Source organism: uncultured Gimesia sp., assembly GCF_937910335.1.
In the GTDB taxonomy this organism is placed as follows: Bacteria; Planctomycetota; Planctomycetia; order Planctomycetales; family Planctomycetaceae; genus Gimesia.
In genome coordinates, this window is sequence record NZ_CALEMX010000442.1 from 1 (window position 1) to 43,004 (window position 43,004).

Sequence of the window (43,004 nt, forward strand, 5' to 3'; positions counted from 1 at the left end):
TGATTTTGAAGAGGAAGAGGAAGAGGAAGACATTATCGAGGCCTTTGATGATGATGAAGAAGAAGATGATGAAATCGATGACGAAGAGGAAATTGAAGATGATTACACCCCCGCCTCTGCCGTTGTCGATGACGAAGATAAAGAGGAAAGTGCTCTCAAAGTAGCAGACGAGGAAAAAGATACGTACTGGGATGCCCTGGAAGGCTGGAATTGGGATGAAGAAGATTCTAAGTCCGTAAAATCGGTTCGCAAAACTTCGGATGAAACCGTTACTAAGGTCGAAGAAGAAGTTGTTGAAGCGAAAAAGCCCGCTCAAAAGAAACCATCCAAACCGCGCAGCCAGCAAGCAAAAAAACCAAAAACTCAAGCAGCAGCAGACCAATCGGCTCGAACAGATGAACGACTCGATGATGCTGACGCCTTTGGCTTTGGTCTTGTTTCTGAAGAAGTAGCTTTTCAAAACGAAGTCGCCTATGATTCCACTGACGAAGATGAAGTGGATGATGAGGGAGAAGCGGTAGCAGAAGAAGCAGATGTCGAAGCAGTAGACGAAGCGGAAACGAAACGTCCACGGAAGCGGCGTAGAAGACGCCGCCGGTCCCGCAAGACTGGAGACATAAAAGAAGAATCATCTGAAGCCGACAGCGTTGATGACGAAAATGAAGATGAGGAAGCGGGGCTTCAGGAGGAGGGCGAATCAGAAGATTCCGAAGAGGATTCCGAAACAGAAGAAAATAAATCGGATCGCCCTACTAAACGTCGTCCCCGTAGACGCAAAAGCTCACGACGTCCCGAAGCTGCTGACTCGGAAGAAACCACTGAAACCTCTGAAGCAGATGAAAGCTCACGCCCTAGAAAAAGAGAAGTTGAAAACAAGTACCCGAACGTTCCCAGTTGGGAAGAAGCGATTTCCTATCTGTTGAATCCGAAACTGGTAGGCGGCAAAGCCGACAACGAGGAAGAAGGCAAAAGTGAATCCTCAGAAGGTGACGCTCGCAAACGTTCGCCGCGGCGGCCTTCAAAAAGACGCGGGGGAAATCGTCGTCAAGCTCCTAAAAAGCCATCTTAAACAACGGCCCGCTGAAGCCTGACCCAAGCGAACGTCCCTGAGTCTGTTTCGGATGGGATTCTGAATCTGGAGGCATTGGTGATACGAAGAAAATGCAGCCGCCCTGAAAGTTAGAAATCATGTCGGACCAGTTTACTTCCCCGATCAATACCGTTGAAGAGATTCCTGCACTTCGCGTTTTGGTCCAGGCACAGCGTCAGCAACAGGCCTCTATTGGATTTGTTCCTACGATGGGTGCGCTCCATGCCGGGCATGCCAGTCTGATTGAACAGGCACGACGAGAGTGTGATTTTGTTATCGTTTCCATTTTTGTGAATCCTACTCAATTTGGGCCCAACGAAGACTTTGAGAAGTATCCTCGTTTACGAGAACAAGATCTGTCAATTTGCCAGGCAGCGGGAGCCGATCTGGTCTGGATGCCCACGACCGAAATCATGTATGCGCCTGATTTTTCCACGGTCGTTGAAGTAAAAGCGCTTTCACAAATTTTGGAAGGCGCAACCCGCACGACCCACTTTCAAGGTGTTACTACTGTCGTCACCAAACTACTGCTGAGTTGTCTGCCTGATGTCGCATTCTTTGGCGCCAAAGACTATCAACAGCAGGCCATCATTCGTCGGATGTGCCTCGATTTGAATATCCCAGTGGAAATCAAAACTTGTCCCATTATTCGAGACAGGGATGGTTTGGCGTTGAGTAGTCGTAACGTTTATCTTTCAGAAGCGGAACGTTCGTCAGCCTTGTCACTTTCTCAAGCATTGAATCTGGCGAAGGAAAAAATTGACGCAGGGGAAACGGACCTGAACCAGTTGAAAGCCGACATGCAACATCTCCTTAGCACAACCCCTTTGGTCAAACTGGATTATGCTACCATTGTCGATTCGCATACGCTGGAAGAGATTTCCGCCCCGCAACCAGAAATGGTGGCGTTGATTGCCGCTTATGTTGGGGAGACCCGTCTGATCGATAACTGTCTGCTCCATCCCGTGTAGACACGATAAAACGGTAATCTTTGCCGGTTTCTGCTATCTGATATTGACGTAACGTGTTAAAAAATAAGAACATACATATATCTATTGCTATAATTTGTCCGAAAACTCCGGTTTTCTTTTGAGAGCGGGAACTTATTTTGTCCCCCATTCGTCAAAAAGATACTGTGACCAATAATGATCAATACCTGATTCAAGAATGTTTGGCAGGTCGTACGGAGGCGTTTGATCAACTGGTTCTGAAATATCAGGACCGATTGTTTCGAACGTTAGTACGAATTCTGGGCTCGAGCGACGATGCGCGCGATGCAGCTCAGGAAGGTTTTACACAAGCGTTCTTCAAATTGAATTCGTTTCGAGGTACTGCTGCATTTTATTCCTGGTTATTTCGGATTTCGTTTAATGCGGCAATCTCTCAGAAAAGAAAAACCAAACGAACGACTACAACCCTGGATACACAAGATAATCCGGCTGGTAACTGGCTGGTAGATCCTCACCCCGAAAACCATCCCCCCGAATTAGCCGAACAGTCTGAACGGAAAAAGATTGTTCATCAGGCCTTGAATGAATTACAGGAAGAGTACCGAACCCCGTTAATCTTAAGAGAACTGGAAGGAATGTCCTACGGAGAAATTGCAGAGATCACGGCTATTCCCCTGGGAACGGTCAGGAGCCGCATTTTTAGAGGAAGGAATGAACTGAAACAGAAATTGAGCACGCTTTTTCAAGAGGAACCGAGATCGCGTGTTTCCCTCTCTGACCAAGAGTCATCGATAAGTGAATCAAAATGAGTAGTCACCCATCATCAAATGAAAAATTTTCCGCCTACTTCGATCATGAAGCCTCACCCGAGGAGCGCCAGGAGTTAGAATCACTTCTGGAAAATTCCGTCGAAGCACGGCAGGAACTTCATGAAATTGGAGAACTATCCCGGCTGTTACAGGAAACCGCCACGGAATCTGCGCCTCCCGAACTGGCAGCATCCATCCGCCGACGGATTGAGCAGGAAACCCTATTGACAAAAGCAGCACCCGCTGAGGTCAAACGTGTTCCTTCTCTGCTGCGTTATCGTATTGCTGTTGCCGTCAGTACTTGTTCTTCTCTGGCTGCTCTGATTTTATTTGTCTTATTGATGAACACTCCTGAAACTCCCTGGCAATTTCAAACACATTCGGCCGACCAGGTGGCATTCCAGCCTGCGACAAAGCCTGACAGTGAATCGACTCTCGTACGTCGCAAACATGGCCCCGAAGTCCGTACCAGTGCCAACCTCAGTTATTCCGGGAAGTCTGACATAAAAATCGTAAAGGCAATGCCTGCTCCTTCAATTGATTTTAACTCCGGAACAAGTCGCTCTGTCGATAAAACCAAAATGAATAATGGGTTGGCGTCAAACGGACGCACGACGAAAGACTTAAAAGGTAATTTTTCAGTAAGGAATACCCACGCAGAGCAGAAGGTTGGAAAAAGCCTTCCGAAATCAGCGATGGCGCCCCAATCACAGCCAATGGGGATTCCCGTTCATATTCCCCTCGATTCCATTCGCATAGGACAAGCGCTCCCGTATTTTAGCAATATCGATGGAAAAGTCGCTGTGATTGAAGTACACGTCGTTGATGTAAAACGGGCATTGGGAACTTTGGAATTATTACTGGCACGCAATCACATTCCCGTGGATCAAAAAAAACAGTCTGCCGTCGAACGTCAATTCAGTCGTTCACACATTTTAAAAGCCAAAGATGTACTTGAAACCAACCCCACTTTGGCCGAATCTGATCAGTCAGAAAATCAATTATTCGCCGTTTACGTGGAAGCGACCGACAAACAATTAGCATCCGCCCTGAAGGATTTTCAGAAGGACCTGCAGCGAGATCAACTCGTGGGACTTGCTTTACAGCCAGCCATCAAAGCATCCTCTTTGACAGAAGAATTCGGAGAATTACCTCAACTGCTGACGCAACGTTCAAACCTCTCTGATATGGACAAAGTAAACAGCGCCAAAGAAAACAGTGCCGTCGCTGGGACCCCCTTGCGTAGTCTCAAGCAGAAAATGGCAGTGTCCAATTCGCCCCAAAGAGATTCAGAATTCAAAAAATTACCCGTATCCGAATCGCTGACCAAAAAAAGGGAAGCGAGCAAGAGCAGGCAAAATTCTTTTCAAATGCGTTACCGGATGCAAATACCGGCGGAACAACGCGGTCAACGAGCGAAATTGGCTCAACTGAATGAAGCCAAACAGAAAATAGGGAAGAAACTCGTGCCCCCCCACCTTCCCGCGCTCGACGCATCAAAACCCTATAGCGCAGGAAAAAATATCACACCTAAACAAGAAGCTTTCCAGAATCAAGCACCTGCACCAGTAAAAGTACTCTTTGTATTCAAAGGGGCTGCCCCTCCCACCACATCCCCGGCTCCTCAGTAATGAATTTAGCCGGGAAGTGGTCTGAAAACGGTAGTGAAGCCTTGAAGGGCTTTTATCTGGCAGCTCCGACATGCCCCTTTGTTTTGGTCTGAATGCGGACCAGATATGTATCTGCGGTCAGATACAGAGTCGAGCCATCATTGCCCCAGGCACAGTTGGCAGTTCGTTCTCCGGTACTGATGCGCCCCAGCAGTTCGCCTGATGGTGTAAAGATATAACAGCCGCCAGGCCCCGTAGCAAAAATATTGCCTTTCAGATCTGTTTTCAAACCATCGGGCAATCCGGGCAGTTTGCCAACGGCAGGAGTGACATCGTAAAACAACTTGCCGGTTCCCAATGTCCCGTCTTTTCTGACAGGAAATGCTTTCCAGATAGCCGCTTTGGGATCGGATTGTGCTACGTATAATGTTTTTTCATCCGGAGAAAAAGCAATGCCATTGGGGCGCGTCATTTCCTTCGTCAACAATGTCAATGTTCCATCTTTTGCCAATCGATAGACGCCACAGAAATCGAGTTCACGACGGGGGTCGTCATAACGGTTTGGCAGGCCATAGGGGGGATCGGTGAAATACAGATCGCCATTGGATTTGAATGTTCCATCATTGGGACTGTTTAACCGTTTTCCCATGTAATTATCGACGAGCGTCCGCTTGCCTCCTTTTTTGGTCATGACGGAAACACGACGATCGCCGTGTTCGCAGGAAACCAGACGCCCCTTCTGATCCAGAAACAGTCCATTGCAACCAGGCTCATTTCCATAGGGAGTCACTCCTGTATAACCGGAAGGCTTGAGGAACAGCGAGGCCCCTTGCCCTTCTTTCCACTTCATGACAGAGTTACGTGGAATATCAGAAAACAGTAAATATCCTTCTTTGGCATCTCCGACCCAGACAGGTCCTTCTGACCAGTCAAAGCCGGAAGAGAGAACCTCTATCCTGGCATCCTTGTCTATCAGTTGATCCAGTCTTGGGTCCAGACGGATAATTTCGCCAATGGTGGGATAATTGGTAGAATCCTGAGCCTGTAGCTCTGATTGACTAAGACTCAATACAAAAGTTGCTAGAATCATGCAGGTGAAACGAATAGTTTTCATGTTTTTTTCCCTGTTTTCAGTCAGTAAGATCAATGTAATATCAGAGGGGAATCTTGAAATAACAATTCTACAGATTGTTCGCAGGAGATGCACGTATAGAGGAAATATTCTTGAATCCGGGGTCTGAAATCCTTGCATCCTGGAATCAGCCTGGATAACGTGATTTTTGAACCATTTGTCTCAGCCAGAGTCTTTTCAGGTGTGTGAGGATTGGTTAGAATCAGATCAATTCAGAGAGGGAACTGGCTGCTTCAGCAGCCGGTAGACTTCATATGGTGGGTATAGCTCAGTTGGTTAGAGCGCCGGATTGTGATTCCGGAGGTCGCGGGTTCGAACCCCGTTACTCACCCTTTTATTCAGCGATCAGTCTCATCGCCGCTCACTCTTCGCATGTCTGCGATCCCCATTGCATCGTCTAATAGACTTGACCCTATCACAGCGTTCTCCTCATTCGCTTCTCTGTATTTTGATACCAGTCAATCGAAAGATGAATCGGCCTGCGGGAATGTGCATCTATCACTTCTGGTTCACTCTCAATGAACTATTCTCGAAAAAGTACTGATCATTGAGTTTCTTGAACGCCTTCATTTTTTAATTGTATTATTTACAATCATAAGTGCTTGATCTCTGATTGAAATTGATAACTCAGTTTCGCATCCACTCTGGAACAAGTGCTTTTGTGCAATGAAGTCTCTGAAATCAGTAAAAACTTATATTGCCTGAATTTTTCGAATTCTATTATACTGGCCGTGTGATTGAAGTCATCACAATTCAATATGACCATCAGCCGGTCTTCAGGCGAGACCGCTGTGAAATCATCATATTTCGAGAGCGTTTTTTCAGGGACGGAGAGCCAAGCTCATGCATCAGGCCAGTAAAATTTTCTGCCGCAATTTGGAACGATCTATTTCTGCAAAAAAACAAATGCTGGAAGACACGGAAATGCAGCAGGAATTTTCGAAAGCGGTGGATCTGATCCTCCAAAGCTATCAAAGTGGAGGTCGATTGTACCTCGCGGGCAATGGAGGCTCAGCAGCTGATGCCCAGCATCTGGCAGCAGAATTTGTCTGCCGCCTGGGTAAAGATCGGGCTTCACTTCCCGCGGAAGCATTAACGACTGATAGTTCGATTCTCACAGCCATCGGGAATGACTACGGTTTCGATGTAGTGTTCTCGAGACAACTGGAAGGAAAATTGACAGAGAATGATGTTTTCCTGGGAATCACAACCTCCGGCAATTCCCCAAACATTCTGAAAGCAGTACAAACCTGTCAGGATAAAAATATTCCCAGCATTGTGTTTACCGGACACGGTGGGGGCGCAGTTCGGTCTCTCTGTGATGTGTGTGTGATTGCTCATGGCGAACTAACAAGCCAGATCCAGGAAGTGCATCTGGTGCTTGAACACACACTCTGTGAATGTGTGGAAGCGGCTCTGTTCAACTTTAAACTGGATATCAGTTCGCCCCATCAGGACCAACCCGGCTCTCTGAGACGGGCAGCCTGAATTAGCGATGCGGGCACAGTCATCTCCAAAGAAATCATTCTTTCTCGATCGTGATGGTGTGATCAATGTGGAGAAAGACTATCTGCACCGCATCGAAGATTTTGAATTCATTGATGGAATTTTTGAACTATGCCGGGCAGCAGAAGAGTCTGGTTACAGTTTGATCATCGTGACCAATCAGTCGGGCATTGCGCGCGGCTATTATACAGAACAGCAATTCATTGACTTAATGTCTTGGATGAAAGAGGTATTTGCAAATTGCGGCATCACGATTGCCGATGTGTTCTTTTGCCCGCATCACCCCATTCATGGAACAGGCCTCTACCGTGCCGACTGTGCCTGTCGAAAACCGAAACCCAAAATGCTGATCGATGCGGCAACGAAGCACAACCTGGACCTGTCTGAATCGATTCTGGTGGGAGATAAATCATCAGATATCAAAGCTGGTCAGGCAGCCGGCCTGAAAACAACAGCGCTGGTCGGAACGGGACATCGTGTGAGTGAAGCGGATAAAAAAGGGGCAGACATCTATGCCAGCTCATTATTAGAACTCAAAACAATCCTGTTTCCAGCGACAATCTGCACAGACTGATGGTACCTGTGGAAGCTTGCAAGAATCAGAATATGTCAGAGTCAGCGGATTGATCCTGAAGGTTATGCAGCATCACATTTAATGATGATCTCTTCGGGAATGATTTCTTCGACTTGACTGGCATCGAACGGTATGGTTTTGACTTCTACATCCGTGTGCCACTCGATTTCTCCAGGCTTTCCGGCACCGCAGTAAGCTGCCAGTAAAACCAACGGCATCCAGGCAGCACCCACAAATAAGATGCCCCATGCCGGCCAGATGATCGCACAGGCTGCCCAGGGAAAAAGCCAGCAGACATTGATGGCAAGGATACTCGATGTAACTTTGCGATGTGCCGCATGTCGGAGATTATTTTGATCCGCTGATCCTTCCAGCAACCGCGAAACTCTCTGGTAAGCATGGCTTTGATGTCCTTGATACCAACGATCTCCCCTGAGCATGCGTCGCATGAGCGTTACTGTGGCATCAATCCAAAAGACTCCCGGTAAGATCAACCAGACCCAGAGATTTAACGAACCGGCGGTCAGTGTCATCAGAGCCAGCATTCCCATGACAAATCCCAGGAAGGTACTACCCACATCACCCATAAAGATTTTTGCAGGTGCCCAGTTAGCCCCGAGAAATCCGAGCAATGAAACTGCCAGCAAGATCATCAAAGCCTGCTCAGTGGAATAGTCTGCCACTGAAGTTGAGGTCTGAAAGTAAATGAGAATACTTGCCATTACCAGCACGCTGATCGCTTCAGAAGCGGCCAGACCATCGATGCCGTCCATAAAGTTAAATAAATTTAACCACCACATCATTCCCAAAACGGCAATCGCCCCCATAAGCCAGGAGGCCTCCAGCCTGAATCCCCAGAGTTCTACAGCAGGTAAAGGAGACAAAACGGAAACCGATGAAATAATAATTAAGAGCTGTAAGCTAAGTCTTGTTTTGATGGACAACTGATTTAAATCATCCCAGAACCCGATCGCCGCGATGATTAATCCGCCGCTACAGATTGCAGTGATCGATCCCCGTGTCATCAATTCATTCCCATACAACAAACCGATTGAGCAAAGGCAGGTAATGACGAAGGCAATTCCTCCGCCGCGGGGAGTCGGCTGAATATGAGCACAGCGGCTGGTAGGCTCTTTGACCAATCCTAATTTGGGGGACAGTTTGACGAACAGTCCGGTACAAACCAGAGTAGTGACAAACAGGCTGAAAAGTATCAAGCCGGGCAATATTAAGCTGCCGCTAATCATCGACTTACATCACCCTTTAGAAAATGGCTGGTTTGATTGGAAATGTATCAGGGTCGAGTTCCCATTGATTGAACAGCAATCTCTGAAATTCTCATTTGTTTCAACCACACATGTTTCAGCCAAAAAAAAACATTGCCCATTCGAAATCGCAGTGCCCGGATCGGCATTCTCTCCTGATATCTAAGTCCCCAATGAGGCAGGACATATATCGCGAGGGAGTATACTGCGATACGAAAAGAGGGTCAATCCGATATCTTGCTATCACTCTGTTTACAGAGAGAAGGTCGGATAAAGGCTGCAAAGGGAGCTGATTGGTCTGAAAACAGTACGTTTCCGCGATTCAAGTGCACACCTTAACAAGTAAAGCGAGCCTAGTTTCACCTCCAACCAGTCATTTTGCAGCGGTTTTTTCGAAAACCAGAATATGCTGGCGCGGCAACACGCCGATGGTCTCTTTCCATTTCAGATTCAGTTCGGGGCGAGAGACCTCTTTTTTTGCCTGTGCTTCGGACATTTTATGTACGAGTTTAATGGGGACGGCTGGATCTTCTTTGCGATATTCAACCAGTACAACGCGCCCTTTGGGTTTGAGGGCTTTGGATATTTCCCGCATCATTTCATAGGGAAATTCAAACTCATGATAGACGTCGACCATGATGGCGAGGTCAATCGAAGCTGGTTTGAGTCCGGGAGATTTTTGCGTTCCCAAGACAGGATGGATATTATTGACGCCTGCTTTTTTGAGTTTTTTGTTTAAGAGATCGAGCATTTCCTGTTGCACATCAACGGCATACACGATGCCTCCCGGACTGACGTGATCAGCCAGGATAACAGAAATCACTCCACTGCCCGCGCCGATATCTGCGATCGCCATTCCCGGCTTCAATTTTAATGCTTTGGGAAGTAAAGACAGCCGTTCTTCCTGCTCACGCGAATTACGTTCCAGCCAGGGTGCGCCCTGATATCCCATCACATGCGCAATTTCGCGGCCGCGATAGAATTTGCCAATCCCATTCGGATCATGGTCTCGCGAATAAGAATAGAGCGATTTTTCCGAAAGTGGTTTCGGCTTGGCAGGCGCGACGGCAGGTTCTTCAGCAGACAGGGAGACCGTCAATAACAGACATACCAGAGAAGAGCATACAAAGCCGCTGATGCAGTTTCGTGACAGCAAATTCTTTGATGCATTCTTCATCTTCGCTCCTCTAACAGAGTCAGGGTTCAGGAGACGACTTCTCCTGTTTCGGGATGTCGATTGTGACGTTTCATGATTTCAGCCCACTCTTCCTGAGGAACTTCAGTCGCTTCATCCACCAGCATGACTGGTATGCCATCTTTGATGGGATACTTGAGCCGCGTATTGTGATCAACGGAAATCAGAAAGTCGCCTTCACAAATCAGTTTCGCTTTTGTTTTCGGGCAGGCAATAATGTCCTGCAAATGCTGCGGGTTAAATGACATTGGATATTTCTCTAAGCTATTTTCCTAAGATATTTATCGGGGCCAGCTTGATTCAATTGTAGCAAAAGAAACACAAGTTCAACAGTTTTCTCTAGAACTAAAGCTGGTGTTACCGCGATAGCCGACAGTTGCGGCTTTTTTTTCTTAGAAACCTCGCAATTTTTGAATGTCTTTGAACGTCCGCAAATCATAATCAATGCCAACATAATCCAGCACGGAACAGAGTGCACGAACGGCAACGCCGATTCCATCGGGGCCACTGAATCCACCAAACTGTCCGCCCCCTTTGAGATGAGGTTCGACTTCCAGGAAGACGCCGGGGACACCCAGTTTTTTCATTTTCTTTTCCATCTTGGGAAGCATCTCACGCAATTCGCGTAAGACAAACTCATGCCCGGCATCGCCCACGTTGGCGGGAACAAAGTTTTTCAGTCGTTCTTCATCGACGACGCCCGTCCATTCCAGACTCTTATCGACGGCGTAATCTTTAATGTGCAGCCAACCCATCGATTTACTCATATCATGAAACTCGCTCAAGCACTGCATGGCATCTTTATTCTGTGCAGCGATGTTTCCCCCATCATAAATCGTGACCATATTGGGCCGTTTCACTTTACGCGCTATCTCAGCCAGTAAAGGTCCGGTTTCACCAATCAGATTCGGTTCAATTTCCAGGCCATATACCAACCCTTTTTTTGCACAGAGATCTACAATCTGACCGATCTGATCGACGGCCTGATTCATATATGGTTTTGGATCTTCCCCTTTGGGAGGATAAAACGAAAAACCGCGAATCAATTTTGTTCCCAGTGTTGTAGCGGCGTTAATCGTGTTTGTGACTTCTTTTTTCAAATACTGTTTGAATGGAACAAACACATTGTGCGAGCCATCATCTTTATCAACCAGTTTAATTTTGCCAACGCGGGCTCCAACACTGGTGACATTGACTCCATACTCCTCGTGCAGATCGAGTAGTGCTTTATATTCTGACTTATTCAAATCAACGACATGTTTGACGTTTCCATCACCAAAGACATCAATAAAGCGGGGGCTGTAATACTTCAGGCCTAATGCAGAGAGTGCCACCATTTGCTCAACGGCTGTTTTATGATTGGCTGCTTCATCTGCAAATGCACTTAAAATCACACGAGGATTATCTGACATAACGGATTATTGCCTTTTATTTCTAAATCTAAAACGGATAAGGGTGGATCAATGTAATGGACCATGTCGGAGCCATTTTTGACAGGTTTCGGATAAGTTTCAAGAGCTACGAGATGATCCCGGCCGCTTTTTCAAAGGCCGTTCCTGATTTTGTTGTCTCGCCGAACCAAAACATCAGACAATCAAACGATCCGGCCGCATTCGAGCCGCATTTCGTAAATGCATGGTCATGGCTGCGGAAGCCGTTTCGGAATCTCGATTCTTTAACGAATCCAGTAGAAGCGTATGATCATATAGTCCGCGCGTCATAATTTCGGGTGTCTCTCCCATTGCAGAATAAGAAACCCGTTTATAACTCCAGCATTTATGAATGGCTTCAGAAATCGGTAAATTCCCACAATGTTCTGCAATTGTCAGGTGCAACGCATAATCAAACGAACGCGAGGCTGCTCCCCACGTCTGTAAATGCTTGCTGGATTGATCGCCATTCTCATACAGCTGCTGGCACGATTTGACCTCAGCAGCCAAGGATTGTAAGCGGACCAGCTCTGTTTCGGGAATATTTTGTGCTGCCATCGCTGCAGCAGATGGCTCGAGCAATACCCGCAATTCATGGATTTCAACTAGCCAGTTTTCAGCTCCTTCCCTGACAACAGCGCGATGATTTTTCTGCTGAATCACAATTCCATCTGCCTGCAATCGCGCTAACGCCTGCACAACGGGCGTGCGACTGACACCAATTTCGCGCGCCAACTGTGTACTTTTCAGCTCGGTTCCATCCGGAAGCTCGCTGCGAATGATGCGTAACAATAATTTCTGGTAAACTTCATCAACGAGTGATGGGCTCACATCATCCTCAATGACTGTTTGTCCATTCAATTCCATTAACGTAGTACTGTTTTTACTCATTTGTCTCTCGTCTCAAACGGGGAACCATTCCAAGTGTAAAAACCAGATTGATGTCAGATAGCCGCAAATGAATCCTTCTGAAAAAGAGTGCTTTCTTTCCCTCTGAACTCAGTCCAGAGGCTTGACAATTCCTGAACCACCCCCTAAAGTGAATTCACTTTAACCCTTTCCGAAGTCTTCTATACTTATTATATCCAATATCATAGCAAGTATTTTGGAAATTAGACACAATAAAACGACCTATATTGAATTCACTTGGGAATATATTTATGAACTCTGAGGCAAACACAAATCAGCTGAAAGCGGGCATGGTCGGGTTCGGCATGATCGTGGATGAGACGTATCGACCTTTTTTTGAGACCGTTCACGAGACGGGGCTTTATCAACGTGCCACTGGTCCGGTTGAGATTTCGCTGGAGGCGGTCGCCACACGAACTGGCTCGCGGGCGGAAAAATATCTTGCGGAACGGGGGGATAAAGTCGGCGGATTTCAAAGTTTTGCCGGCGATGATGCAATTGAACAGATGGTGAAATCAGGATTGGATTTTGCCTGTGTGGCGTCCCCCGATGATCGGCACTTTGATTCCTGCAAAAAAGTTCTGGAGTCTGGCACGCATCTGATCGTCGAAAAACCTTCCGTTCTGAAATTACAGGAACTGGATGAACTGACCGCATTGGCACTGAAAAACAATGTTGCAGCGAAGATCGTTTACCATAAGTTACTCGACCCGGATCATAAAAAACTGCGCACGCTGGTTCATGATGATGTACTGCAACATGTAAATAACGGGTACTGTTCTCTGCTGGAACCCAAGTCGATTTCCGGCAGTCAGTTTGCTCAATGGATTACGGGCCGCAACCCGGGAACTTATGTTGCCGTCCATTATATTAAACTGATTGATTTCACGTTCGGAGGAAAACTGAAAACAATTACGGCGTCTGGCCAGCGTGGTTTAGTTGGTGATCAAGATGGTCCTACGTGGGATAGTTGTCAGATGAAGATGGTTTACGAATATGATTCTGGTCGCGAAGCCGCCTTTGATATTCATACATCCTGGGTCACACCTGATAATTTTCCCGGTTACGTCGAACAGGAAGTCCAATTTCGTTTTGACAATGGATTATGGAACGGCCATTCCCGCAAGCGAGGCGTGGAATGTACGGTGGAAGAGAAAACACCCTTTACGCTCAAAAATTCGATGAACAACCATTATAACGGTACTTTTGTCGAACCATGGGGTACTCGCTCGCAGCGCGGTTATGGGATTGAAGTCATTGAACGATTTGCCCGTGAAGTGGCATTGATTGAGCATGGCGGCCCTGCTTCGGAACGTCAACAACGACTGGATGAAGTGCGTTCGCTGAGTTACAACGATTTGTCTGCTGACCGCCAGACGGTCGCCGCCGTCCAGGCGTTGGAAGCCATTCTGGAAAAACATGTGCAAGGTGAACCCGACTGCGTCGTGCGTGTGAACGACGAACAGGGAGGCCTTGTACTTTATCGTCCCGGTTCCTCTGAAGCGGACGTACTTTATGAGGGAACCGTTTAAGTTCACTTCGCTTCAAAACGAAGTATCAATTTTTTTATCGATCTGTATTCGCCATTCAGTAACACAAAAGAGAGAACTATGACCACAGCCATTCAATTTGACAATGAAAATCAATCCAATGCCATCCGAGAGGATTTGTTCCAGACAGAACCATTGGCGCTCCGCACATTTACTCCCAGTCAGGCTGTGCTTGCAAAATCAGCGGGCTGTTTTCACTGGACTCCCGAAGGGCGCCGTCTGTACGATTTCACTTCTGGCGTTCTGGTCGCCAACCTGGGACACAACCCACGTCGTTGGATGAAACGTTTCAGCGATTACCTGGGCTGGAAGCCGGAAGACATTACGGGCGAAGGTGAAGGAGATTACTTTGAGGCTGCTACTCTAACTGCTTATAACGCGGTTACTGAAATTGAAACGAAAGCCAGCAAACGCCTGATCTCCAATATTCAATCTTTCAAAGGGGGCAATCGTTGTGAAAAGGTGCTATGGGCCGCCTCTGGTTCGGAAGCAGTGCAAAAAGCACTCTGGGCCTGTCTGCATCGTGATCCCGAGCGGGACATCATTCTAGCTACGCGTCATGGATTTCATGGCAAAAAAGGTCTGGCGGGTGCGGTCACCGGATCGGAGACAGATCCGGACCGAGATCCACGTGTCAAATTCATCAGCTTCCCGCGTGAGGAATGCGATGATATCACGAAATGTGATCAACCATTGGATACTGCCTCATATCAGAAAGAGCTGGAAGATCTGTGGAACGAATTCGGCACGCGAATTAATTGCCTGATTACTGAACCTTATCTTGGTGGTGGCGGAAGTTATCATCCTCAGGTGGAGTATCATAAAGTATTGCAGGATTTCTGCCGTGCCCATGATATCATGCTGATCCTGGATGAAGTTCAGGCTAACTTCGGTCGTACCGGTTGTATGTATGCCTTTGAAAAATATCAGATCGAACCCGATTTTGTCGTACTCGGCAAAGGACTCGGTAATGGAGTTCCCGTTGCCGCTGCGGTTGGCCGTGATGATGTGATCGCCAGCTTAAAGTACGGTGAAGCCTCTGATACCTGGAGTGCCAACCCAATCTCGTCTGCTGCGGTGCTGGCGACCCTGGATGAATTCGAAGGTACTGATGTGATGGAAAACACACAGAAGCTGTCGGCGATGTATATCGACGGTCTGCAAAGCCTGAAAGAGACTGGTATCGTCGCAAAAGTTCGGGGCGAAGGCATGGTGTTTGGAATTGAATGTGCCGAACTGGGTGGTAAAACCAGCCAGGAAGTGGCCATTGAACTGGTCAAGTTCTGCTACCTCGGCGAGCAAGGTGGAGACGGCATTCATTTACTGGGTGCTCTGGCCGGCAATGTATTACGTATCAGTCCTCCGATGACGATGACGGAAGCACAAGCGGCAGAGTCGATTACACTTTTAACGCGTTTATGCAAAAAACTGTCCGAGCAACTGCAAGCGGCGACAGCCTCTGCGTAAACCAAAATCAAGCAACTGATAACAAAACAGGCCCCGGTTTTTTCCGGGGCCTGTTTCATTTTTTTACAGTGAATCTTTATTTGAACTAAAACTGTCGTTGATTGCGCCATTGTTCCAGTTGTTCTGCTGTCAGATTTGCGGGAGGAGCCGCTGACTGGGCACTTCTGGGACGAGGGTCCTTCTTAGGAATCGGTGCTCCGACTCCTGCAGGACTCATCCCTTTCGAAACACCTGGCTTTTGTCTGTTGACTTGCGCTGTCTGTTGATGTTTCGCCTGAGAATAGGAAGCCTGTCTGGTTCCCGCATTGATACCCGTTGATTCGCTGGCAGACACTCCGGCTAACATCAGACGGTTTTCTTTCTCACGCCTGATTTCATCGAGCCAGTACTGAGCTTCGTTGAATTCGGGTTTCAGCAGGACTGCCTGGAGGAACTGTTGCTCGCTGGCCTGCATTTGTCCTCGATCTCTCAGAATGTAGCCAATGTTATAATGGGCTTCCGCTTCGCCGACGGCACGGATCAAATGGGGCATGGCACCCTGATAATCTCCGGAAGAAGCCATCGCAATTCCCAGTTGATAACGCACATTTTTGTCTGCGGGCGTTGATTTCACCGCTTGACTCAGCAGAGCAATTGCCTGATCCCATTTTTCTTCTGCTGCATAGAATTGGCCGATATTCGAACGTACTTTGGGATCATTGGGGGCCATCTCTAAAGCCTTTTGAAACCCTTTTTCGGCTTCGACTTTACGGCCGGCCACTTGATCTAACCTTGCTAACCCGAGAACCGCTTCTACCGATTTCGGGTTTTCCCCTAATGCGACTTCGTAGGAAGAACGGGCGGCTTTTGTATCACCCATTTTTTCCTGAAGCTGGCCGTGAGTGACGTAAAACTTACCTGGATCCTTCAGTTTATTTTTGGCAACTGAAATTTTATCTTTCAAACTGACCGGTGCTGTATCATCTGTTTTCGAAACAATTGAGTTTCGCATGTTAGAACAGCCGTTGCAAATAAGTAATGCACAAGCGATTCCAGCGATCCATGTCTGTTTTGTCATTTGTATTGACATTAAATTACCTCCGTGAGGTGCACTTGAAAGACGTGAATTTTGATTCCCCATTTTGCTTGACAGGTCGGACCGATTGCCTTTGATTTTTTCCTGTCAATTCTGAATTGCAAACAGAACTGACGATTAAAAAATCGCAATAGATCAAGACGTGTGACCATGGGTAAATCAGGTTGCTTTATGGGCCTATTGTGTAAGGCACAATTAAGAAATTCAGGAAAGGAATTTATATTTGACAGAAGAAACGTTGCGCTGCTTCTGTAATGAGTTGAGAGTTAAGGATGGGTTCCTGTCCTTTAAATCGACAGATTGACTGCAAAATCTCCAGTAAATCTCGCGGGTCGCTGGATCTGGGGGGTTTTCCCTGATTGTAATAATTGTCATATAGATAACTTACGAAACCTGGGTCGTATGGTATCTCCCTTTGACGGCAACAAAGCTTGCTGATCTCGGTAAAGACCTCCCGCGAAGGAGCGTTGATGGGAATCTTATGTCGAATACGACGAAGAAAGGCTTCGTCTACCAGGTCCTTGGGGTCGAGATTGGTTGAGAAGATAATGAGCTGTTCAAAGGGGACGGCAAATTTCTTGCCTGTCTCCAGGGTTAAGTAGTCAATCCGATCCTCTAGCGGCATAATCCACCGGTTGAGCAGGTCTTTGGGACTGACAAGCTGCCTGCCGAAGTCATCAATCAGAAAAACGCCGCCGTTGGCTTTAAGATGTAATGGCGCTGTATAAAAATTGCTGGTTTTGTTGTAGCGTAAATCGAGCATGTCCAAAGTCAGCTCGCCACCCGTAATGACAACCGGACGCCTGATCCTTCTCCAGCGGAGGTCTGTTTCCGGCTTGACCCATTCTTTTAATTCCGGAATGCGCCCCCCTTTTTTCGAGTCAGATTGAATTCGCTCCCGAAGTTCATGGTCATCGGTTGTCTGATGAAGTGTCGGGTCAAACAGTGTAATAATGCTGCTTTCCATCTGAATGGCATAGGGGACGTAAATTTCTCCCCCCTGAAGATTGAGAAATCTTCCCAACCCTTTGGCAATCAGAGTTTTACCGTTACCCGGAGGTCCATAAATAAAGATCGAACGACCGCTGCAGACTGCGGGGCCGAGTTCATCCAGGAGTCCTTCACGAATAATGAATTCGGAAAAGGCGGCTTGCAGTTTCTCTGGAGTACAATCAATGCCTGTTACTGTTTGCAACCGGCACTGTTTAACATAAGCCTCCAGTGTGACTGGCGCGGGTCCTACATAACGGCATTGTTCAAACGCTTCCCGGGCACGAATCCGCCCTAGTTCGGTCAGATTAAAACGATAGGAAGAACGACCGATCATCTTGCCGGAGGACACTTCGATGCATTTTTCCTCTTTGAGAAAAATGAGTGCCTCATCGATAATACTGAAGGGAAGATGGGTACTGCGAGATATATCAATTCCCAGCGCACTTCCCTGTAAATAAAGCTGTTTCAGAACCAGATTGCATAGCTGCATTAAAGACAAACCGCTCTCTGCCAGCGTTTGCGGTGCCTGAATCGATTCTCCTTCGTATCTGACCTGCTTTAAGGGAAGCGCGGGTGCATCCAGTTCATTCTCTATCAGAGCCGTTTGTGAACCATTGGTGGCCTGTTTTTTTTTGAATAGATCGCTGTAAAGGTCTGTCAGATCATTGTTAGCTGCAGCAAAACGAAGCCCCTGGTCAGGGTCTGTTTCCGGTGGTTCAGAATGTTCATCCTGCTCCGGAAACGTCTCATCAGTTGGCGCTTGAAGTTCATCTTCTGTAGGACGATCAATCATGACGAGGTTTCGTCTGAATTAATAAGAGAAAGAAACAGGATTGCAATCAAACAGAACAGCGACCGTTTTTAGTTACTGCCATTTGCCGCTGATCCACCTCCTGATGTGTATTCAATTCGTGGAGGCAAGATCGAACCGACATAGGCTCGGTACTTGAGATCTTCCTCACGAGCAGGACGGCCATAAGCTGGTGTCACTCTTAACATTGTGGAAGGAACATTCTGAGTACCCGCCATCTCTGAAGCGGCATGTTGGACATTCGCCAATCGCTGCTGGCTCTCAATGGATGCATTGGCAGTCTGTACAAAAATGATACGGCGGCTTTCCGGCGCATGTTCGAGAATCCAACGTAAATGCAGTAAGCCGGCTTCTGTTAACTTGTTACCTTCATTTTCAAAGTGATAGGCATAAAGCGTTGTTTGATCGGTCCAGCCATTATGAATTTGTCGTTCCATAATATCTTTTACGTAAGCGCGATCTTCACACGTATATGGGTGCGGCCAATAGTGTGCGTGATGGTACTTGTTCCAGAAATGCTGTTTTGGTCCGGTCGGTCGGGGGTAAGGAGGCCATAGCTGACCAAATTTATATTTTTGGCGCGAACCAATGGGTCGAGAGGCTTTCTCCGCCCATTTTGCCTCTTTATCTTCCGAGGAACTAAATGGCCAACCCGCCTGAACTTCGACACCGTTTGTCAGGCTAACCATAAATAAGATAAGTAGATACGAATTAATTTTGACGGCAGTCGTCATGCCATCTCCCCCCTGTTTGAATCGTGATTGAATCAGCGTCCGTTCACGAATGAATCATTCGCGCAAGTCAGACCAACCATCATTTGAGATGATCTGCTTGTCTTTTTATCGGCTGAGGTGAGGTCCGGTCCTAACGAGAAAAACGATTCTAGCGAGAGAATAAGAGAGATAATTTCATACACTAAAACAAATGGGGGCCGAATCTTCTATCCCTGCAAAAAGTGGAAAAGACTACCGGAAAAGATGCCAGCCTCGATGAAACGAACCGAATCGAGCTTGTTGATCAAAGGCCTTTCCCAAAAAATTGCGTTTCCTCAATCAAAATTCTTCTCAGACAAAAGTCAGTAGCCACAAAAGAGGAATCTTGCATCGCGTTCAGATCAGATTCGAGTTGAGTGTAACCGCTTTTGAGCGACGTAAGCCTATCCATCGGGAACCGAGATGATTACACTTTGAGAAAGTCAACTTCAGCCATGCGCGTCGTTATTGAAGCTGATACCCGACAACCATTTCTATTTTTTCTAAAAACCGTTATTCTTAGAGTGAGTCGTTAAGTAAATCGTATTATAGTATCAGATTCCTTATCTAATTTTTCGGAACAATTGATCGAAACGAATTGAGATCGAAATGGATGCGGTTGAGATACAAGCGAATCAATCGGGTGCACCTTTCTCTGCAGAAGTTGCAGAGCAAATGGCGTTGGAGTTGAATCTCACGGCACAGCAGATCCTGAATGTGATTGCATTACTGGACGAAGGAAATACCGTTCCGTTCATTACCCGTTATCGAAAAGAACGGACGGGTAATCTGGATGAAGTTCAGATTCGAGATATTCAAAAACGCGTTCAATTCAAACGACAAATTTGGGAACGTGCTTCTACCATTCTGCGATTAATCGAAGCACAACAAAAAATGACTCCCCGCTTAAAAGCCGAGATAGAAAAAGCGGATACGCTCAAGCGACTGGAAGATCTCTACCGTCCGTATCGTCCGAAAAGAACATCCCGCGCAGCAACTGCCAGAAAACTGGGCTTCGAACCGTTGGCCGATGGTATCTGGTCGGGCGATGCCTCTCTGACAAATTTAAGCACAGCGGCAAAAAATTTCACTAAAGACGAAGACGGTGCGCGGACGACCGAGGATGTGCTCAAAGGGGCCTCTGATATTCTGGCGGAGAAGATTGGTGAAGATCCCGATGTGCGTGAGATCTCACGCAAGATCGCCTGGGGTTCGGGAAGTCTGACGGTGAATGCTACGAAGAAAGCAGAAGAATCTGGTCAGGAATATCGAGACTACTTTAATTACACTGAGAAAGTCGCCAAAGTGCCCCACCATCGCACGATGGCTATTAACCGTGGTGAAAAAACCGGTGCGTTGCGGATTCGTTTTGAATGGGCGGAAGAATCTGCTTGTGCAACGATTGTCAGCCATTTGAATTTGAACGGTCATCGCTTCCACGAATTTTTGACATCCGTTGTCACCGATGCCTTACAGCGTTTGATTCTGCCCAGCCTTGATCGGGAAATTCGTCGTGAGCTGACGGATAAAGCGGAAAAACACGCGGTTTCCGTCTTCGCTCAAAATTTGAAAAATTTACTGCTACAGCCTCCGCTGCAAAGCGAACGCATTCTGGCGATCGACCCCGGCTTACGCACGGGTTGCAAGCTGGCGGTGCTTGACGAACTGGGAACTTGCGTGGCTACTGACCTGGTCTATGTCACAGGTTCTGCAGAGAAGAAAGAATTTGCGTGTAAAAAACTGGCTGACTTTATGACGGAACATCAATGTAAGCTGGTCGCTATCGGCAATGGTACCGCATGCCGGGAAACGGAAGAAGTCATCACTGAGATGATCGAACAGCATCTGCCGGAGGCCCGTTATTTAATTGTGAATGAAGCGGGCGCGAGTATTTATTCTGCCAGTCCGGTTGCTCGCGACGAGTTTCCCGATCTGGATGCCACAATTCGCGGTACGATCTCCATCGGTCGTCGACTGCAGGATCCTTTGAGTGAGTTGGTTAAGATCGACCCTCAGCATCTGGGCGTCGGCATGTATCAGCACGATGTAAATGCCAAACGTCTGAAAGAATCTCTGGACGAGGTGATTGAATCATGCGTTAATTATGTCGGCGTGAATTTGAATACCGCCAGTGCTTCCCTGCTGCGTCATGTGTCAGGCATGAACCAGTTGATCGCCCGACGGATTACCGAATGGCGCGAGAAGCATGGTTCCTTTCAGAGTCGAAAACAACTGCTGGATGTTGCCGGTGTTGGCGAAGCGACGTTCACACAAGCGGCCGGATTTTTGAAAATTGATGCAGGTACCGAACCACTCGACTCCACCTGGATTCACCCTGAAAGTTATGAGCACGCACACAAAGTTTTCACGAAACTCGATCTACCTGAAGACAGCCTGAAAACTTCGGCGAAAGACCGCGAGTCCGTGATACAAAAAGTTGCGCAGATCGATAAACGGGAGCTGAGTGACAGTTTACAAATTGGACTACTGACACTGGAAGACATACTGGAAGCCATCGTACGCCCCAAACGTGACCCACGTTCTGATTTACCCGGCCCGATTTTTAAGCAGGGCGTATTAAAGCTGGAACAACTGGTCGAGGGCATGGAGCTGCAGGGTACGGTTCTGAATGTGGTAGACTTTGGCGCGTTTGTCGACGTCGGGTTAAAAGACAGTGCTTTGATTCATGTAAGTGAGATGGCCAATCACTTCATCAAAAACCCTTATCAGTTCGTCTCGGTGGGTGATGTGATTACGGCATGGGTGCTTAGTGTGGATCTGGAACGACGACGCGTCTCTTTGACAATGATCAAACCGGGCACCGATCGCCATTCCAAAAAAGAACCGCCTGAAAAAGAGCAGGCTTCGCAACCGACGACTCAAAAAACGCAACCGAAAAAATCAGAATCCACACTACCGGCAACGGGTGGTCAAACCCGGCAGCAGACAAAGAAACGACCGCGCAAAAGAAAAACGCCCCCTGCCCCCAAGCTTACGAATGAAATGAAAACCGGAGAACAGCCTCTCCAGGGCTTCGATCAACTGAAAGCGCTTTGGAACCAGAAAAAGAAATAGGAACATTATAATTCCGTATCTCCGACGGAATTCCCAACGAATTATTATGCACAAAAATCGCCGTATGAGAACTTTTATTGCAGTCCCCATTCATCCACCTCGGGGTCTCAGGAAATTATTGCCAAAACTGGAACAGCTGGGCCCTGCCGTCAAGCCGATCGCAGTTGACCAGATGCATATTACTTTGAAGTTCCTGGGAACGACTGAATTAGAGGATGTCATGCCGATCAGTTCCATCCTGAAAAAGATGCGAAGTGAATTCCCTCGTTTAAAACTGGCATTCAAAGGCCTGGGTGCATTTCCCCGCGTTGACCATCCGAATGTCATCTGGGCGGGCATCAGCGATGCCACGTTGCTAACCGCCATGGTAGATTACCTGGAACAGGAAACAGAAAAACTGGGCTACCCACTGGAACGCAAAGGTTTTCATCCCCACCTTACATTGGCGCGCGTGAATGCCAGGCCTGCGGACGATCTGTTTCAGATTCTGCAGGATCGATCGGATGCAGAATGGGGAGAGGTGACCGTCGATACGATTAAGTTTTATCAATCTGAAATGAAATCGCAGCGCGCTCAATACCATGAGATGCAAACGGTGAAACTATATCAACGCTAACTCTTTTCGTGGTCCGGCATTCGTTTGGGTCTGAAGAATAAGAAGCGAACGGCTAGCCCCAGTACAATGAGCGAACAGCCGACAAGTGTTGTCATTGAAACCGTTTCGCCCCAGAAAATCCAGACCCAGATGGGATTCAAAATTGGTTCGGCCAACACGAACAGGGCGGCTTCCTGCGAGTTTACCGTTTTGACAGCATGCGAAAAAATCAAGTAAGGGGTCCCCATCTGAATCACCCCCATCAGGGCAATCAGAGCGAATTGCGTTCCCGTTAATGAATGTCCCAAAGTGAGTGCCCAGGGCGCGACAATCGCTGCAGAAACGAACAGGCACAAAGTCACCAGCCAGGCCGGGTGTTCTTCCCGCAACACGCGAAAGAAGATGACAACCAGGGCGTAGGCAATGCCACTCATCAGGGCGATAAGATTTCCGGTGAAATTTTTCCCCGACCAATCAGCCATCACGATAAAGAAAATGCCTGACATCACAATCAGTATTGAGAGGATTGAGCCTCGTTCAATTCGTTCTTTCAGAAAGAGAAAGCCGAACAGCGTCGCCCAGGCCACACTTGTATTCTGCAGAAAAATGGCAGCGGCGGCTGACGTTTTTGTCATGGCGAACATGAACAGTAAATTCATGGATGCAAAGGCGATCAAAAGTGGAATCAAGCCGGGACGCCAACGAATTCTGTTTATTTTGACAAAGGGGAGCAGAAAGAGTCCTGCGAAAAAGACTCGATAACAGGCTAGAATCAGCCCTCGATGCGCTTCAGGAATGGACAGGAAGGGAGGCGACTTGACAAACAGACCGCTTAGGCTCCAGAGTACTGCAGCCAGCAATACCAGCATACGTGCCCGAAACAGCTTTCCTCGGTCATCGCTCTGGCTCATGAGAGGTAGTCCGTTCGTGCTGTGATTTGCTGTTTTCGACGGTTCTCACAAACTGGCGGCAGAGATGGCGGCGGGCACTTCAATCGTGCCTTCATACAAAGCACGACCGATGATCGCGCCGACCAGACCCGGCTGTTGTTGACTGACTTCTGCCAGACGCGTTACATCTTTGAGCGTTGTCACGCCACCCGATGCAATTACAGGCAAGCCCAGTTCTGCTAGAGAGATCATATCCTGAATGGTTGGTTCATCAACGCCCTGCATCATGCCATCATTGGCAATATTGGTATAAATGACGGCTGCCAGATCGGCTCCCACATAGTCTTTTGCGAGATCAATGGCCGACGTTTCAGAGACATCGAGCCAGCCTTCCGTCGCGACTTTTGAGTCGCGGGCATCCAACCCCAGCGCCAGACGACCGGGATAACGCTGTGTCATTTCTTTGAACCACTGCGGATCTTTCAGCGCCTGTGTGCCGACAATCACGCGGTCGATTCCTACTTCATCCAGCATTAACTGAATCGCCGCTTCATCTCGGATGCCGCCTCCCATCTGACAGGGAACAGAGACCGCTTCCACAATTTTTCTGACGACTTCATGATTGACGGGTTTACCTGCTTTGGCGCCATCGAGGTCAACCAGATGCAATCGTTGTGCGCCCCCGTCTGCCCAACGACGGGCCATTTCGGTAGGATCATCGCCAAAGACCGTTTCCTGACCATAATCGCCTTGTCGCAAACGAACACATTTGCCTCCTCGAATATCGATGGCGGGCAGAATTTCCATAGCTGAGCTGACTTTCTTTTCCGGATGAACAGGATTTATAACGAAGCAAAATTCTGCAGTAGTTTTAATCCTGCAGATTGACTTTTTTCGGGATGAAATTGCGAAGCAAAAATGTTATCGCGGGCCACAATCGAAGCAAAACGGCTGCCATGTTCTGTATACGCGACGACCGCTGACTCATCTTCCGGCACGACATAATAACTGTGTACAAAATAGAAATGCTCATGCGAGGGAATGTCCGCGAGTATGGGATGCGGTGTTACCGTTTCAATTTCGTTCCAGCCGATATGTGGGATTTTCAGTCCGGGTTGATCTTCTAAACGAACCACTTTTCCGGGAATCATTCCCAGACCCTCGTATTCTCCGTCTTCGTAACTGATATCAAACAACAGTTGCAGACCGAGACAGATTCCCAGAAAAGGTTTCCCGGAATTGACATGTTCCCAAATGGGTTCGACGAGTGACTTGTCTTTCAGGCACTGAATGCCGTCCCGAAAGGCGCCCACGCCAGGCAGTAGCAATTTTGTGGCCCGGGCAATTTCATCGGGCTTTGAAGTGATCGTAGCCTCGGCCCCAATCTTTTCAAAGGCTTTTTGGACGCTTCGCAGATTTCCCATGCCGTAATCGATGATCGTGATCATAACTGCTTCTAATTTAAGGTCTTAAGTAATTTTCTGGTTCATACTTCTACTGGAAGGACACAATCAAAACAGATGAGTTCGAGGTGTGCAGCCAATTCTAGTGTCTGAATCCATATTTGTGAATGATGTCCACAAAAATGATGGGTTTTCAGAACCTGGAGGAACACATATCCGAAATCCGTTCGGTATAACAAGGTTAGAGGACCATCGGTCTACTCCTTATCCCTATCCTTCCGGCGCTGAGAAATCTCTGCAAGCCACCTATCAATATGTGGTCGTATCTCTATCAGCGTTGGAATATGAGCGTATATCTCTTCAGGATTTCCGAAGCAACTCCTTAAGTAAGTCTTTCCAACGCCACTATGAACACGGCGAGTTAGTGTCCAATCAGGACCGATGCCAACATCTGATTCTATCTTGATTTCGAGAATTGTTTGCGAACACAGCTGTGCCCTTTTTTCTAATTCGGACTCTGATAGCGGGTTTCGACGAACATAACAAATGATACCAGACCCTTCAAAGGTTTCGGAAGTTTCAAGATGATGAAGCCCCGATAAAGGGTGGTCCTGTTCTGGATAACGTTCCCCAATATAACGTTCCCCAAGTATGCTATCTGCCGATTCAAACCAAATACCAGCGGCCAGCACTTCAATAAACTGATCGTGAAAATGAAAAACGTAATGTGAGAACTCTCTGATCATCTCATCGACGTCTCCATTGAATCCATAGGAATCACCATAATATTTTTTTTCGTATTTGTATCGCTCCCGAAGCCACCGTGAATTTGAAATGGTTTGTACCCAATAAAATGATTCCTTTTCTCCGGGTGCGAGTGGGTATGGTGCATACTCTCCACGAGAGGCTTTAATTGAATCTAACCTTTCAAACGTGATTCGTCCCCAGTGATTATCTTCCGTCATGAAATGAAGAGCATTTATTACATCGCCATACTGAACAATCGGAGAGTCGACACGATCGGCTTCCAAAGGCACTTCAAAATTGTGCGCAAGCTGTTTCGATCTTATAAAGTTTAAGATACTCATGCGTTTTGGCCTAACTTGTTGATCACCTGCATAACCAACTGCAGTTCAGGTATTACCGGGATATCACACTGGAGACTATTTCTAAAACAGTCTCTTTCGGGAGTTACTTTCCCTTTTTCCACTGATGATGATAGTTTGTGCCGCGGCCTGCTCTGGTGTGCGCGTCGGTGTTTAGATCCCAGCGGCCCTGATTTTCTTCTACGTTTTCCCCCGCCTGATATGTCAATGTATCGGCTGAGGTCCATTCATCCAGCCATTCGTCTTGAAAATACAGGGGGATGCCCAACATCCACTTCATCCCCTGGGTAATCGATAAACAACCCGCCAGCATGATCAACATCACAATCGCCAGTACAGGCAAGAGTGGGCCAAAATGGCAAATGCGCTCGGCCAAGGGCCAGATTTTTGGCCAGCCTAACAGGACCAGTAATGCTCCCAAACTGAGGTAAGGTCCGAAGGGAATTTCACGTGATCGTTTGAAAAAGATAGAGAAAGCTACCACCGCCAGCGCACAGAGAGGTGAAATGACAAACACGGTAACCGTCGCCTGCCACCCCAGAAAGCTGCCGATGACCGCCATCAAAATCACATCACCAAAGCCCATCGCTTCCTGACGTAACGTCCATTGACCGATGATACGAACGGCCCAGACAATGCCGCCTCCCACAACTATTCCTACTAGACTGACAGCCAATCCATGCAGGTGCGGGTATTGAGCCACCCACAAAGGTACTTTCTCGACCACAAAAAAACTGCGATACTGTTCCGGAAAATAGACACCCAGTAAGCGGACTATCGATGGTTCCTGAAACCAGACCGGCACCAAATACAACATGCCAAACAGAAAGGAGCCGACAACGCCAATGAACAGGGCCGGCATCGTGGCGCCATCGGGAATAATTTTGAGGTCGAAGTCAATGAAGGTGGCGACCATCAATGATTCGATCAGTACCAGATGAAATGCAAAACGCAGGTTGAGCAGCATGACCGGTGTCAGCCAGGAGTTGACTGCGAGCGGATCTGGTGCATACGCGGAAAACAGTCCGCTTTGTTGTAGAGTGGCCTGACCACTCAAGGGAACTTCTGCGCAATAGAGCAAGACAAAGATGACGCCGTTCAAGAGTTCGACTAACGCTTCGCGGTGCGATCGTCTGTAGGATAAGTTCGAATTCCGAGAGCGCGAGAGATAGACGCCGATTATGGGAATATGATAACGAGACCCGAGATGACGTAGTCTACGGCCGACGCGTTTCCAGGCAGCCCCGACTTTTTCTTCGCGAGGAAGTTCTTCGATACAAATATTGACGATCCGTCCCAGGAATGCTCCCAGCAGAAACAGCAGCACAAGCATGAGATTCGGATCAATGCCAAACGGGGTCATGTTCAGGAAAACTTTCGTCGTGTATTAAGGAGTGAAATCCAGCGCGTCTGTTATTTCATCGACGATCTGGAGAATCGTTTTGGAATCGGTATCGACGGTAATGCTGGTGCATGCCTGATAAATGGGTTCACGCTGATCGAGCAGTTTCTGTATTTCTTCGCGTTGGGAAGCACTGGAAGTGAGTGCGGGCCGACGAGTGGTTGTTGAAACATCGAGTGACACGCGCTGCTCTAAAACGTTGACGTCGGCTTTCAGCCAGACGACTGGTCCGGCGTCTTGAACTTCCTGGCGCGTTTCTGTATTCAGGATGGCTCCGCCCCCCGCGGCAATGATTAACTTGTCTCGTCTGAGTAAACTCTGCATCACCGTGCGTTCCAGCTGGCGAAAGTGCGTTTCCCCTTCGTCGGCAAAGATCTGTGATATCGACTTTCCGGCTGCCCGTTCGATTTCATCGTCGGCATCGATCCAGGAAAAGCTTAAGCGTTCGGCTAAGGGCGCAGCTACGCTACTCTTCCCGCTGCCCCGGTATCCTATTAGTGTGATGACCGTCATAAGCGATTCCCTTAGAGTTTTCCGACTGCGGAAATTCCTGTCCGCAGTGTTTTTCGCATAACTTCCAAAGGAGGTTCTTTCCCGGTAAAGAGCTGGTATTGTGCAGCTGCCTGTCTCACAAACATTTCGATTCCTGAAACGGTTTTACAGTTTCTTTCGCGCGACTGTTTGAGGAGCAGTGTATTTTCCGGATTATAAACGGTATCAAAGACGAGCATATCGTCGTGCATAAAGTTTTGCGGAAACGGAGTTTCATTGACATTCGGGTACATGCCGACAGAGGTGCCATTAATCAGAACGTCATAAAAACTGCTTCCCCGATTTTCCCAGGAAGAGTAAGCACATCCCAGTTCGGTTGCCAGTTTTTCTCCCCGTTTGCGACTACGATTGGAAACGGTTAGAGCACCTCCGGCATTGACCACCCCGGCTCCAATAGCCTGTGAGACTCCGCCGGCCCCTAACAATAGAACCTGCTTACCATTTATGGGATCTCCGGTTGCTGTTCCTTGCGGATCGAGTCCGAGTCGAATGCTGTCGAGGGCGGCATTGTAATCGGTATTGCGTGCTTGCCAGGCGTTATTCTGATCACGAATGAGTGTGTTGGCTACTCCCATACTTTCTGATGCATCATCGGCATTTTCGGCCAGTTTGAGTGCGCCTGCTTTATGTGGAATCGTAACGCTATAACCTTGCACATTCAGCCATTCAAACTCCTGCAGAGTTTCAGTCAATCTGTCTTTGGGCACGCGGAAGGGCAGGTAGACGGCATCAATTTTATCGTGACGAAACGCAAAATTGTGAATCAAGGGGCTCAAACTATGGGCAATGGGATCACCGACCACGCCGTACACGGCTGTTTCCGGACCGATCTGGTCATAACCATATATCTTGGTCATTTCTGAAAATGATAATTGCCCCGGCGCCAGTTCTCTTTCACGACTGAATGTCGCGTAAGTAAAGGGTGCGCCATATTTGCCGCACAGGATCCGACTGATTACACCATATTCCCCCATACAGAAACCAATCGTAGGCACCTTGGCATTGGCGACCAGCTTCAAAATTCGTATCGAATCTTCGGGAGAGTTGGCCATTGTAACCAGCTTGACGATGTCGGGATCTTTCTTACAGAGCGATGCGTGAATGTCTTCAAGGTTATCAGGTGTTTCATCAAAATTGTGATGACTGATAATGCGTTTGGTTTTGCCATATCGCGGAATCTGATCGGCGATATCTTCTTCCAGATCGACATACTCGACTTCGGAAACGATGGCCGTCCTTAATACGGCCAGCCTTTGTTCTTCGGAACGGTTCCAGCGTCCTTTATCTGCCGGTCTGCGGCAGGTAATGACGACGGGTGTGGGACGATCTTTAATGAGACGATCCACATCGGCGGGCCTTGCGATCCAATCCAGGCGCAACTCCACCAGTTCCGCTCCTTTTTCTGCCAGAGCGCGGTGTTCCATCTTCACCATTTTGTGTCGGGTTCGACCGATGCTGACACAAATCATTGATCTATTTCATCCTTCTATATTGAACAGTCCTGGCTGCGAATCAGCACAAAAGCCTTGCGCTACCCTGCAGATAGACTAATTTATCGACAAAGAGAGTCCACAGTGTAACCAAAATCCTGATTCAATGGAATTAACGTTGACATCAAGTTACAATCTAGTTACGTTACTTATTAGTAACATTTAAATAGGGCTGGTTTTTCGAAGGAGAACCAAGATGAATTTAGAGGAATTGATGCTGAATGTAGATCAGCAAATCGTGATTAATGCCCCAGTGGCTGCTGTTTTTGAAGGGATGTTGAAACGACTCGCTGAGGAGAATGTTCGACCGGATGGCGTACCGATGCCGATGGTTTTAGAGCGCCGGCCCGGCGGTCGCTGGTATCGAGATCTGGGTGAGAATAGTGGTCACCTTTGGGGATTCGTGCAGGTCATCAAGGCTCCTCATATTCTGGAGATTTGTGGTCCGCTGTTTATGTCGTATCCTGTATCGGGTCATCTGCAAATTCGGCTGGAAGAAATTCCTGAAGGGACGCGAGTCTCATTGCGACATCGAGCACTGGGGCAGATTGAAGAAGCCCATCGAGAGGGTGTGACACAAGGTTGGGAGCATTATCTGAATGCGATCAAAACAGACAGTGAAGCGTAGTCGAAATCGAGAGTCAGTGCAGGGATTGCCGACTGTTAAACAGAGCAGATGTGAAACAGTGGATTTTAAACGGAAGTAAATATGATGTCAGACCCATTGGACGTTGTCTGGAAAGCACTTTCAGATTCCACGCGTCGCGCGATTCTGGACTTTCTCCGCGAAGGTCCACAGAAGACAACCGCCATCGTGGACCAGTTTCCTGCGCTTTCACGTTTTGGTGTAATGAAACATCTGGATGTATTGCGTGAAGCGGGACTTGTGAATACGCGGGAAGAGGGACGTTTTCGGGTGAATTCCATTAACGTCATTCCCATTCGGCAGATTTACGAACGCTGGGTCAGTCGTTATGAAGAGATCTGGGCCAGCCAACTTACGGGCCTGAAAAAATCACTGGAATCAGAAACCAGAAAACGGAAATAAATGGCACGTGCCATTTTTGTTGAGTACGATCATTATAAAACGCGTTTTTACATACAGGAGAAATGAACCATGAATACCATCGACTTTATCAAGAACGGCCTGGAGAGTAGTAAACAGTTCGCCTGCATGCTACTGGACGACATGCGCGAGACCCCTTTCGTGGAATCTACACCTGGCGGAAATCATCCGCTCTGGATCCTGGGCCATCTTGCGGTGAGTGAATCGTTTCTGCTGGATCAATGTCTGCAGGGAAAGCCAAATCGTTTTCCGGAACTTGCAGAACTGTTTGGAGCAGGCACGACGCCGAATACTGATCCGGAAAACTATCCGACTTATGACGAACTCCGACCTAAGTTCGATGCAATCCGCGAAGACTCTCTGGCTTATCTAGAGCAACTTACCGACGACGATCTGGATAAAGCCAGCCATCATACCGAGAACCCGTTCTTCTCGACGGTTGGCAATTGTTATTTAGCAATGATCATGCACGTTATGAATCACGCGGGTACCGTGACCGCGGCCCGCCATGCTGCTGGGAAACCGCCTTTGATGATGTGATGTGATTGTGTGCGAGTCTGATAGCAAAAGCAAAACGGGCGGGTAAATATGGTTTTTATGCTACCACGAAAGGCACGAAAATCACGAAATAAAATGATCCTGTTCCGAACTTAACATTTTCGGGATCGGCGGGTACGAATCATCTTCAGGGCTTACGCTTGCGTGTCACCAACCTGTGAATCAACTCATCACGCGGGATGGCTAATCTTCCAGTTTCCAGACGTTAAGGTCGTCGAGATTGAGTGAATCGCCTTTCATGATAAATCGGTAGCCGGTTTTGTTGGTATCGAGAGAGGAATGCTGTCCTTCGACTTTCAAGCCGCAGTCGATTTGGGCGACGACTTTATCTCCCTGCATTTCCAGTTGCAGTGTGTACCATTTGCCGGGGTCTAATTTCCCCTTGGCCTGCGCTAACGTAATGGGCTTTGATTTTGGATCTCTCTTGTTTTTGTCGGTCCGCAGAATCATGCCTGATTTGTCGACGATAATGCGGAACAGATGCCCCTTCTGATGATTCAGGCTCACATGAAAGAATTTGCTGTCCTTGAGCTGGAATGAGCAGCGGATGATGGAATTCCGATTCGGCAATTTCCAGGTCAACACGGCGGCGTGTTTGTCTGCTTGCAATTCCTTACCCGTGAGCACTCCCTCTGTAACCTTCCATTCCCCCTTATTCGCTGCCCATTTTTTGCTGAGTTTATTGTGCTTGAAGGAATCGGACTGAGTTGGTTTTCCGGTCTTCGCCAGAACGGACGCGATCTCCGCATTCTTATCAGCCATCAACAGATTCGGAACCATGAATGTGAAGGAGAGGCAGAGGTACGAAGTGTATTTCATCTCAAGAGGTACTTTCTAGTTGGTAATTGAGTTGACTTTGGAACCCGCGGCACTTCTGCCTGGAGGATTTGCGAAAGAAAGAGTCTTTCGAGTGTGAGTCTATCAACTTTCAGGAGCTGATGAACAATCTGCCTATTCTATTATTTGTCAGAGGCAACAACAAGAACGCTCACAAGATTAAAACAATGCCAACTCGTACTAATTTTTTGCAACGGCAAGCGAAAAAGGAGATTACTACTCCTGCACCCACCTTTTACCACCCGTCGGAGGTAGAATAATTTGATGATTTTCTAGATTTCCTCAACGGATTAACTAAGATACATATCGTGTGAATTCGAATCGACCATGTTATGGTGGTGCCCACATATTTTCTCAGTTAAGTATCTATTCGAGACCATTGATTCGAAGTGAAACTTGGGGACTGATACTCTTTCGCCCCATTGAAAAGGAAAGTGAATATGATTCATCAGGGAACTCCGTCTAGACGTCTCATATTTTGCGCCTGTATTACCACTCTCTTGCTGGTGGGGTTTGCCCTGCCACTGTCTATACGTGGGGAACAAAACAAGAAAGCAGCGGAGGAAACTTCCAAAGCTGCCATTTCTCAAAACGATGTGGTTCAGGATCTGATTCGGGATGTGAAAAAAAATGAGAAATTGTATGCTGATTTGAAACTAAGCCTGATCAGCGTCTACGAAAAATTTCCTAAACCGGCTGACATCAACAAACAGATTCAAACCGAGACGGACATCGTCATTGATCTGCAGGGTGAGAAATTTCGCTCAGAATTTAAATCGAACGGTCGTGGAACCGTTCAGAATTTTGTGGGAACAGAGAATTATACTATCAGTATCAACGACGAAAATATTGATGTCTTTGATGGAAATACATTTCGCAAATTCTGGGCGTTTGATCATATACCAGACAAGAAAGACAAGCCTCGAAGGACAATGAGCCGTGGTGAAATTTCTGGTGAGATACCAAGCGTATCGAATCTAGCGCGCCCACATATGTTTCTACGTGGGACCGGAGGGCCGCGCGTTCCCCTCTCAACATATCTGGAAGGAGCCAGAGCGATCACAGCCTACCCAGGTTCGGGTGCGGACATGCACCATATGTACTTCGAAAAAAAGATTCTGGGCAATGAGGAATTTCAGGGCCTGCAATGTATCAAGGTCCAGATGGAATGGATCGGCTCGAAGGGAAAACCAGTTAGCAGAAACGAAATCTGGCTGGCCAGTGACCGGAATTTGATTCCCGTGCGTATATTACATTACAAGTACCACAGGTCAAAAGAAATTCCCACCACAGAATTCAGAGTCGATGCATGGAAGGAACTGTGTCCCGGCGTCTGGTTTCCCATGAAAGCACATAGGGACCAGTATCATTCACTGTCTAAAAAACCAACAGACAAACGGGAATTATCGTGGCGTGTTTTGTATGACGTCAAAAGTATCACACTTGATCCGCCACAACGAGCGCCCCATGTCTTCACAAAACTGGACTTCCCAAAAGGAACTACAGTCGACGGCTTGAACGTGCCCGGCAGATAGCAGGTCAAGAAGGATTTAGACAAAACACGGCCACAGGAATAACAGGGCGACTAAAGTCTTCCATTATCAAGGGAAGAAAGCGGCATTACAGTCTCTTCGATTGTTGAAAATGTTGCTGATTGTCTCTGAACAGTTTCCAGCAACATTCCAGTGGCTGAATTGATCGCCTTTGGGCTTCGCATTTATCGCTTTATAAATGTATGATGTGCGTCGAAACGCGCATTCCTGCATAGGAACGCACATTCATACATCTCACAAATTTATGAGGCGTGTCTGCCTCTCACTAAATATTGAAATAGCTGGAACATTTATGTCTGAAGCGGAATGGGAGAGACTTGTCGCTGAATCTCGTCATGAGTCGAGTGCCAACTGGAAACGCTGGGGTCCCTATTTGTCAGAGCGGCAATGGGGGACTGTGCGCGAAAGTACCGGTGCGGAAGATCCGTGGCTGAATTTCACTCATGAAGAAGCGACCTGGCGCACCTATCGTTGGGGGGAAGATGGCCTGCTGGGAATTTGTGATCGACAATGTCGGCTCTGCTTCGGTTTGGCTTTATGGAACGGCAACGATCCGATTTTAAAAGAGCGGCTGTTTGGTCTGACGGGTCCTGAAGGTAATCATGGTGAAGATGTCAAAGAGGCCTATTATTATCTCGATTCCACGCCCTCGCATTCATATCTGAAAGCGCTCTACAAATATCCGCAGACTGAATTTCCGTATGCCCGACTTCGCGAAGAAAATGCGCAGCGTTCACGAAACGAGGATGAATTTGAACTGACCCACACAGGTATTTTTGATGAAGGCCGTTATTTTGATGTCGAGATGGAATATGCCAAGGCGTCCGATGAAGACATTTTAATCCGGTTCACCATATTCAATCGCGGGCCAGAGGCGGCTCCGCTGCATTTGCTTCCTTCCTGGTGGTTTCGCAATACATGGGGCTGGGGGCCGATACTTGATTGTCCCACTGAAAAGCCGAGCCTGACCCGTGCGGCAGACGATCAGCTTGTTGCCAAGCACGAAACACTGGGCGACTTTCATGTTTACACCGATGTTGGTCCGGACGGTGAACTCCCTCAGTGGCTTTTTACGGAAAACGAAACCAATACGTGGCGATTTGATGATCCCAACAGCCGACGTCCTTCCTGCAAAGATGCGTTTCATTTGGCGGTGGTCGATGGCATCGAAGGGGTTGTTAATCCGCGTTCTGCGGGAACCAAAGCGGCGGCTCATTTTCAGTGTACTGTTGCAGCCGGCGATTCGGTACAGATTCGATTGCGGATGTCGAACATCAACAACCTGCCCGAAGATGCGTTTGGAGCGGCATTCGACGAGACCTTCAAACAACGGATTGACGAAGCGGATCGCTATGCACAGTCGCTTGTATCGCCGGGGCTTTCGTCAGATGAATTACAAGTTATGCGACAGGCCAATGCCGGGCTGCTCTGGACAAAACAGTTTTATCATTATGCCATTCCCCGTACGTTACCAAATCCGAAAGAGGGCGAAACGGAAAACGTACCGGCGTCTCCCGGCGCGCCGCATCCCCGGAATGCTGACTGGGGGCATTTATACAATCGCAATATCATTTCGATGCCCGACAAGTGGGAATACCCGTGGTATGCGGCCTGGGATTCGGCATTTCATCTGATTCCGTTTGCGAAAACCGATCCCTTTTTCGCGAAGGAACAGGCGATTTTGTTTCTGCGCGAATGGTATATGCATCCCAACGGTCAACTGCCTGCCTACGAGTGGAACTTCAGTGATGTGAACCCGCCCGTACATGCCTGGGCTTGTTGGCGCGTGTATCAGATGACGGCTTCGAACGGCGATCGCGATCGTAACTTTCTGGAACGCGTGTTTCAGAAGCTGTTGCTGAACTTCACCTGGTGGGTCAACCGCAAAGACATTCGCGGCAAGCATGTTTTTAGCGGTGGATTTCTGGGGCTGGATAATATCGGGATCTTTGATCGCTCGAAACCTTTGCCGACCGGTGGGCATCTGGAACAGGCAGATGGAACCGCCTGGATGGCATTTTACTGTTCTAGCATGTTATCGATTGCCTTTGAACTGGCTGACAACAATCCCGCGTATGAAGACATGGCCTCGAAGTTTTTCGAACATTATGTTTCTATCGCCGAAGCGATGAATTCGCTCGATGGTACCGGATTATGGGACGAAGAGGATGGCTTCTATTACGATCACCTTTATCTTGATGGACGCAGTATCCCGCTGAAAATTCGCTCGATTGTCGGATTGATTCCGCTGTTTACCGTCGACGTGCTGTTTGATGAAAAAATCAACAAGCTGCCCGGTTTTCAAAAACGAATGAACTGGTTTTTGCAGAACCGCCCCGAATTGTCGAAGTTCATGACGTACATGGAACGTGATCCGGAAACCTCTGACGACGGGCTGCGTCTGTTGGCGATTCCCACGCGTGACCGTCTGCTGCGGATGTTGCGTTACCTGTTGGACGAAGACGAGTTTTTATCCAATTACGGTATCCGCTCCCTCTCCAAATACCACGAGGAACATCCTTTTGAATACGAATTGAACGGCGAGATGCTGCGGGTGCAGTATCAGCCGGCGGAGTCCGATAGCGGCTTGTTCGGCGGCAATTCTAATTGGCGTGGTCCGATCTGGTTTCCGCTCAACTATTTGTTGATTGAAGCTTTGGAACGCTATCACATGTTCTACGGCAAGTCGTTACGGGTTGAATGCCCAACGCGTTCGGGCAACTATATGGATCTGCAGGAAGTGGCCGACGAAATTCGCAAGCGGCTCTCGAAGTTGTTTCTTTCGAAAGAAGATGGCGACCGCCCCTGTTATCACCGCACCGACGATCTGTTAAACGACCCGCACTGGTGCGACCTGGTATTGTTCTACGAATACTTCGACGCAGAAACCGGACGCGGCTTAGGCGCCAGCCACCAGACCGGCTGGACGGCGTTGATCTCGCCGATTCTTGGTACGTTGGCCAGCCGATGCCAGGAGGAAAAATAATATTTAAGATTCCTAGCATCTCACCAACGAGCACTGTTGAACCTGTTTTACAATTATGACATTGTTGTGTTTCTAGCCAAGGAACCACATGGAAAAATCAAGGCTGGGGATCTCGTGAATGCTGTCACACCATCGCTGCAACCAATGATCAACTGGGAACTCAGATGAAAACTGCCGATGAACTAGGAATAGTCTGGCTCGCTAAGGACGGACATATTGAGGTTTCCGGTATCAATTTTTATGGCTATTGGGGTCAAGATAAACTTCCAGATGAGATTTCTTCTCTCACTGATCTATTAAAAAGCCTTGAAGCGGAGTTTCTGGTTCAAAAAATTGAGGCTGATGAGGGGAATTTCCTCATTTTTTCCGTTTGGGTCAAAACTTGGCCGTCGGACAGAATATGGCGTCAAACAGTGGAGGGAATTTTGAACAAAATAGTCTTAATGGGAGCAAGCGTTAGTTGGAGTGGTGATGAGTATTGCTCTTGGTCGTTGACTGAACTTGATCCAGTCACGTCTGGTGGCTGCGTTTACGCAGCGTCATCGAGATCTACAGGATTGTTATTTCATTCTGATTTATCTGAAGAAATTTCATATTTATCCGACGATGAACTACAGCGATTGCTCCGATAGAATCATTTTATTCCTCTGAGTATAAGCTTATCAATACACAGTGAATATAAAATGACACGAATAAAAGCGTCGGGATTCGTTTTATCTGAAGTTAGTATCTCGACTCGCATGATTGGATGATATCATATCGACAATAGGGGATCACTTCTTCATCAAGGCTGGCAGTCCATGTTTCGCAAGCTGATCGACAAACTAAAAAGCTTATCAACAGAGGGGAGTGAACGGTTTGATCCGGCGATACTGGACGATCCGATCGCGATGGAAACGGAATGGTCGCCGCTCAAAGAGGGTGGTTCGAACTTCTGCACGCGGAAGCTGGTGCGGGTCTCGCCCCAGCGCTACGAGTTCCGTGCCACGGTGGGAGCAATCGTTTTTTACTTAATCTTTTTTTTCATCGGGGTGGGAGTCTCGATGATTGCCATCTCTCAAAGCATCTCGAGCGGAAAAATATTTACAGCGGAGGTACTCTTCCTGGGAGTGTTCGGGCTGATCTTTACATCAGCCGGTGGCCTGCTGTTTTATTTCGGTACCAAACGGGTTGTGTTCGATATGCAGCATGACTGTTTCTGGAAAGGAAAGATTCCGGACGACGAATTACTGTATGCCACCGCCAATGAGTTGCTGATGCCTTTCAAGGAGATCCATTCGATTCAGTTAATTTCAGAATATCTCAGCGGTAGCGACAGTTCGTATTACAGCTATGAAATGAATCTCGTCTCCCAAGATGGCGTGCGTACTAATGTCATCGACCACGGTAATTTGGAAAAGATTCGTGAAGATGCGAGTACGCTTTCGGAGTTTCTGGAAGTGCCGGTGTGGGATGGGATCTAAGGTGGAGACGAGAAAAAAGGTCAGGTGTCGTTTTACGTGTTCCTGACCCCTTATCTCTTTCTTTCTTAGAGAAGGCTAACTCTTTTCAGGTCCACTCTAATTAAGTTACCATCATTATGCTGAATTAGATTTTTTAGTTCCTTTACTGGGATGTTTGTGGGGACATAACGAATGGAACCATCCATCATGACCGCTATAAAGGCAGGACTGGAATGTTGTCCTGTAGGCTTAATGGGGTCGACGGGATCGAATACAAGATCAACGGGTTTTGTCCACGGCACCGCTTTGTCCGGAGCTGCCTTAATTAACATGATGGTATTTGAAAATCCATCTGTGACATCTCTCAATCCTACTCCAGGGCCGCCAGTAAAGGGAGTCTTCTCGCCTGAAAATGTCATGAACTGTGTTTCTCCCGGTTTCGTTCCAGGATCAAGCTTAAAGACCTTCGGCATTTTTTTTATCAGACCTTTGTTTTGAGGACTGTCCCAAGGCTCGTTCAAATGGAATTCTTTATAGAGCGCAGCTTCACCGAGAAACGGAAGCAGGTGAACCCGCCAGCTTAAAAGTGACTTCCCGTTGGTCAGGTGTTCTTTAGCAGGGGGAAAACTCCTGAATTTATCAAGGTAGTTATGAAATGCAAGTGTGATTTCTTTTATGTTATTGAGCTGCCTGAGCTGTTCTGGTGAGAGACTTGTGTGAACAATGATAAACTTATGCCATTCGACTCGCACTCCATCATCTGGACGAATCAATTTTTTCCACATGTCGTCCCCCGCATTTTTCATGACACATTGGACGCTTCCATCAACGAATAAGGCAGGAACACCTTCAGCAGTATTCCCCATAGCTTCGAGTGGTAACTTCTCGTCAAGCCCATCCGGCTTAGTCCATTTGACTGCCTGATCGGCGCCGACTTCGACAAGCATGACTGTATTTGATGCTCCATCTGTGATGTCACGAAAACTTGTTGCTTTACCAAGGGGGAATACTGTCGTCGGTTTTTTCTTACCCTTTGAATTCGGGGCCCATTGCCCTTCAAAAACATGGAAGCGAGTCAAATCAGAATTAGATGGGGTATCGGGAGAACGAAAAATATCTGGCATATTTTTGGCAAGAGGTGCATTGTTCGGACTGTCCCAGGGTTCATCCAACTTAAAACGTTCATATAGAGGTTTTTGATCCAAGTAAGGTAGAAGATGGACTTTCCAACTGACCTTGAGCCGCCCATTTTTATCATAATATTGAGGATACGTTTCCGGGTCTGGCATGAAACAGGGACCATTCTTGTTTTGATACGTATGGAAAGCAAAGCCGATTGTATTCAGCTTCTGTTTAACATTTTTATAGCGTTCGACTTTCATTCGTTTGCCGGGCGTAATGATCATTGATGGATCAATTGGCTTGTTCCGGGAGGTCGTGGATGTTTTGTCAGTTGAAGCAGCAGGCTTTGGAGAACTATTTTCATCGGGTGTTTTCGCTGCAGGTGTCTTCGCTGCTTGTGTATCGGCGGTCTGATCTTTCTTGCATCCGCCGGCGAGTGTCAGCAAGCTGACAGTACCTGCCAAAAGAATCGCCAACACGGGGTGCTGATGATGTATCGAAGACTGCTTGTGTCGAACGATGATTGACATTTTCATTTCTCCAAACATAGATTGTAACACGTGAAAGATTGTGCATTGAATAACCGTTGAATATCTTTTAGTGCCTGATAGCCCAATACCTGTAATAAAAAGGGGGCAGCAATTGATATTACTGGACCTGCCTCCTTATATCATCCTTGCTTATGAATACTTTGATTCATCGTCTTCAAATCCTCCAAGAAAATATCTCTGTAAACATCATACGGACTCGTCTCACGTTTCCCTAATACATGCTGTTACGATTGATTATAAAAACATTCAGCAGCATTATCGAGTTCTCTCGCTCTTTTTGCCGGGTAGTGTTTCTGATTTCCAATAGTTCATTGCAACCTGAGAGTAACCGTGGCTAACGCCATTCGGCTAATGATCAAAAACAAGATCAGTCGCAAGGCATTAACCGCGGTTAATATCGATCTCGTTAAAGGCGTCTTTTGATTTTTTCTTGTATCCTGACCGTGTCTGGTTTAGGCTATTGTGATCATTGGGGCTGCGACGATTTCTGACTGCACAATTCGGCCTTGAAAGCATTCATTAACCAAGAGAAAAGCCCAAAAGAACAGTTTTGGATCCGGACACCTTTATTTTTCGAGACAGTGACAGACAACTATCTCTATAGTGTGTTTGGCGAAGTCAAAAGCAGTACGGGAACTTCAAGGTGATTCTCCGGGAGGATATTTTCGCAATCATTACGGCATATGACAATCAGCCACATACACGTTGGTCGAACCGAAATAATTGGCGAACGGATTTTGTAGAGGAGACATACAAGGCTTTCCGTTGTAACACTCAACGCTGAAGGGTAATTAACAGATCAGATGGATGTTTCCAAATATAGCTGTAGTAACAAACCTACTCGTGACCAATTGGTGAGCGTTTCTGACTCTCTGGTGAATACGCTCGCTGAAACGATTGGCATCCCACTAGCCTGTTTCAAACGCCACATTGTTGAGGGAGAGTCGACCGTTACGACAATCCAGGGTTCGATTGGTAATGGCGCTATCCTTGACATGTGTATTGAGGGGGTTGTGTTGGTTCAAATGAGAAACAATGAGCCACCTAACATTAACGCAGAACTTCTCTTGTTCAGTAGAGGTGAGAGGTTGGGGACGCAGCGATACAATGGGCGCAGCTATCTATTGTTGGATTTTGATTCTACGCAGAATCCTGCCTCATGGACTAGCCAGGAATGGATAAACGATGGTCCAGATGATTGGGAGGCCATTTCGCAGCCGAGGACGGATTTATACGGAGAATTAAAGGAATCTTGGGAAGACAACGACTAAGACGATTCTAGACCGCACACACTCCTGAAGGATTTCCTCCTGTGAAACAGACTGATATGCGGAATTCATCCGCAACGAAAAGTAATCGTCGTCTCTTATTGAAACAGATTACGGCGACAACAACGCTACGTCGAACTGTGGTTCCTAACATCGTTTATTAAGCGTTCACTCGCGTGGTTTAGCGCAACTCTTTATACGTTTATTTCTGTTGATAATCTTTTCCATTGAGGCTTTGGATCACTGACCGCATCCATGCATCGAGCTCTTGCTGCATCCTTGCCAGTCGTGGGGCTTGTTGGGGATCTTTGGAAAGATCGGTTTTCTCCATCGCGTCATCGGTCAGGTTGTACAATTCGAATTTTGTGCCGCCGATACGATGCAGCTTCCAAGGCCAATCGGTCCAGGCGGCATGTCCGGTTGTGGTGTGTTCTGGAAACTGCGGGAATTCGTCGACGTCTTTGCGCATTCTTGGTGGATCATGCGGTAGCGGTGCGCCGGCCTGTTGCTTTTCCATGATCGCCTTCTGAATCCGGTCGCTCCGAGTTCCCTGCCCGCCCTGGATTTTGTGCCAGAACCCCATTGGCTTACTGCGTTCTGTCACCGATCCCGCAATGATGCCGCTGACATCCATACCATCGAGCGGATGCGGCGCATACAATTCTATGCCCGCCATGGCTAAGAGGGTTGGATAGATATCAAAGGTCGACGCGGGTACCGAGGTTCGACCTTTGAGCTTGCGTGCGGGCCATTCGATGATCCCCGGCACGCGCAGGCCCCCTTCGTAGATGCTGCCCTTCCTCTCGCGGCCACCGGAAGTTTCCTTGACCAACCCGCCGTTATCACTGCAGTACCAGACGATGGTATTCTCTGCGATGCCCATTTTCCTGATCGCAGCCCGAAGACGTCCGACTTGCTGATCAAGCAGCGTAATCTCGCGGTAGTAGCCCGCATGCGGTTTACCATCGTAGAGGCTGGGGCCATCCGGCACTTCCGCGTGCGGGTCATGCGGAGACGGGAACCAGATGACGGTGAATATTGGACGATCACCGGCCTTGTGTTTCTTGAGGAAGTCGATCGCATCATCCATCAGGATGACCGAGCCCTTCCCCTGGCGATGCTCGATCTTTCCCTTTCGGCTCAAGTAGGGATCGTTGTCGAAAAAGTTGAGGCCGACCACCCATTCATCGAATCCCATGCCACTGGGATTGCAGGGCGAGTTTGGTTGTCCCGAACCCAAGTGTACTTTGCCGAAAATCCCGGTTACGTATCCGTTGGCTTTTAGCGTCTCGGCGATGGTCTGTTCATGCGGGCGCATGTAGCGGCCATGGTTGGTGACTTTGGTTCGAATCGGGTTGCGCCCGGTCATCACGCTGGCGCGGGTCGGTGAGCAGACCGGCGCGCCGGCATAGAACCGATCAAATACGAAGCCGTCTTTGGCCATGGCATCGAGTGCTGGTGTCTGCACAAACGGATGACCATTATAGCCGGTATCTCCCCAGCCCTGGTCATCCGCCATCACAAGAATGATGTTGGGTTTACCAGAGTTTTCCAAAGTTGCGGCAAAGGATATTCCTGTCGCGGACAAGCAAAATATAAATTCCATCGCTGCTAAAAAGCTACGTTGATTCAGCATCAGTTACTCTTTTCTGCATTGTGGTCGAAGTATTGAATAAAAGCCCGTTTGAAATCAGGATCGCCCGTTACGATCATACCAGTGCCAGTCCCTGATTCACATTACCAGATCGTAACAGGATGGTATTTTTCTTGTATCCTGAGCAGGGCTTGTTTAGGCTATTGTGATCTTCATGCCTGAGACGATTCCTTACTGCACTCATCAACCAAGAGGAAGGTCCCAAAAGAACCACTTTGGTTCTGGGTACTTTTATTTGTTTATACAGCGCAGTCGTGCCCCCTTTTTTAGATGGAAGTAGCTTTAACCCGCATTTCCCAGATGACTTCCCTCGCTTTGGCACGTAATTTGCGCCAT

Annotated in this window: 37 protein-coding genes, 1 tRNA gene and 1 pseudogene; 19 read left to right on the plus strand and 20 right to left on the minus strand. The window is 47.7% G+C overall.

What is annotated here, in order from left to right:
* The 4 genes and pseudogenes from Q0668_RS17450 to Q0668_RS17465 all read left to right on the plus strand — a co-directional run.
* Positions 1 to 1,069 (plus strand): annotated as a pseudogene (locus Q0668_RS17450) (hypothetical protein); the annotation flags it as partial.
* A gap of 119 nt (positions 1,070 to 1,188) precedes the next feature.
* Complete coding sequence (panC, locus tag Q0668_RS17455; RefSeq protein ID WP_298866952.1) at positions 1,189 to 2,061, plus strand: pantoate--beta-alanine ligase; 873 nt, start codon at positions 1,189 to 1,191, stop codon at positions 2,059 to 2,061.
* 137 nt (positions 2,062 to 2,198) lie between these two features.
* The gene (locus tag Q0668_RS17460) at positions 2,199 to 2,849 is read left to right on the plus strand and encodes a sigma-70 family RNA polymerase sigma factor (RefSeq protein ID WP_298866954.1); all 651 of its coding nucleotides are present in this window, start codon (positions 2,199 to 2,201) and stop codon (positions 2,847 to 2,849) included.
* The gene (locus Q0668_RS17465) at positions 2,846 to 4,480 is read left to right on the plus strand and encodes a hypothetical protein (protein ID WP_298866956.1); all 1,635 of its coding nucleotides are present in this window, start codon (positions 2,846 to 2,848) and stop codon (positions 4,478 to 4,480) included. Before Q0668_RS17460 ends, Q0668_RS17465 begins: the two co-directional genes overlap by 4 nt.
* Positions 4,481 to 4,532: 52 nt before the next feature.
* On the opposite strand, the gene Q0668_RS17470 is transcribed toward Q0668_RS17465, so the two are convergent.
* Positions 4,533 to 5,549 (minus strand): SMP-30/gluconolactonase/LRE family protein, encoded by a 1,017-nt coding sequence (locus Q0668_RS17470; RefSeq protein WP_366918943.1) that lies wholly within the window; start codon positions 5,547 to 5,549, stop codon positions 4,533 to 4,535.
* 299 nt (positions 5,550 to 5,848) lie between these two features.
* Here Q0668_RS17470 and Q0668_RS17475 point away from each other — a divergent pair.
* From Q0668_RS17475 to gmhB, 3 genes are all read left to right on the plus strand, one after another.
* Positions 5,849 to 5,922, plus strand: a tRNA-His gene (locus Q0668_RS17475).
* 512 nt (positions 5,923 to 6,434) lie between these two features.
* Positions 6,435 to 7,079: an SIS domain-containing protein gene (locus tag Q0668_RS17480; protein WP_298866960.1), complete on the plus strand. Its 645-nt coding sequence runs from the start codon at positions 6,435 to 6,437 to the stop codon at positions 7,077 to 7,079.
* 7 nt (positions 7,080 to 7,086) lie between these two features.
* Positions 7,087 to 7,671: a D-glycero-beta-D-manno-heptose 1,7-bisphosphate 7-phosphatase gene (gmhB, locus tag Q0668_RS17485; protein ID WP_298866962.1), complete on the plus strand. Its 585-nt coding sequence runs from the start codon at positions 7,087 to 7,089 to the stop codon at positions 7,669 to 7,671.
* A gap of 62 nt (positions 7,672 to 7,733) precedes the next feature.
* Here gmhB and Q0668_RS17490 read toward each other — a convergent pair whose 3' ends face one another.
* From Q0668_RS17490 to Q0668_RS17510, 5 genes are all read right to left on the minus strand, one after another.
* Positions 7,734 to 8,918 (minus strand): glycosyltransferase family 4 protein, encoded by a 1,185-nt coding sequence (locus Q0668_RS17490; RefSeq protein WP_298866964.1) that lies wholly within the window; start codon positions 8,916 to 8,918, stop codon positions 7,734 to 7,736.
* 391 nt (positions 8,919 to 9,309) lie between these two features.
* Positions 9,310 to 10,113, minus strand: coding sequence for a class I SAM-dependent methyltransferase (locus Q0668_RS17495; protein WP_298866966.1), 804 nt, complete (start codon positions 10,111 to 10,113; stop codon positions 9,310 to 9,312).
* A 26-nt stretch (positions 10,114 to 10,139) separates the two neighbouring features.
* On the minus strand, positions 10,140 to 10,379 hold the full coding sequence (locus Q0668_RS17500; RefSeq protein WP_298866967.1) for a hypothetical protein: 240 nt from the start codon (positions 10,377 to 10,379) through the stop codon (positions 10,140 to 10,142).
* A 144-nt stretch (positions 10,380 to 10,523) separates the two neighbouring features.
* Positions 10,524 to 11,543 carry a TIM barrel protein gene (locus Q0668_RS17505; protein ID WP_298866968.1) on the minus strand — a complete coding sequence of 340 codons (1,020 nt, stop codon included), beginning with the start codon at positions 11,541 to 11,543 and terminating at the stop codon, positions 10,524 to 10,526.
* Between the two features lie 174 nt (positions 11,544 to 11,717).
* Complete coding sequence (locus Q0668_RS17510) at positions 11,718 to 12,452, minus strand: GntR family transcriptional regulator (protein WP_298866969.1); 735 nt, start codon at positions 12,450 to 12,452, stop codon at positions 11,718 to 11,720.
* 269 nt (positions 12,453 to 12,721) lie between these two features.
* On the opposite strand from Q0668_RS17510, the gene Q0668_RS17515 reads away from it, so the two are divergent.
* Entirely contained in the window at positions 12,722 to 14,002 is a 1,281-nt protein-coding gene (locus tag Q0668_RS17515; protein WP_298866970.1) for a Gfo/Idh/MocA family oxidoreductase, read from the plus strand.
* 78 nt (positions 14,003 to 14,080) lie between these two features.
* Positions 14,081 to 15,487 carry an aspartate aminotransferase family protein gene (locus tag Q0668_RS17520; protein WP_298866971.1) on the plus strand — a complete coding sequence of 469 codons (1,407 nt, stop codon included), beginning with the start codon at positions 14,081 to 14,083 and terminating at the stop codon, positions 15,485 to 15,487.
* 85 nt (positions 15,488 to 15,572) lie between these two features.
* Here Q0668_RS17520 and Q0668_RS17525 read toward each other — a convergent pair whose 3' ends face one another.
* The 3 genes from Q0668_RS17525 to Q0668_RS17535 form a co-directional block, all read right to left on the minus strand.
* Entirely contained in the window at positions 15,573 to 16,556 is a 984-nt protein-coding gene (locus Q0668_RS17525; protein ID WP_298866972.1) for a lipopolysaccharide assembly protein LapB, read from the minus strand.
* A 223-nt stretch (positions 16,557 to 16,779) separates the two neighbouring features.
* Positions 16,780 to 18,348, minus strand: a complete 1,569-nt coding sequence (locus tag Q0668_RS17530) for an ATPase (protein WP_298866973.1) — start codon at positions 18,346 to 18,348, stop codon at positions 16,780 to 16,782.
* Between the two features lie 68 nt (positions 18,349 to 18,416).
* Positions 18,417 to 19,100, minus strand: coding sequence for a hypothetical protein (locus tag Q0668_RS17535; RefSeq protein WP_298866975.1), 684 nt, complete (start codon positions 19,098 to 19,100; stop codon positions 18,417 to 18,419).
* Between the two features lie 627 nt (positions 19,101 to 19,727).
* Here Q0668_RS17535 and Q0668_RS17540 point away from each other — a divergent pair.
* Positions 19,728 to 22,193, plus strand: a complete 2,466-nt coding sequence (locus Q0668_RS17540; protein ID WP_298866977.1) for a Tex family protein — start codon at positions 19,728 to 19,730, stop codon at positions 22,191 to 22,193.
* 64 nt (positions 22,194 to 22,257) lie between these two features.
* Positions 22,258 to 22,809: an RNA 2',3'-cyclic phosphodiesterase gene (gene thpR, locus Q0668_RS17545; protein WP_298866979.1), complete on the plus strand. Its 552-nt coding sequence runs from the start codon at positions 22,258 to 22,260 to the stop codon at positions 22,807 to 22,809.
* Here the strand turns inward: thpR and Q0668_RS17550 are convergent.
* The 7 genes from Q0668_RS17550 to aroE form a co-directional block, all read right to left on the minus strand.
* Positions 22,806 to 23,699: an EamA family transporter gene (locus Q0668_RS17550; RefSeq protein ID WP_298866981.1), complete on the minus strand. Its 894-nt coding sequence runs from the start codon at positions 23,697 to 23,699 to the stop codon at positions 22,806 to 22,808. The genes thpR and Q0668_RS17550 overlap by 4 nt on opposite strands.
* Positions 23,700 to 23,744: 45 nt before the next feature.
* The gene (gene hisA, locus Q0668_RS17555; RefSeq protein ID WP_298866983.1) at positions 23,745 to 24,485 is read right to left on the minus strand and encodes a 1-(5-phosphoribosyl)-5-[(5-phosphoribosylamino)methylideneamino]imidazole-4-carboxamide isomerase; all 741 of its coding nucleotides are present in this window, start codon (positions 24,483 to 24,485) and stop codon (positions 23,745 to 23,747) included.
* Between the two features lie 35 nt (positions 24,486 to 24,520).
* On the minus strand, positions 24,521 to 25,126 hold the full coding sequence (gene hisH, locus Q0668_RS17560; protein WP_298866985.1) for an imidazole glycerol phosphate synthase subunit HisH: 606 nt from the start codon (positions 25,124 to 25,126) through the stop codon (positions 24,521 to 24,523).
* A gap of 212 nt (positions 25,127 to 25,338) precedes the next feature.
* Positions 25,339 to 26,169: a hypothetical protein gene (locus Q0668_RS17565; protein ID WP_298866987.1), complete on the minus strand. Its 831-nt coding sequence runs from the start codon at positions 26,167 to 26,169 to the stop codon at positions 25,339 to 25,341.
* Positions 26,170 to 26,272: 103 nt separating this feature from the next.
* Positions 26,273 to 27,550 (minus strand): A24 family peptidase, encoded by a 1,278-nt coding sequence (locus Q0668_RS17570; protein WP_298866989.1) that lies wholly within the window; start codon positions 27,548 to 27,550, stop codon positions 26,273 to 26,275.
* Positions 27,551 to 27,574: 24 nt separating this feature from the next.
* Positions 27,575 to 28,102, minus strand: a complete 528-nt coding sequence (locus Q0668_RS17575) for a shikimate kinase (RefSeq protein WP_298866991.1) — start codon at positions 28,100 to 28,102, stop codon at positions 27,575 to 27,577.
* Positions 28,103 to 28,113: 11 nt separating this feature from the next.
* Positions 28,114 to 29,610, minus strand: coding sequence for a shikimate dehydrogenase (aroE, locus tag Q0668_RS17580; protein ID WP_298866993.1), 1,497 nt, complete (start codon positions 29,608 to 29,610; stop codon positions 28,114 to 28,116).
* 217 nt (positions 29,611 to 29,827) lie between these two features.
* On the opposite strand from aroE, the gene Q0668_RS17585 reads away from it, so the two are divergent.
* From Q0668_RS17585 to Q0668_RS17595, 3 genes are all read left to right on the plus strand, one after another.
* Positions 29,828 to 30,259 (plus strand): SRPBCC domain-containing protein, encoded by a 432-nt coding sequence (locus Q0668_RS17585; RefSeq protein ID WP_298866995.1) that lies wholly within the window; start codon positions 29,828 to 29,830, stop codon positions 30,257 to 30,259.
* Positions 30,260 to 30,340: 81 nt separating this feature from the next.
* A complete protein-coding gene (locus Q0668_RS17590) occupies positions 30,341 to 30,679 on the plus strand; it encodes a helix-turn-helix domain-containing protein (protein WP_298866997.1) in 339 nt (112 codons plus the stop codon).
* 69 nt (positions 30,680 to 30,748) lie between these two features.
* On the plus strand, positions 30,749 to 31,237 hold the full coding sequence (locus tag Q0668_RS17595) for a DinB family protein (RefSeq protein WP_298866999.1): 489 nt from the start codon (positions 30,749 to 30,751) through the stop codon (positions 31,235 to 31,237).
* 201 nt (positions 31,238 to 31,438) lie between these two features.
* On the opposite strand, the gene Q0668_RS17600 is transcribed toward Q0668_RS17595, so the two are convergent.
* A complete protein-coding gene (locus tag Q0668_RS17600) occupies positions 31,439 to 32,074 on the minus strand; it encodes a hypothetical protein (RefSeq protein WP_298867000.1) in 636 nt (211 codons plus the stop codon).
* A 458-nt stretch (positions 32,075 to 32,532) separates the two neighbouring features.
* On the opposite strand from Q0668_RS17600, the gene Q0668_RS17605 reads away from it, so the two are divergent.
* The 4 genes from Q0668_RS17605 (at position 32,533) to Q0668_RS17620 (ending at position 38,094) form a co-directional block, all read left to right on the plus strand.
* Entirely contained in the window at positions 32,533 to 33,627 is a 1,095-nt protein-coding gene (locus Q0668_RS17605; protein ID WP_298867002.1) for a hypothetical protein, read from the plus strand.
* Positions 33,628 to 33,937: 310 nt separating this feature from the next.
* Entirely contained in the window at positions 33,938 to 36,631 is a 2,694-nt protein-coding gene (locus tag Q0668_RS17610; RefSeq protein WP_298867004.1) for a glucosidase, read from the plus strand.
* 164 nt (positions 36,632 to 36,795) lie between these two features.
* On the plus strand, positions 36,796 to 37,263 hold the full coding sequence (locus tag Q0668_RS17615; protein ID WP_298867006.1) for a hypothetical protein: 468 nt from the start codon (positions 36,796 to 36,798) through the stop codon (positions 37,261 to 37,263).
* A 168-nt stretch (positions 37,264 to 37,431) separates the two neighbouring features.
* Positions 37,432 to 38,094: a hypothetical protein gene (locus Q0668_RS17620; RefSeq protein ID WP_298867008.1), complete on the plus strand. Its 663-nt coding sequence runs from the start codon at positions 37,432 to 37,434 to the stop codon at positions 38,092 to 38,094.
* 65 nt (positions 38,095 to 38,159) lie between these two features.
* Here Q0668_RS17620 and Q0668_RS17625 read toward each other — a convergent pair whose 3' ends face one another.
* The gene (locus Q0668_RS17625) at positions 38,160 to 39,725 is read right to left on the minus strand and encodes a DUF1559 domain-containing protein (protein ID WP_298867010.1); all 1,566 of its coding nucleotides are present in this window, start codon (positions 39,723 to 39,725) and stop codon (positions 38,160 to 38,162) included.
* A gap of 875 nt (positions 39,726 to 40,600) precedes the next feature.
* On the opposite strand from Q0668_RS17625, the gene Q0668_RS17630 reads away from it, so the two are divergent.
* Positions 40,601 to 41,017 carry a hypothetical protein gene (locus Q0668_RS17630; protein WP_298867012.1) on the plus strand — a complete coding sequence of 139 codons (417 nt, stop codon included), beginning with the start codon at positions 40,601 to 40,603 and terminating at the stop codon, positions 41,015 to 41,017.
* Positions 41,018 to 41,216: 199 nt separating this feature from the next.
* On the opposite strand, the gene Q0668_RS17635 is transcribed toward Q0668_RS17630, so the two are convergent.
* Positions 41,217 to 42,650: a sulfatase-like hydrolase/transferase gene (locus Q0668_RS17635; RefSeq protein ID WP_298867014.1), complete on the minus strand. Its 1,434-nt coding sequence runs from the start codon at positions 42,648 to 42,650 to the stop codon at positions 41,217 to 41,219.
* Between the two features lie 73 nt (positions 42,651 to 42,723).
* Positions 42,724 to 43,004: hypothetical protein (locus Q0668_RS17640; protein WP_298867017.1), on the minus strand; the 281-nt coding region annotated here is incomplete at its 5' end.

Bases quoted from the DNA above. Each gene is read 5' to 3' on its own strand.
- Q0668_RS17550 (WP_298866981.1), bottom strand. From the start codon at position 23,699: ATGAGCCAGAGCGATGACCGAGGAAAGCTGTTTCGGGCACGTATGCTG.
- Q0668_RS17540 (WP_298866977.1), top strand. From the start codon at position 19,728: ATGGATGCGGTTGAGATACAAGCGAATCAATCGGGTGCACCTTTCTCT.
- Q0668_RS17490 (WP_298866964.1), bottom strand. From the start codon at position 8,918: ATGATTAGCGGCAGCTTAATATTGCCCGGCTTGATACTTTTCAGCCTG.
- Q0668_RS17590 (WP_298866997.1), top strand. From the start codon at position 30,341: ATGATGTCAGACCCATTGGACGTTGTCTGGAAAGCACTTTCAGATTCC.
- hisH (WP_298866985.1), bottom strand. From the start codon at position 25,126: ATGATCACGATCATCGATTACGGCATGGGAAATCTGCGAAGCGTCCAA.
- Q0668_RS17470 (WP_366918943.1), bottom strand. From the start codon at position 5,549: ATGATTCTAGCAACTTTTGTATTGAGTCTTAGTCAATCAGAGCTACAG.
- Q0668_RS17510 (WP_298866969.1), bottom strand. From the start codon at position 12,452: ATGAGTAAAAACAGTACTACGTTAATGGAATTGAATGGACAAACAGTC.
- Q0668_RS17600 (WP_298867000.1), bottom strand. From the start codon at position 32,074: ATGAAATACACTTCGTACCTCTGCCTCTCCTTCACATTCATGGTTCCG.
- Q0668_RS17625 (WP_298867010.1), bottom strand. From the start codon at position 39,725: ATGTCAATCATCGTTCGACACAAGCAGTCTTCGATACATCATCAGCAC.
- Q0668_RS17565 (WP_298866987.1), bottom strand. From the start codon at position 26,169: ATGAGTATCTTAAACTTTATAAGATCGAAACAGCTTGCGCACAATTTT.
- Q0668_RS17505 (WP_298866968.1), bottom strand. From the start codon at position 11,543: ATGTCAGATAATCCTCGTGTGATTTTAAGTGCATTTGCAGATGAAGCA.
- Q0668_RS17525 (WP_298866972.1), bottom strand. From the start codon at position 16,556: ATGTCAATACAAATGACAAAACAGACATGGATCGCTGGAATCGCTTGT.
- thpR (WP_298866979.1), top strand. From the start codon at position 22,258: ATGAGAACTTTTATTGCAGTCCCCATTCATCCACCTCGGGGTCTCAGG.
- Q0668_RS17595 (WP_298866999.1), top strand. From the start codon at position 30,749: ATGAATACCATCGACTTTATCAAGAACGGCCTGGAGAGTAGTAAACAG.
- Q0668_RS17610 (WP_298867004.1), top strand. From the start codon at position 33,938: ATGTCTGAAGCGGAATGGGAGAGACTTGTCGCTGAATCTCGTCATGAG.
- Q0668_RS17465 (WP_298866956.1), top strand. From the start codon at position 2,846: ATGAGTAGTCACCCATCATCAAATGAAAAATTTTCCGCCTACTTCGAT.
- Q0668_RS17635 (WP_298867014.1), bottom strand. From the start codon at position 42,650: ATGCTGAATCAACGTAGCTTTTTAGCAGCGATGGAATTTATATTTTGC.
- Q0668_RS17495 (WP_298866966.1), bottom strand. From the start codon at position 10,113: ATGAAGAATGCATCAAAGAATTTGCTGTCACGAAACTGCATCAGCGGC.
- gmhB (WP_298866962.1), top strand. From the start codon at position 7,087: ATGCGGGCACAGTCATCTCCAAAGAAATCATTCTTTCTCGATCGTGAT.
- Q0668_RS17535 (WP_298866975.1), bottom strand. From the start codon at position 19,100: ATGACGACTGCCGTCAAAATTAATTCGTATCTACTTATCTTATTTATG.
- hisA (WP_298866983.1), bottom strand. From the start codon at position 24,485: ATGGAAATTCTGCCCGCCATCGATATTCGAGGAGGCAAATGTGTTCGT.
- aroE (WP_298866993.1), bottom strand. From the start codon at position 29,610: ATGATTTGTGTCAGCATCGGTCGAACCCGACACAAAATGGTGAAGATG.
- panC (WP_298866952.1), top strand. From the start codon at position 1,189: ATGTCGGACCAGTTTACTTCCCCGATCAATACCGTTGAAGAGATTCCT.
- Q0668_RS17515 (WP_298866970.1), top strand. From the start codon at position 12,722: ATGAACTCTGAGGCAAACACAAATCAGCTGAAAGCGGGCATGGTCGGG.
- Q0668_RS17605 (WP_298867002.1), top strand. From the start codon at position 32,533: ATGATTCATCAGGGAACTCCGTCTAGACGTCTCATATTTTGCGCCTGT.
- Q0668_RS17500 (WP_298866967.1), bottom strand. From the start codon at position 10,379: ATGTCATTTAACCCGCAGCATTTGCAGGACATTATTGCCTGCCCGAAA.
- Q0668_RS17585 (WP_298866995.1), top strand. From the start codon at position 29,828: ATGAATTTAGAGGAATTGATGCTGAATGTAGATCAGCAAATCGTGATT.
- Q0668_RS17520 (WP_298866971.1), top strand. From the start codon at position 14,081: ATGACCACAGCCATTCAATTTGACAATGAAAATCAATCCAATGCCATC.
- Q0668_RS17530 (WP_298866973.1), bottom strand. From the start codon at position 18,348: ATGATTGATCGTCCTACAGAAGATGAACTTCAAGCGCCAACTGATGAG.
- Q0668_RS17620 (WP_298867008.1), top strand. From the start codon at position 37,432: ATGTTTCGCAAGCTGATCGACAAACTAAAAAGCTTATCAACAGAGGGG.
- Q0668_RS17480 (WP_298866960.1), top strand. From the start codon at position 6,435: ATGCATCAGGCCAGTAAAATTTTCTGCCGCAATTTGGAACGATCTATT.
- Q0668_RS17570 (WP_298866989.1), bottom strand. From the start codon at position 27,550: ATGACCCCGTTTGGCATTGATCCGAATCTCATGCTTGTGCTGCTGTTT.
- Q0668_RS17575 (WP_298866991.1), bottom strand. From the start codon at position 28,102: ATGACGGTCATCACACTAATAGGATACCGGGGCAGCGGGAAGAGTAGC.
- Q0668_RS17615 (WP_298867006.1), top strand. From the start codon at position 36,796: ATGAAAACTGCCGATGAACTAGGAATAGTCTGGCTCGCTAAGGACGGA.